At 33.1% G+C, this 57671-nt stretch carries 59 protein-coding genes and 1 riboswitch (1 of these 60 running past the window's edge); of the genes, 34 read left to right on the forward strand and 25 right to left on the reverse strand.

Going from position 1 to position 57671, the window contains the following annotated elements; all coding sequences use genetic code 11:
- Positions 1–156: 156 nt before the first annotated feature.
- Positions 157–342, reverse strand: a complete 186-nt coding sequence (locus ACSULM_RS06685; RefSeq protein ID WP_069996439.1) for a 2-hydroxymuconate tautomerase — start codon at positions 340–342, stop codon at positions 157–159.
- A gap of 150 nt (positions 343–492) precedes the next feature.
- Between ACSULM_RS06685 and ACSULM_RS06690 the strand changes: the two genes are divergently transcribed.
- Complete coding sequence (locus ACSULM_RS06690; protein ID WP_436861549.1) at positions 493–1755, forward strand: Y-family DNA polymerase; 1263 nt, start codon at positions 493–495, stop codon at positions 1753–1755.
- A gap of 68 nt (positions 1756–1823) precedes the next feature.
- On the opposite strand, the gene ACSULM_RS06695 is transcribed toward ACSULM_RS06690, so the two are convergent.
- Positions 1824–2915: a prephenate dehydrogenase gene (locus ACSULM_RS06695; RefSeq protein WP_436861550.1), complete on the reverse strand. Its 1092-nt coding sequence runs from the start codon at positions 2913–2915 to the stop codon at positions 1824–1826.
- Positions 2916–3083: 168 nt separating this feature from the next.
- Between ACSULM_RS06695 and ACSULM_RS06700 the strand changes: the two genes are divergently transcribed.
- From ACSULM_RS06700 to ACSULM_RS06760, 13 genes are all read left to right on the forward strand, one after another.
- On the forward strand, positions 3084–4016 hold the full coding sequence (locus ACSULM_RS06700; protein WP_436861551.1) for a D-2-hydroxyacid dehydrogenase: 933 nt from the start codon (positions 3084–3086) through the stop codon (positions 4014–4016).
- Positions 4017–4074: 58 nt separating this feature from the next.
- Positions 4075–5118, forward strand: a complete 1044-nt coding sequence (locus ACSULM_RS06705; RefSeq protein ID WP_436861552.1) for a M42 family metallopeptidase — start codon at positions 4075–4077, stop codon at positions 5116–5118.
- 135 nt (positions 5119–5253) lie between these two features.
- Entirely contained in the window at positions 5254–5463 is a 210-nt protein-coding gene (locus ACSULM_RS06710; RefSeq protein ID WP_436861553.1) for a hypothetical protein, read from the forward strand.
- 592 nt (positions 5464–6055) lie between these two features.
- A complete protein-coding gene (locus ACSULM_RS06715) occupies positions 6056–7462 on the forward strand; it encodes an anthranilate synthase component I (protein ID WP_436861555.1) in 1407 nt (468 codons plus the stop codon).
- Positions 7459–8058, forward strand: a complete 600-nt coding sequence (locus ACSULM_RS06720) for an anthranilate synthase component II (RefSeq protein ID WP_436861558.1) — start codon at positions 7459–7461, stop codon at positions 8056–8058. Before ACSULM_RS06715 ends, ACSULM_RS06720 begins: the two co-directional genes overlap by 4 nt.
- Complete coding sequence (gene trpD / locus ACSULM_RS06725) at positions 8027–9043, forward strand: anthranilate phosphoribosyltransferase (RefSeq protein WP_436861559.1); 1017 nt, start codon at positions 8027–8029, stop codon at positions 9041–9043. Before ACSULM_RS06720 ends, trpD begins: the two co-directional genes overlap by 32 nt.
- Positions 9027–9806: an indole-3-glycerol phosphate synthase TrpC gene (gene trpC / locus ACSULM_RS06730; RefSeq protein WP_436861561.1), complete on the forward strand. Its 780-nt coding sequence runs from the start codon at positions 9027–9029 to the stop codon at positions 9804–9806. Before trpD ends, trpC begins: the two co-directional genes overlap by 17 nt.
- Positions 9806–10468, forward strand: a complete 663-nt coding sequence (locus ACSULM_RS06735) for a phosphoribosylanthranilate isomerase (protein ID WP_436861562.1) — start codon at positions 9806–9808, stop codon at positions 10466–10468. Before trpC ends, ACSULM_RS06735 begins: the two co-directional genes overlap by 1 nt.
- Positions 10437–11651, forward strand: a complete 1215-nt coding sequence (trpB, locus tag ACSULM_RS06740) for a tryptophan synthase subunit beta (protein ID WP_436861564.1) — start codon at positions 10437–10439, stop codon at positions 11649–11651. Before ACSULM_RS06735 ends, trpB begins: the two co-directional genes overlap by 32 nt.
- Positions 11644–12369, forward strand: a complete 726-nt coding sequence (gene trpA / locus ACSULM_RS06745) for a tryptophan synthase subunit alpha (protein WP_436861565.1) — start codon at positions 11644–11646, stop codon at positions 12367–12369. The genes trpB and trpA overlap by 8 nt, the downstream gene beginning before the upstream one ends.
- Before the next feature lie 100 nt (positions 12370–12469).
- Entirely contained in the window at positions 12470–13129 is a 660-nt protein-coding gene (locus ACSULM_RS06750; RefSeq protein ID WP_436861568.1) for a type 1 glutamine amidotransferase domain-containing protein, read from the forward strand.
- A gap of 263 nt (positions 13130–13392) precedes the next feature.
- Complete coding sequence (locus tag ACSULM_RS06755; protein WP_436861570.1) at positions 13393–14655, forward strand: aminoacyltransferase; 1263 nt, start codon at positions 13393–13395, stop codon at positions 14653–14655.
- 26 nt (positions 14656–14681) lie between these two features.
- Positions 14682–15941 (forward strand): aminoacyltransferase, encoded by a 1260-nt coding sequence (locus tag ACSULM_RS06760; RefSeq protein ID WP_436861572.1) that lies wholly within the window; start codon positions 14682–14684, stop codon positions 15939–15941.
- 348 nt (positions 15942–16289) lie between these two features.
- Here the strand turns inward: ACSULM_RS06760 and ACSULM_RS06765 are convergent, their stop codons facing one another.
- Positions 16290–16811: a DUF308 domain-containing protein gene (locus ACSULM_RS06765; protein WP_436861573.1), complete on the reverse strand. Its 522-nt coding sequence runs from the start codon at positions 16809–16811 to the stop codon at positions 16290–16292.
- Positions 16812–17582: 771 nt separating this feature from the next.
- A complete protein-coding gene (locus tag ACSULM_RS06770) occupies positions 17583–17930 on the reverse strand; it encodes a hypothetical protein (RefSeq protein ID WP_436861574.1) in 348 nt (115 codons plus the stop codon).
- A 244-nt stretch (positions 17931–18174) separates the two neighbouring features.
- Here ACSULM_RS06770 and pepF point away from each other — a divergent pair, with 244 nt between their 5' ends.
- Positions 18175–19983: an oligoendopeptidase F gene (gene pepF, locus ACSULM_RS06775; RefSeq protein WP_436861576.1), complete on the forward strand. Its 1809-nt coding sequence runs from the start codon at positions 18175–18177 to the stop codon at positions 19981–19983.
- A 73-nt stretch (positions 19984–20056) separates the two neighbouring features.
- Here the strand turns inward: pepF and phoU are convergent, their stop codons facing one another.
- From phoU to cvfB, 6 genes are all read right to left on the reverse strand, one after another.
- Entirely contained in the window at positions 20057–20707 is a 651-nt protein-coding gene (gene phoU, locus ACSULM_RS06780; RefSeq protein WP_436861579.1) for a phosphate signaling complex protein PhoU, read from the reverse strand.
- Between the two features lie 3 nt (positions 20708–20710).
- Positions 20711–21586 carry a phosphate ABC transporter ATP-binding protein PstB gene (pstB, locus tag ACSULM_RS06785; RefSeq protein WP_436861581.1) on the reverse strand — a complete coding sequence of 292 codons (876 nt, stop codon included), beginning with the start codon at positions 21584–21586 and terminating at the stop codon, positions 20711–20713.
- A 104-nt stretch (positions 21587–21690) separates the two neighbouring features.
- Positions 21691–22605: a phosphate ABC transporter permease PstA gene (gene pstA / locus ACSULM_RS06790; RefSeq protein ID WP_436853820.1), complete on the reverse strand. Its 915-nt coding sequence runs from the start codon at positions 22603–22605 to the stop codon at positions 21691–21693.
- 1 nt (position 22606) lies between these two features.
- Positions 22607–23536 (reverse strand): phosphate ABC transporter permease subunit PstC, encoded by a 930-nt coding sequence (gene pstC / locus ACSULM_RS06795; protein WP_436861583.1) that lies wholly within the window; start codon positions 23534–23536, stop codon positions 22607–22609.
- A gap of 129 nt (positions 23537–23665) precedes the next feature.
- The gene (locus ACSULM_RS06800; RefSeq protein WP_436861584.1) at positions 23666–24622 is read right to left on the reverse strand and encodes a PstS family phosphate ABC transporter substrate-binding protein; all 957 of its coding nucleotides are present in this window, start codon (positions 24620–24622) and stop codon (positions 23666–23668) included.
- A 388-nt stretch (positions 24623–25010) separates the two neighbouring features.
- The gene (cvfB, locus tag ACSULM_RS06805; protein ID WP_436853823.1) at positions 25011–25910 is read right to left on the reverse strand and encodes an RNA-binding virulence regulatory protein CvfB; all 900 of its coding nucleotides are present in this window, start codon (positions 25908–25910) and stop codon (positions 25011–25013) included.
- A 143-nt stretch (positions 25911–26053) separates the two neighbouring features.
- Between cvfB and ACSULM_RS06810 the strand changes: the two genes are divergently transcribed.
- The 10 genes from ACSULM_RS06810 (at position 26054) to lysA (ending at position 37389) form a co-directional block, all read left to right on the forward strand.
- The gene (locus tag ACSULM_RS06810) at positions 26054–27658 is read left to right on the forward strand and encodes an ABC-F family ATP-binding cassette domain-containing protein (RefSeq protein ID WP_436861585.1); all 1605 of its coding nucleotides are present in this window, start codon (positions 26054–26056) and stop codon (positions 27656–27658) included.
- Positions 27659–27807: 149 nt separating this feature from the next.
- Positions 27808–28638, forward strand: coding sequence for an aldo/keto reductase (locus ACSULM_RS06815; RefSeq protein ID WP_436861586.1), 831 nt, complete (start codon positions 27808–27810; stop codon positions 28636–28638).
- A gap of 177 nt (positions 28639–28815) precedes the next feature.
- Positions 28816–28994: riboswitch (Lysine riboswitch) on the forward strand.
- A gap of 83 nt (positions 28995–29077) precedes the next feature.
- A complete protein-coding gene (locus ACSULM_RS06820; protein ID WP_436861588.1) occupies positions 29078–30286 on the forward strand; it encodes an aspartate kinase in 1209 nt (402 codons plus the stop codon).
- Positions 30287–30353: 67 nt separating this feature from the next.
- Complete coding sequence (locus ACSULM_RS06825; RefSeq protein WP_436861590.1) at positions 30354–31343, forward strand: aspartate-semialdehyde dehydrogenase; 990 nt, start codon at positions 30354–30356, stop codon at positions 31341–31343.
- 1 nt (position 31344) lies between these two features.
- Positions 31345–32232: a 4-hydroxy-tetrahydrodipicolinate synthase gene (dapA, locus tag ACSULM_RS06830; protein WP_436861592.1), complete on the forward strand. Its 888-nt coding sequence runs from the start codon at positions 31345–31347 to the stop codon at positions 32230–32232.
- Positions 32229–32951, forward strand: coding sequence for a 4-hydroxy-tetrahydrodipicolinate reductase (gene dapB, locus ACSULM_RS06835; protein WP_436861595.1), 723 nt, complete (start codon positions 32229–32231; stop codon positions 32949–32951). Before dapA ends, dapB begins: the two co-directional genes overlap by 4 nt.
- A gap of 22 nt (positions 32952–32973) precedes the next feature.
- Complete coding sequence (gene dapD, locus ACSULM_RS06840; RefSeq protein ID WP_436861598.1) at positions 32974–33693, forward strand: 2,3,4,5-tetrahydropyridine-2,6-dicarboxylate N-acetyltransferase; 720 nt, start codon at positions 32974–32976, stop codon at positions 33691–33693.
- A gap of 199 nt (positions 33694–33892) precedes the next feature.
- Positions 33893–35050: an amidohydrolase gene (locus ACSULM_RS06845; protein WP_436861600.1), complete on the forward strand. Its 1158-nt coding sequence runs from the start codon at positions 33893–33895 to the stop codon at positions 35048–35050.
- Positions 35047–36120 (forward strand): alanine racemase, encoded by a 1074-nt coding sequence (locus ACSULM_RS06850; RefSeq protein WP_436861601.1) that lies wholly within the window; start codon positions 35047–35049, stop codon positions 36118–36120. Before ACSULM_RS06845 ends, ACSULM_RS06850 begins: the two co-directional genes overlap by 4 nt.
- 3 nt (positions 36121–36123) lie before the next feature.
- Positions 36124–37389 (forward strand): diaminopimelate decarboxylase, encoded by a 1266-nt coding sequence (gene lysA / locus ACSULM_RS06855; protein ID WP_436861603.1) that lies wholly within the window; start codon positions 36124–36126, stop codon positions 37387–37389.
- 249 nt (positions 37390–37638) lie between these two features.
- On the opposite strand, the gene cspA is transcribed toward lysA, so the two are convergent.
- Positions 37639–37839 carry a cold shock protein CspA gene (gene cspA / locus ACSULM_RS06860; RefSeq protein WP_001831260.1) on the reverse strand — a complete coding sequence of 67 codons (201 nt, stop codon included), beginning with the start codon at positions 37837–37839 and terminating at the stop codon, positions 37639–37641.
- A 182-nt stretch (positions 37840–38021) separates the two neighbouring features.
- Positions 38022–38330 (reverse strand): regulatory protein MsaA, encoded by a 309-nt coding sequence (gene msaA, locus ACSULM_RS06865; protein ID WP_436861604.1) that lies wholly within the window; start codon positions 38328–38330, stop codon positions 38022–38024.
- 346 nt (positions 38331–38676) lie between these two features.
- Between msaA and ACSULM_RS06870 the strand changes: the two genes are divergently transcribed.
- Genes ACSULM_RS06870 through ACSULM_RS06880 form a run of 3 tightly spaced genes read left to right on the forward strand, consistent with a single transcriptional unit; the run spans position 38677 to position 40750 of the window.
- Complete coding sequence (locus ACSULM_RS06870) at positions 38677–38946, forward strand: acylphosphatase (protein WP_436853834.1); 270 nt, start codon at positions 38677–38679, stop codon at positions 38944–38946.
- Between the two features lie 13 nt (positions 38947–38959).
- Positions 38960–39580, forward strand: a complete 621-nt coding sequence (locus tag ACSULM_RS06875) for a 5-bromo-4-chloroindolyl phosphate hydrolysis family protein (protein ID WP_436853835.1) — start codon at positions 38960–38962, stop codon at positions 39578–39580.
- Between the two features lie 33 nt (positions 39581–39613).
- Positions 39614–40750: a toxic anion resistance protein gene (locus tag ACSULM_RS06880; RefSeq protein ID WP_436861605.1), complete on the forward strand. Its 1137-nt coding sequence runs from the start codon at positions 39614–39616 to the stop codon at positions 40748–40750.
- Positions 40751–40803: 53 nt separating this feature from the next.
- Here ACSULM_RS06880 and ACSULM_RS06885 read toward each other — a convergent pair whose 3' ends face one another.
- From ACSULM_RS06885 to ACSULM_RS06910, 6 genes are all read right to left on the reverse strand, one after another.
- Positions 40804–42396 carry a BCCT family transporter gene (locus ACSULM_RS06885; protein WP_436861676.1) on the reverse strand — a complete coding sequence of 531 codons (1593 nt, stop codon included), beginning with the start codon at positions 42394–42396 and terminating at the stop codon, positions 40804–40806.
- Positions 42397–42823: 427 nt separating this feature from the next.
- Positions 42824–44167, reverse strand: a complete 1344-nt coding sequence (gene brnQ3 / locus ACSULM_RS06890) for a branched-chain amino acid-like transporter carrier protein BrnQ3 (RefSeq protein WP_436861606.1) — start codon at positions 44165–44167, stop codon at positions 42824–42826.
- A gap of 122 nt (positions 44168–44289) precedes the next feature.
- On the reverse strand, positions 44290–46179 hold the full coding sequence (locus ACSULM_RS06895; RefSeq protein WP_436861608.1) for a vWA domain-containing protein: 1890 nt from the start codon (positions 46177–46179) through the stop codon (positions 44290–44292).
- 12 nt (positions 46180–46191) lie between these two features.
- Positions 46192–46983: an AAA family ATPase gene (locus tag ACSULM_RS06900; RefSeq protein WP_436861610.1), complete on the reverse strand. Its 792-nt coding sequence runs from the start codon at positions 46981–46983 to the stop codon at positions 46192–46194.
- A 135-nt stretch (positions 46984–47118) separates the two neighbouring features.
- Positions 47119–47322 (reverse strand): DUF6501 family protein, encoded by a 204-nt coding sequence (locus ACSULM_RS06905; RefSeq protein WP_436861612.1) that lies wholly within the window; start codon positions 47320–47322, stop codon positions 47119–47121.
- An 18-nt stretch (positions 47323–47340) separates the two neighbouring features.
- Positions 47341–48150 carry a VOC family protein gene (locus tag ACSULM_RS06910; RefSeq protein WP_436861614.1) on the reverse strand — a complete coding sequence of 270 codons (810 nt, stop codon included), beginning with the start codon at positions 48148–48150 and terminating at the stop codon, positions 47341–47343.
- A gap of 220 nt (positions 48151–48370) precedes the next feature.
- On the opposite strand from ACSULM_RS06910, the gene ACSULM_RS06915 reads away from it, so the two are divergent.
- Entirely contained in the window at positions 48371–48556 is a 186-nt protein-coding gene (locus ACSULM_RS06915) for a Mid2-like cell wall stress sensor domain protein (protein ID WP_436861616.1), read from the forward strand.
- A 147-nt stretch (positions 48557–48703) separates the two neighbouring features.
- Here ACSULM_RS06915 and ACSULM_RS06920 read toward each other — a convergent pair whose 3' ends face one another.
- The 5 genes from ACSULM_RS06920 to ACSULM_RS06940 all read right to left on the reverse strand — a co-directional run bounded on the left by ACSULM_RS06920 (position 48704) and on the right by ACSULM_RS06940 (position 53440).
- Positions 48704–49267: a dihydrofolate reductase family protein gene (locus ACSULM_RS06920; RefSeq protein ID WP_436861618.1), complete on the reverse strand. Its 564-nt coding sequence runs from the start codon at positions 49265–49267 to the stop codon at positions 48704–48706.
- A gap of 160 nt (positions 49268–49427) precedes the next feature.
- Entirely contained in the window at positions 49428–50435 is a 1008-nt protein-coding gene (locus ACSULM_RS06925; protein WP_436861620.1) for a Gfo/Idh/MocA family protein, read from the reverse strand.
- 30 nt (positions 50436–50465) lie between these two features.
- Positions 50466–51608, reverse strand: coding sequence for a Gfo/Idh/MocA family protein (locus tag ACSULM_RS06930; protein WP_436861622.1), 1143 nt, complete (start codon positions 51606–51608; stop codon positions 50466–50468).
- The gene (locus ACSULM_RS06935) at positions 51608–52495 is read right to left on the reverse strand and encodes a sugar phosphate isomerase/epimerase family protein (RefSeq protein ID WP_436861624.1); all 888 of its coding nucleotides are present in this window, start codon (positions 52493–52495) and stop codon (positions 51608–51610) included. The genes ACSULM_RS06930 and ACSULM_RS06935 overlap by 1 nt, the downstream gene beginning before the upstream one ends.
- Positions 52496–52573: 78 nt before the next feature.
- On the reverse strand, positions 52574–53440 hold the full coding sequence (locus ACSULM_RS06940; protein WP_436861626.1) for a sugar phosphate isomerase/epimerase family protein: 867 nt from the start codon (positions 53438–53440) through the stop codon (positions 52574–52576).
- Positions 53441–53562: 122 nt separating this feature from the next.
- Between ACSULM_RS06940 and ACSULM_RS06945 the strand changes: the two genes are divergently transcribed.
- Both ACSULM_RS06945 and ACSULM_RS06950 read left to right on the forward strand, forming a co-directional pair.
- Positions 53563–54438, forward strand: coding sequence for an AraC family transcriptional regulator (locus ACSULM_RS06945; protein ID WP_436861629.1), 876 nt, complete (start codon positions 53563–53565; stop codon positions 54436–54438).
- Positions 54439–54467: 29 nt separating this feature from the next.
- Positions 54468–54917: a GNAT family N-acetyltransferase gene (locus tag ACSULM_RS06950; RefSeq protein ID WP_436861631.1), complete on the forward strand. Its 450-nt coding sequence runs from the start codon at positions 54468–54470 to the stop codon at positions 54915–54917.
- Positions 54918–55028: 111 nt separating this feature from the next.
- Here ACSULM_RS06950 and ACSULM_RS06955 read toward each other — a convergent pair whose 3' ends face one another.
- Positions 55029–55616, reverse strand: a complete 588-nt coding sequence (locus ACSULM_RS06955; RefSeq protein ID WP_436861633.1) for a LysE family translocator — start codon at positions 55614–55616, stop codon at positions 55029–55031.
- 111 nt (positions 55617–55727) lie between these two features.
- On the opposite strand from ACSULM_RS06955, the gene ACSULM_RS06960 reads away from it, so the two are divergent.
- Both ACSULM_RS06960 and ACSULM_RS06965 read left to right on the forward strand, forming a co-directional pair.
- Positions 55728–56276 carry a helix-turn-helix domain-containing protein gene (locus tag ACSULM_RS06960; protein WP_436853853.1) on the forward strand — a complete coding sequence of 183 codons (549 nt, stop codon included), beginning with the start codon at positions 55728–55730 and terminating at the stop codon, positions 56274–56276.
- A 123-nt stretch (positions 56277–56399) separates the two neighbouring features.
- Positions 56400–56894, forward strand: a complete 495-nt coding sequence (locus ACSULM_RS06965) for a GNAT family N-acetyltransferase (RefSeq protein WP_436861635.1) — start codon at positions 56400–56402, stop codon at positions 56892–56894.
- A gap of 17 nt (positions 56895–56911) precedes the next feature.
- Here ACSULM_RS06965 and ACSULM_RS06970 read toward each other — a convergent pair whose 3' ends face one another.
- Entirely contained in the window at positions 56912–57385 is a 474-nt protein-coding gene (locus tag ACSULM_RS06970) for a MarR family winged helix-turn-helix transcriptional regulator (RefSeq protein WP_436861637.1), read from the reverse strand.
- A 234-nt stretch (positions 57386–57619) separates the two neighbouring features.
- Here ACSULM_RS06970 and ACSULM_RS06975 point away from each other — a divergent pair, with 234 nt between their 5' ends.
- Positions 57620–57671, forward strand: the beginning of a protein-coding gene (locus ACSULM_RS06975; RefSeq protein WP_436861638.1) for an aminotransferase class I/II-fold pyridoxal phosphate-dependent enzyme. 317 nt of this gene lie beyond the right edge of the window; 52 of the gene's 369 nt are visible here — the first part of the coding sequence; its start codon is at positions 57620–57622; the stop codon falls past the right edge of the window.

Consider the following 57671-nt stretch of genomic DNA (forward strand, 5'->3'; position numbering starts at 1 on the left):
TTGATAAAAATAAAGAAAACGATAATTTCTACATTATTTCAATAGAAATTATCGTTTTCTGTTTAGTCAGAGACATTTATGTCCCAGCCTGTTTTTTTATTATATATTTAGCTATAGGTGCTCAATTATATGAGTTTTTAGTCCACTGATTAATATTTATTGATCAGATTTTCTAACGCCAGCTACACCATAATGAGATTTTTTCATTTCTTCAATAACAACATGAATTGCTTCTTTGTTTGCTCCTGTTGTTTTTTCTACAGCATTTGTTACTTCACTCACTAAATTTTTAAGTTGCTCATCAGAACGACCTTCTAATAATTTTACATTTACGATTGGCATATTTAATTCCTCCTCAAATATTTTAACTATAGTATAGCACGAAGATTCTAAATATTATAAATTTTTAATGATAGAACAAATGTTCTCAAAATAGTTGAAACAGAACAAGTGTTCTTATATAATGGAAGTACTTAAGGGAGGTTAGCTAATATGTATGATTATAATCTAGTGGAAGAAAGGGACATATTGTGTATAGATCAAAAAAGTTTTTTTGCTAGCGTATCCTGTATTCAAAAAGGGCTAGATCCTATGAAGGAAAAGTTAGCTGTTGTTGCAGACACGAAAAGACAAGGTTCAGTAGTGCTAGCAGCTACAGGACCATTGAAAGCATTAGGTGTAAAGACGGGGTCTAGGTTATTTGAAATACCACATAGAAATGACATATATATTATTAATCCAAGCATGCGAAAATACTTAGAAGTATCTATCGCAATATCTAAAATTGCATTGCGATACGTTGCACCAGAAGACTTGCATCAATATAGTGTAGATGAATTTTTTATGGATGTGACGCATAGTTATCACAGATTTAGTAGTACGGTGCATTCTTTTTGTCAAAAGTTGCAGTATGAGATTAAAGAAGAAACGGGTATTCAATGCTCTATTGGCATAGGCTCCAATATGTTATTAAGTAAGGTAGCGATGGATATAGAGGCTAAAAACACGGAAAGTTTAATAGCAGAATTTCGTTATCAAGATGTTCCAAAAAAACTATGGCCAATACAGCCATTAAGTAAATTTTGGGGGATTAATAGAAAAACTGAAATCAAACTGAATAAGAGAGGTATTTTTACAATTGGAGATTTGGCAAATTATTCTCATCACTATTTAAAAAAAGATTTTGGAATTATAGGTGTTGATTTACACTTACATGCTAACGGAATTGATCAAAGTAAAATAAGTGAGAAGTATAAAGTAACGAATCCGTCTATTTGTAAGAGTCAGATTTTAATGCGTGATTATCGTTTTGAAGAATCAAAAATCGTTATGCAAGAATTGATTGAAGATGTAGCAAGTCGTGTTAGAGCAAGAAACCAATTAGCTAGAACGATACATTTTTCATTTGGTTATAGTGAGGAAGGCGGTATAAACAAGCAGTATACATTAGAAGATCCTACTAATTTGGAAAGTCAGATTTTTAAAGTTGTTACGTACTTTGCTGATAAATTATGTGACCGAAATAGATTATTTCGTACGGTAAGCATCTCTTTGTCTGGATTTATAGATGAAGAAGATAGACAATTGAATTTATTTATAGATGAATATGAAAGAAAAAGAAGTGAAAAATTAGCCAAAACAATTGATGCATTACATCAAAAATTTGGAAGAGGAATTGTATCTAAAGCCTCTTCTTATACAGAAGCGGGCACTAAGCATGGACGTTTAGGACTCATGGCAGGACATAAAATGTAAAGTAACCGTATTGATAAGAAAAAACCAATCGCTATTTATCACGATTGGCCAAAAACAATATAAAAATTTTAATCAAAATAAGTGTCAAAATCACTCAACGCATCAGCGCCATCCTTACGATCTTGAGGATTTTTAAAACTAATACGCAAGGCACCATATATATCTTCACGCACTTCTAAAATTCTTAGGTTGCTTATAGAAATATTATGTAAACTTAGAATGTTTGTAACTTTGCTTATCATACCTGGTTTATCTGGAATATCCACATAGAGATCATACTCCACAGACAGTGCACCTTGTTGTTTAAGGGGAAGTTGATCACGATAGATTTTCGCATTGTTGAAAAAATCGTGAAGGTCATCAGGGCTATTCTGTTCAATTAAAGTAATAACATCAGCCATTTGTTGCTTCCACTCATTTAAAATCTTTAAAATTGTATTTTTGTTTTCAATTGTTATATCACGCCACATAATTGGATTACTGCTCGCAATTCTAGTGATATCTCTAAAGCCACCTGCAGCTAGTGTTTTAACCAGTGACGAATCATTAACATGTTGAGCATTTAAATGAACTAAACTAGAAGCAATAATATGGGGCACGTGACTAACAATGCCAGTAACAAAGTCATGTTCTTCTGCAGTTGTAGAAATGAATTTAGCACTTGTTGTTTCTAATAGCTGCTGCACTTCTTCAAAAGCTTTATCATTTTCAGACTCATTGTGTACTAAAATGTAAAAAGCATTTTCAAACAAATGCTTTTTCGCATTTAATACGCCTGACTTATGACTACCAGCCATAGGGTGGCCGCCAATTAAGTGTATATTATGTTCTAATAAAAATGATTCGTATTGTTGAATTGTTGATTTTGTACTACCTGTGTCAGTGATGATGACATGTTTTTTTAATTGATAATTGGGCAAATCTTGTAAGTATTTAACTGTTTGTTGAACAGGTGTTGCATAAATAATAATGTCTGCACTTTCAACGCTTGCTTGATAATTTGTTGATTGATAATCAATAATACCGATTGATAAGGCTTTATCTAATTGAGTAGTATCTGCATCATATGCAGTAATTTCAATATCATTATGATAATATCTTAAATTACTCGCCAGACTACCACCAATTAAACCTAAACCAACGAAAAGAATTTGTTTCATTATGCAAACCACCTCTATCTAAATTTTCAGAATAGTAACATTGTATAGTAGCACATACAATTTCGCAATACGAATAAAATTTGATTTATTAAAGAAAAGCGATAGGGAAAATGTGATAAAGTAATTATAAAGTAAAGAAAGTAATCAAAAGACAGGGGACTGGCTAAATTGAATATCAAAAATATTTTAATTGCGGGAGACTATGAATCATATTTTAAAAACTATTTAACTGAGTTAAAGCATTATAATTTGAAATTTAAGTTCATAGATAATATCTCCAGGGATGATTTAAAGTGGGCAGATGTCTATGTAGGTTTTGAACCAAGTCAGTTACTGCAACCATCTGACGTCAATTGGGTACATACATTTAATGCTGGTATAAATAATTATTTGACCTTGGAAGGCTGGGAAGAATCTAACACGTTGCTTACAAGGACAATTAGTGACTTTGGACAAAAAATGAGTGAATACTGTTTAAGTTATATACTTGCTGATTTGCAAAATCATAAACAGTTGGAAGAACAACAAAAAGAAAAAATTTGGGATAAGCAGGCGCCGCAAGCACTAAAAGATCAAACTGTAACTATATTTGGTACGGGACAAACAGGTCAAACGATTGCAAAAATATATTCAGCTTTAGGCATGATTGTATATGGTATTTCAAACAGTGGTTTAAATAAACCGTATTTCCAAAAAGTTGAGAAATTAGAAAAAAGTAAAGGATTAATTCAATCATCAAATTATATTATTAGTACATTGCCATTTACGTATAAAACAGAAAACTTATTTAATCAGTCGTTATTTGATACTTTAAATCAAGCATATTTTATTAATGTTGGACGAGGACAAGTAGTTGATCTAGAAGCGCTCAAACTCGCATTAGATAACGGTAATGTTAGACATGCTATCTTAGATGTATTTGAAATAGAGCCATTGCCAACTAATTCTGATTTATGGAATAGAAAAGATGTTACCATTACGCCACATGTTTCTGCGCTAACAGATATAGACGAAGCAGTAACGTGCTTTTATCAGACGTTAAAGCACATAGAAAATAATGAATCATTACAAAATCAGGTGGATTTTGAAAGAGGTTACTAAATACGGTAATCTAAGAGCTAAGTATTTATCATAAAATTAAAATTAGGAGGGGATTAAAATGACAGAATCAATTTATAATACGATTCAAGCACTAACAGAAATAAATAGTCCATCTGGTCATGCTGAAAAAGCGATTGAATATGTAAAAAATGAAGTGGAAGCTTTAGGCTATGCTACACAATTAACGAATAAAGGTGCATTATTAATCACAGTACAAGGCGATAATGATGAAGCTCAAAAATGTATAACAGCACATGTTGATACACTTGGCGCTATGGTCAAAGAAATAAAAGAAGATGGGCGCTTGGCTTTAGATTTAATAGGTGGTTTTCATTATAACGCAATAGAAGGGGAATATTGTGAAATTGAAACTTCAGCAGGACAAATATACACAGGTACAATTTGTTTGCATGAGACAAGTGTGCACGTATATCGCAATAATAATGATATCGCTAGAAGTAGCGAGCATATGGAAGTGAGACTAGATGAAAAAGTTTACTCTAAATCTGACACTGAAAGTTTAGGAATAGATGTTGGTGACTTTATAAGTTTCGATCCTAGAACACAACTTACTTCATCTGGATTTATAAAATCACGCCATTTGGATGATAAAGCGAGTGTTGCTATGATCATAGAATTTTTAAAAACAATAAAAAATGAACAGTTAACCTTACCTCATACAACACAATTTTATATCTCAAACAATGAAGAAATTGGATATGGTGCGAATGCCTCCATTTCACCTGAAATTGTAGAATTTATAGCTTTTGATATGGGAGCACTTGGAGATGGGCAAGCTTCCGATGAATATACTGTATCAATTTGTGCGAAAGATTCCTCTGGTCCATATCATAAAGGGTTACGGGAACATCTAGTGAATTTATGTAAATTAAATAATATTCCATATAAAGTTGATATATATCCATACTATGGTTCAGATGCTTCGGCTGCTCTAAAAGCTGGCGCAGATATTAGACACGGTTTGTTTGGCGCAGGTATCGAATCATCTCATGCCCTAGAACGCACACATATGGATTCTATCAAAGCAACACAATCACTATTACATGCATATTGCTTAGCACCAATAACACAAAATAAATAATAGCAAGCTGACTAATTAGTAAAGGATTATAGGCAAAGAAATCGCAGTATACTAGTATAATGATTTAGAAAGTAATAAGATTTAATTTATAATAACTCATTATTGAAATGATTGAAGTATTGGAGTAAAAAGAAAATGAAAAAGCCGAGTTTAAGAACGGTACTATTAACTGTATTTTGGCTATTAGTAGTATTGTATGCACTTTATGTGACATTTGCAGATCATAAGTTTGAATATCATCCAATTATATTTCTATTCTTATTTGCTATTGGTGCAAATTTAATCAAGAAAGTAGCTCCAAAAGAAAAATATGAAGAAATTCAGAAAAAGAAAAATCAATTATAATGAAACCTTATTGTTATAAGGTTTCACGAAAATATAAACACTTCTTAAAAGTTCATTAATCTAAAATTTGGAAATTATTTGTTGACAAATTATAATTTACCTAGTACGATTCTACTTAATTACTTTACGCAACGAAAGTTGTCGTTTGAAAGATAATGTAGCAAATATGTGAAGTAGCAAAAAGAAAGCTAATGGTTGATGCAAATTAGCACTGCATATTTCGTGAATTGGGCTTTTAAATGTAAAAAATTAATAAATTTAAAGTGAACAAATTATTTGTTAACTAAGGTGGCACCACGGTAACGCGTCCTTACAGCATGCGTTAGTGTGGTGTTTTTTGTATTCAAAATAAGTAGCATAAGAAAACAAAATGAAGTAAGTAGTGATTGGGTAGTTACAGAAAGTTAGTGGTTGATGCGAACTAACACCTACATTTACTGAAATTGGGTTTTGTTGGATAACAATAGCATATAATAATGAGTGAGTAGTTAATAAAAATTTTAATTATACTACTAATGATAGGTGGTACCGCGCGTCAGCGTCCTTAACAAATGTTAAGGATGCTGATTTTTTTTATGAGGAGGAAAGTTTAATGAAAGTATGTTATCAAAAATTAAATGCAGAGGTGACTCCGGAGGCACTGGCTAGATTAAGATCCAAAAAAATTATATTGGAAAGCTCAGATCAGTCAAAAATGAAAGGGCGTTATTCAATTGTTGTATTTGATACGTATGGTTCAGTGACATTGGATAATAATGAAATGCATGTAAATACACTACAAGAATCTAGAATGGAACAAGAGCAACCGTATCTAAAAATGAAAGAACTCATAGACCATTATAGAGCTGATATAGAAGACGAAACATTGGCACAACTACCATTTATTTCTGGATTTTTAGGATCATGTAGCTTTGATTTAGTAAGGCATGAGTTCCCAATTTTAAAGCAAATAGATTTGAAGGATCATCTGCAACATGATGCTAAATTCTATATGGTTGAAGATGTATATGTATTTGATCATTACAAAGAACATTTATATGTTATTGCTACAAATTTATTTTCAAATCAAGATGAACAACAATTAGCAATGCGTGTTAAGCAACGTGTCGATGAATTACAAAAAATAAATATTTACCCGTCTTATCGCGCACATTCTGTTAAGAATAAACAAATTCAATCTAATGTGACAGCAACGCAATTTATCGATACAGTTAAAAAAATGAAGACATTGATTCAACAAGGCGATATGTTTCAAGTTGTACCTTCTATTATATATAGCTATACACATGGATTTGGACATCATATTCAGCAATTATCTTATCAATTGTACCAAAATTTGAAACGGCAAAATCCAAGTCCATATATGTATTATATGAATATGGATGACGATATTATAGTTGGTAGTTCACCAGAGAGTTTTGTGAAAGTTCAGGGACAAACTGTAATGACAAATCCTATCGCAGGTACGATTAAAAGAGGTGCTACAAAAGAGGAAGATAATGCGAATGAAATGAAGCTCAGTCACGATGAAAAAGAACTCAGTGAGCATAGTATGCTTGTAGATTTAGGAAGAAATGATATACACAGAGTGAGCGCAACAGGTACTTCAAAAATACAAAAACTAATGACTATTGAACGCTATGAACATGTCATGCATATCGTGAGTGAGGTCACTGGACAACTAGAAGAACATTACTCACCAATGTCAGTAATTGCAAGTTTATTACCTACTGGTACTGTTTCTGGCGCACCTAAACTTAGAGCGATTCAACGTATTTATGAAGCACAACCACAGAAACGTGGTGTATACAGTGGAGGGATAGGTTATATCAACTGTAATCATGATTTAGATTTGGCTTTAGCCATACGTACAATGATGATTGATGAGACACATATTCATGTAGAAGCTGGGTGTGGTGTGGTTTATGATTCAATACCAGAGAAGGAATTGGAAGAAACCAAATTGAAAGCCAAAAGTCTACTGGAGGTAACGCCATGATATTAGTCGTTGATAATTATGATTCTTTTACGTATAACTTGGTAGATATCATTAAACAAAAAGAGGTAACCATAGTTAAATATCCGGATGATTCAAGTATATTTGATTTGAATGACATTGAAGCGCTAGTCATCTCTCCGGGTCCTGGACATCCAATGGATTCACCGCTGTTGATGAATATAATAGAACACTATAAAGATAAACCGATATTGGGAGTTTGCTTGGGTGCACAAGCGCTAACTTGTTATTACGGTGGTGATGTCGTTCAAAGTGACAAAGTCATGCATGGTAAAAAAGATTGCATGCAGGTCTTAAGCGATACAAAATTATATGTAGAAATTCCAGAATATTCTGAAATAATGAGGTATCACTCACTTATTAGCAATTCAAAAACGATGCCTCAATCATTAAAAATAACTGCGCAAACCTCAGATTGTATTCAGTCTTTCGAACATAAAGACCATTTACATTATGGAATTCAATATCATCCAGAATCGTTTGCAACTGAATATGGCGAACAAATTATAAATAACTTTTTAAAAATTATTAAGGAGGTACGACGTGATGACGCTACAGACACGCTTACAACAACATAAAACACTTAATCAGCAACAGATGAATGAATTTATTAATATTTTAATTGCTACTGATGTTGATAGAGATACAAAAGTTAAATTACTCTCAGCATTTTCAGAAAAAGAAATTACACAAGCTGAATTGACTTATATTTCTAAAAGTTTGATTCACTCCATGTATCAAGTGCAACCATATATTGAAGGCGGCATGTGTGTCTGTGGGACAGGTGGAGATAGATCAAATAGCTTTAACATATCAACGACCGTTTCTTTTGTCATTGCTAGTGCCGGTATACCTGTCATCAAACATGGAAACAAGAGTGTTACGTCGTCTTCAGGTAGTACGGATTTATTAAATGCAATGCAAATTAAGACGAGTTCAGTACTAGAAACATCAGATGCTATTAAACGTCATAGCTTAGTATTTTTAAGTGCAACAGAAACTTATCCAATTATGAAAGAAATTCAGCCGATTAGAAAAGCGCTTAGTCATCCTACTATCTTTAATATTACTGGACCGATGATTAATCCATTCAAATTAGATTATCAAGTGATGGGTGTGTATGAAACTACTAATTTAGAAAAAATTGCAGAAACATTAGCAGATTTAGGACGTAAAAGAGCACTTGTTGTACATGGTGCAAATGGTATGGATGAAGCAACATTATCAGGTGACAACATCATTTATGAAGTAAACAATCGACAAGAAATAACATCATACACATTGAATGCCCAAGACTTGGGGTTAGCTTATGCATCAAACGAAGCTTTGGTGGGAGGTACGCCAGAAGACAATTTGGAAATTACCAAAAATATTTTAACTGGTAGTGATAGAAGTGCAAAAAAAGATGTTGTCGTACTCAATGCAGGTTTAGCACTATATATTGCTGAAAAAGTAAATACAATTCAAGCAGGTGTTGATAAAGCCCAATATTTAATTGAAAGTGGTAAAGCATTGGAACAGTACAATCAAATGGGAGGAAAGCATTATGACTATATTAGATGAAATTGTGTTATATAAGAAAAAATTGATAAAACAAGGCTACTATTCAGATAAATTGCAGTCGTTGAAAGAAGTGGATGTGTCTCATAAGATTACATTTCAAAAACAGATGCAAGATTCAACGCGATTGGTAGTCATTGCAGAAATTAAATCAAAGAGCCCGACATTAGATCGATTACCAGAAAGAAATTTAACACAACAAGTTAAGGATTATGAAGCATATGGAGCAAATGCTGTATCGATTTTAACGGATGAAGAATACTTTGGTGGCAGTTACGAACGCCTACAAGCATTGACTGTTGAAACGGATTTGCCTGTATTATGCAAGGATTTCGTAGTAGATAAAGTTCAAATTGATGTCGCTAAAAAAGCGGGAGCCTCCATAATATTACTCATAGTCAATGTATTAACAGATAAACAATTAAGCACGTTATATCAATATGCTACTGAGCAGGGATTAGAGGTACTTGTTGAAGTTCATGATAAGGAAGAACTGAATCGTGCACATCAATTAAAACCTGAAATTATAGGTGTGAATAATAGAGATTTAAAACGTTTTGTTACGGACGTATTGCATACGAATCAAATTTTAGAACAAAAAACTGACGACTATTACTATATTTCCGAAAGTGGCATACGAAATAAAGAAGATGTAGAAAATGTCGTAAATTCAGGAATAGATGGCTTACTAATCGGAGAGTCATTAATGAAATGTGATGATTTAAGTCAATTTTTACCGAGTTTGAAATTAGAAAAGGTGAAATAATGAAATTAAAATTTTGTGGATTTAAAACAATCGCGGATGTTCAAAATGCGAAGGATTTAAATATCGATGCGATAGGATTTATTCATTATAAAAAAAGTAAACGCTATGTCGATTTACAAACGATTAACCAATTCACACAAATTATCCCCAATACCATTGAGAAAGTTATAGTTGTCGTAAATCCAGATATCGATACACTTGATGCAATTATCGAAGGTACGGATGTTACAACTATTCAATTTCATGGCGATGAAACTCCCACAACGATTCAGTATATACGTGAAAATAGCAAAAACATCAAAATTATTAAAGCATTACCCGCAACGAATAGAAAAGAACTAAAAAAGAACATAGAGAAATATAAATCACTTGTTGACCAATTTATCATTGATACACCATCGCAAACGTATGGTGGAACTGGACAAGTATATGATTGGCAAATGCTAGAAGTGTTAGAAGATGTGGATTATTTAGTTGCTGGCGGGATGGATGAGCAAAATATACGGAAAATTAAAACCTTATCCCTAAATCACAGAGGATATGACATTGCAAGTGGTATAGAAACCAATCAAGAGAAAGATTTAACTAAAATGCATACAATCATTGAGTTAGTAAAAGGAGATTATAAAAATGATGAAAAATATACAAACAGAAGTCGATGAAAATGGATTTTTCGGAGCATATGGTGGTCAATATGTACCAGAAACATTAATGCCTGCAATACAAGAACTAAAACAGGCTTATCAAGAAGTAAAAGAAGATCCAGAATTTCAGAAAACATTAGATAATTATTTAAAGGAATATGTAGGACGAGAAACACCGCTTACTTTTGCACAGTCGTACACAGAAAAATTAGGTGGTGCAAAAATCTATCTGAAACGTGAAGATTTGAATCATACGGGTGCGCATAAAATAAACAATGCATTAGGGCAAGCGTTACTAGCAAAACGTATGGGTAAACGGAAATTAGTGGCCGAAACTGGCGCTGGGCAACATGGCGTTGCCAGTGCTACAGTTGCAGCATTATTCGATATGGAACTCGTAGTATTTATGGGCGAAGAAGATATTAAACGTCAATCATTAAACGTATTTAGAATGGAATTACTTGGTGCTAAAGTCGAAGCAGTAAAAGAGGGACAAGGTACACTATCAGATGCGGTTAACAAAGCATTACAATACTGGGTAAGTCATGTTGAAGATACACACTATTTACTAGGATCTGCTTTGGGTCCAGATCCGTTTCCAACTATTGTGCGTGATTTTCAAAAAATTATAGGTACAGAAATTAAATCACAAGTACAAGAAAAAGAAGGACGTTTACCAGATGCAATTGTAGCTTGTGTAGGTGGAGGTTCTAATGCAATTGGAACATTTTATCCATTTATTAAAGATGATGTAAAGTTATATGGTGTTGAAGCAGCAGGGGATGGCATTGAAAGTGATAAGCACGCATTGGCAATTAATAAAGGTAAAGAAGGCGTATTACATGGAACAAAAATGTACCTCATTCAAGATGATCATGGGCAAATTCAACTTGCACATTCCATTTCAGCAGGGCTTGATTATCCAGGTGTAGGACCAGAGCATTCATATTATCATGATATTGGAAGAGTGAAGTATGCAACTGCAAGTGATGAACAAGCCATGGATGCGCTTGTCAGATTTACAAAAGCAGAAGGTATCATTCCGGCGATAGAGAGTGCACATGCATTAAGCTACGTAGAAACCTTGGCACCAACGATGGGGAAAGATGAGGTTCTCGTAGTCACTGTATCTGGACGTGGTGACAAAGATATGGAAACAATTAGAAATTATATGAAAAAGGATGGTGAATCACATGCATAAACTATTTATTCCTTATGTCATGGGTAATAAGCAATTTATAGAAAATGTAAAAATTTTAAGTGATAATGGTGCAGATATTATCGAAGTAGGTGTGCCGTTTTCAGATCCTGTTGCAGATGGACCTGTGATTATGGAAGCAGGGAACAAGGCGATTCAGGAAGGTGTAACTGTCCAATATATTCTAGATCAGTTGACCAAACATCAAAGTGATATAAAAAGTGACTATGTATTAATGACTTACTATAATATTATTAATTTTTATGGTGAGGCTGCATTTTTAAAAGCATGTGAAACAGCGGGTGTCTACGGCTTGATTATTCCTGACCTACCACATGAATTAATTCAACAATTCAAAGAAAGACACCCTGATCGTAAAATAAATGTTATTTCATTAATTGCGATGACCACTTCTGAAACACGTGGTCATCAAATAGCTCAAGATGCAGAGGGTTTCATTTATACGGTAACAATGAATGCCACAACAGGAGAGAATGGCCACTTTCATCCAGAATTAAAGGAAAGGATTAATAATATCAAAGCGCATACACAAGTTCCCGTTGTTGCTGGATTTGGAATCCGCACACCGAATCATGTAAAAGATATTACGGAAGCATCTGATGGTGTTGTCATAGGTAGCGAAATTGTAAAACGGTTTGCTGAAGATGAACAGCAAGAGACGATTTCCTATTTACAATCAATTAGAGCGGAACTTAATTAAATTAGTTGCTCAATGTGTAATCACTAAATATAGGGGTAAGGATATTATGTAAGTATTGATGAAGAATGAAGTTCTTATTTCTATAAAGAGGTGACTTATTATGACTAAAAAAGTTTTATTTATTAATACAAGTAGAAGTCAATATGACGATGGAACACCAACTGGACTTTGGTTAGAAGAAGCGAGTGAACCATATAATATATTAACTGAAGCCGGCATTGGTGTAGACTTAGCTTCTATTGAAGGCGGCGATGTACCACTTGATCCTAATTCCACACAAAATAATGAGTTGAATACGTATGCTCAGTTTGTCGATAAGTTAAAACAATTACCAAGCATAGCGGATGTCGATGTGACACAATATGATGCAGTATATCTACCTGGAGGACACGGTACGGTATTCGATTTCGCGCATAATCAACAACTTGCTGCATTATTGGCAGATTTTAAAGCAGAAGGTAAAGTAATTTCATCAGTTTGTCATGGACCAAGTGCGTTTGTAGGTGCAAAAGACAAGCAAGGCAATTTCTTAATTAATGGCGTTACATTAACTTCATTTACTGATAACGAAGAGCGTACAATGGAGTTAGATAGTAAGGTACCATTCTTAACACAGACAGAATTAGAAAAACAAGGCGCTCAATTTGTAGCTCAGGATAATTTTACAGAGCATGTAGAAACAGATGCTCAGTTTATTACTGGTCAAAATCCTCAATCAAGTGTAGCTATCGGCAAAGCATTAAGAGACGCACTATTATAATTGAATCAACTTTAACAAAAACCGGAGTCAGTCAAAGAACTGACCCCGGTTTTATTTTGGATACTAAAAATGAATAATTGCTTATGCTTTGTTAAAATAAAAGTAGTGATATAATGAAACAATACATAAAATATAGCTTTAAGCATAAGTAATGCGTATTATGTGTAGACTATTGATTTAGTTTTACAAATGAATATTGTATAATAATCAAGGTTAAGAATAAGACTCGAAAAAGAATTATAGATAATTAGGAGTATATAAAAATGAAATTTACGAATTTAACTGCAAAAGAATTTGGCACATTTACTGATAAAATGCCTAACAGCCATTTCACACAAATGGTTGGGAACTATGAATTGAAAATTGCAGAAAGTACAGAAACACACTTGGTTGGAATAAAAAATAATGATAACGAGGTTATTGCAGCTTGTTTATTAACTGCAGTACCAGTTATGAAGTTTTTTAAATACTTTTATACAAATAGAGGACCAGTGATTGATTTTGAAAATAAAGAACTAGTCCATTATTTCTTTAATGAATTGTCTAAATATGTTAAAAAACATAATGCGTTGTACTTACGTGTAGACCCATATTTAGCATATCAGTATCGTAATCATGATGGAGATGTATTAGCGAATGCAGGTCATGATTGGATATTTGATAAAATGAAACAACTAGGTTATAAGCATCAAGGATTTTTAACAGGTTTTGATCCAGTGATTCAAATTAGATTCCATTCAGTTTTAGATTTAGCAAATAAAACAGCTAAAGATGTGCTTAATGGTATGGATAGTTTACGAAAGCGTAATACTAAAAAAGTACAAAAAAATGGTGTGAAAGTTAGGTTTTTAGGCGAAGATGAACTACCAATTTTCCGTTCATTTATGGAGGATACTTCTGAAACGAAAGATTTTGAAGACAGAGACGATGATTTTTACTATAACAGACTAAAATATTATAAAGATCGAGTGCTTGTTCCGTTGGCTTATATGGATTTCAATGAATATATTGAAGAATTAAAAGCTGAACGTGAAGTATTAAGTAAAGATATTAATAAAGCGGTTAAAGAAATCGAGAAGAAACCTGAAAATAAAAAAGCGTATAACAAAAAAGAAAATCTTGAGCAACAACTTATCGCAAATCAACAAAAAATTGATGAAGCTATATCATTACAGGAAAAACATGGTAATGAATTACCGATATCAGCAGCATATTTTATTATTAATCCTTACGAAGTTGTATATTATGCAGGTGGAACAGCTAATGAATTTAGACATTTTGCTGGTAGTTATGCAATTCAATGGAAGATGATAAATTATGCGATAGATCATAATATTGATAGATATAATTTCTATGGTATTAGCGGGCACTTCACTGATGATGCAGAAGATGCAGGTGTTGTTAAATTTAAAAAAGGATTTAATGCAGAAGTAGTTGAGTATGTGGGAGACTTCATTAAACCAATCAATAAGCCAATGTACAAAATTTATACGACATTAAAGCAAATTAAAGATAGAAAGAAATAAACTTAATAGAAGGGAACTAAGCGAGAATGAAATTTACAGAGTTAACTGTCAAAGAATATGACAATTTTGTACAAAATCCAGCGTTAGAGAGTCATTATTTTCAAGTGAAAGAAAATATTGCAACAAGAGAAGAAGACGGATTTCAAGTTGTACTATTAGGCTTGAAAGATGATGATAATCAAGTGATTGCTGCTAGTCTTTTCTCAAAAATTCCAACGATGGGAAGTTATGTTTATTATTCTAATCGTGGTCCTGTCATGGATTATAACGATTTAGGTTTGGTGGATTTCTATTTACGTGAATTAGAAACGTATTTACAGCAACATAACTGTTTATATGTGAAAATGGATCCATATTGGATTTATCAAATATATGATAAAGATATTAATCCATTGCCAGATAGTGATAAAAATGATGCGTTGGTAAACTTATTTAAATCACACAAATATATTCACCATGGTTTTACTACTAAATATGATACATCAAGCCAGGTTAGATGGATGGGTGTGTTAAATTTAGATGGTGAAACACCTGCCACTTTAAAAAAACAATTTGATAGTCAAAGAAAACGTAATATTAATAAAGCCATAAATTATGGTGTGAAAGTTAGATTGTTATCTAGAGATGAATTTGATATCTTTTTAGAATTGTATCGTGAAACGGAAGCGCGTACTGGTTTTGTATCTAAAACAGATGAATACTTCTATAATTTTATCGATAATTATGGTGACAAAGCCTTAATACCACTTGCTTACATTGATTTAGATGAATATATTAATCAAACGCAAGAAGCAATTAATGAAAAAGAAACGCGTCGTGATCAAATGATGCAAAATGAAAACAAATCAGATAAACAATTGAAAAAAATTGCAGAAATCGATAGACAAATCGAACATGACAAAAAAGAATTGTTGGAAGCTAGTGAGTTAAGACAAACAGACGGTGCTATATTAAACTTAGCTGCTGGTGTATATTTTGCTAATGCATATGAAGTTAACTACTTCTCAGGTGGTTCATCAGAGAAATATAATCAATATATGGGACCATACATGATGCATTGGTATATGATGAATTATTGTTTTGATCATGGATATGGACGTTATAATTTCTATGGTCTTTCTGGAGATTTCACGGAAAACAGTGAAGATTATGGTGTATATCGTTTTAAACGAGGATTTAATGTCCAAATTGAAGAATTAATTGGAGATTTTTATAAGCCAATTAAAAAAACTAAGTACTGGTTATTTAATACATTAAATAATATTAGAAGAAAAGTTAAAAAATAAAAAGATAGCATACTGATTGCAATAAGCCCTGATCAGTATGCTATCTTTTGTTCTGGAGTTGGTTATATTAGGATGGCTGTCCAATATAACATCGAACTATAGTGTGGAATATTCTTAGATGTTAGACTTAGTTGCCTTCCACACTTCTTAGTATAGCATAAAATGCGTATCATGTAATATAGTTATATTATAATAAAAATATAATAAAAATTTAAATTAATATGTTTGGATATTGAAACGTATATAAATAATAGGTACAAAAAAACGCTAACTCAACTAAAGTTAGCGTTTTTTTAACAAGTTGCGATCAGTTGTATTGAAAGTTGTTATAGCAATCTGTACCAAACTTTAACTTAAGGCATCGATGAGATACGTGATACCAATGATAAAGAATACAATACTCATAAAAACAGCAATAATAATAGCTGCCATAAGTGGATTAAATAAAAGTATGACACCGAAAATAATTTCGACTATATTTAGTAATATTGACAAGGTATGGAATAATTTATTCGATTTTTCAGCTGGTGTAACTGTAAAAATACTGAAAATCGCATGGATTATAAACCAAATCGCGAACAAATAAATAATAAATGTAGTGCTTGTTACAACATTAAATAAAATAAAAATCCCGATAATAATGTTAATAATGCCTAAAATGAGTAACATTTTTGAACCACTTTGACTTGCTTGCTTCATTACACGACGAACAAATATTTCAATAAAGCCATTAATAATGAATAAAATACCAATGAGCCATGTTATTGCAAATAAATTTTCTTCTGGAAAACTTACAATGAAAACTCCAATTATTAGAAAAATAACACCTATAATTAGACTTGGCCATTTAATACCTGATGACTGTTGCATAAATTTCACTCCTAATTGATTATCTAAACAGTATATACCCAAAATTGTAAAAAAGAACACTTAAGCACTTAAGGTAAATATATTTATATTATGTAAACTAGAAAGTGTATTAGTTTATAAATACAGTCACTAAGGAAAAAACATTATTTTGCGGATATTGCAAACATTTATACATAAATAGTTTTATAGTGATTGAATCATGGCTCTGAGAAGTTGATTTCTGAGCATTTAAATAATTATTTGTGGATCAATACCCATATAAATGTAAATAATCATTTAAGTATTGATTGATCATATGTAATGCAGCTGGCAAATATAGATCAATAAGTAGATACGTATTTACATGTAATTGATTTCTAAATTTATGAACGAACAAGATATTTTAAACCAAAGTAAAATGACCGATAACAAAGCACAGATGTCAAAGATGTTAGTATAATAGAATTCAAATTAAAATGAGACAGCCTTGAATGAATTTAAAAACGTCAAAGTAAATATAATTCACGATTGAATCAGTAACAAATCAAAGCATAAGTAAATAATACTCAAATAAGTAAAAACGACTATACAAAGATAGAAAAATTTTAAATTACATTTTAGTTTACATAATATATATTATAGGAAGTTATACCTATAACGGAATGGGTGCCCTAATTTAGATTAATTATAGAACTTTAAGTAATTATTTTGTACCATTTGGACTATTGTTATATAAATTCATAAAAAAACACTTAAATGTAACAAGTATTGCTACATTTAAGTGTATAGAAATTACTGCTGTTTATAATCTTCAATTTCATCCTTAGGAATACCGCCACGCTTACGAATTTCTTTTCTTTGTTTTTTGTCACGACGATTGCGTCTCCAATTACGTGTGAAGTACCAAATTAAGAAACTAATAATTAAACTTATTACGGCCATAAATGCTGCAAATCCTAATAATGGTTCATATGTAATATCTTCAAAATTAGGTATTAAGAAAGCAGCTATTCCTAAAATAACTAGAGTTAGCACTGCTGGTACAAACCACTTATTTAAGACAAGATTACAAAAAATAGTTACTAATATAACAGCAACTACAGTAATCCATAAAAAGTTAGGCATATCAAAAATTGTCATGTGTTGCACTCCTTATATTTTAACGTATACATCCAACATACCAGTAATTATACTACAATCTGAAGTAATTACCTTCAATCTTCAGTAGTATCTTTTTATATTAGTGCAGTACAGTTGGCACGTCAATCTAATATTTAGTTATGTTCCCCACTTTTAAATACGTTAAACTTACAATTGTCATTTTTCGTAGTTATTCATGTATAATTAGTGTTGTATAGACAATTAACAATATAGGAGTGATTAAATGACTGAAACATTACCGTTTAGAAGTGACGTACATAATAGTGAAACATGGGATATTACGGATTTATTTTCTTCAGATGAGGCATTTTATCAAACACTAAATCAAACAATTGCAGATGCGCAAGATTTTAATAAACAATACGAACAACGTTTAGATAATGTGGAAAATATCAAAGCTGCTTTAAATACATATTCAGATATTTTAATTCAAGTTGATCGATTGGCTAATTATGCAGAACTGCGTTTGAGTGTGGATACAGCTAATGAGCCAGCGCAGACACTCAGTGCGAAATTCTCTACTAGTTATGGGAAAATTGCTAGCGAATTGTCATTTGTTGTGTCAGAAATTTTAGCAGTTTCTGATCAAACATTGGATGAATTAATTCAAACGTCGCAGTATCCGCATTTTTTAACAAAACTAAAAGCAACTAAGCCTTATCAGCTATCGTCAGAAGTTGAAAAAGTCTTGGCAAGTTTATCACCTACTTTTGAACAGCCTTATGACCTATATGGTACAACAAAGATGTTGGATATTCATTTTGAATCATTTAAGCATGATGACAAAGTCTACCCATTAGACTATGCTACATTTGAAAATGAGTATGAAGATTATCCTGATCAAACATTTAGAGCTAAAAGTTTTAAATATTTCAGTGATGCTTTACGTAAATACCAACATACGACTGCGGCTACTTACAATATGCAGATACAACAAGAAAAAATTGAAGCTGATTTAAGAGGATATGACTCAGTAATTGATTATTTACTGCAAGATCAAGAAGTTACACGTGAGATGTTCAATCGTCAGATAGATGTTATTATGAGTGATTTGGCGCCAATTATGCAAAAATATGCGAAATTACTTAAACGTGTACATGGTCTTGAAGTTATGGGATTTGAAGATTTAAAAGTTTCTATAGATCCTGAGTATGAACCAGAGATATCTATAGAGGAATCTAAAAAGTATATTTTTGGTGCTCTTAACGTGCTTGGTGACGATTACTTAGAAATGGTTGAAAGTGCTTATAATGATAGATGGATTGATTTTGTGCAAAATAAAGGCAAAGACACAGGAGCGTATTGTGCAAGTCCATACGCTTCACATTCTTATGTGTTTATATCTTGGACTGGCAAAATGACAGAAACATTTGTATTAGCACATGAATTAGGACATGCTGGTCACTTTACATTGGCACAAGCAGACCAAAACTATTTAGAATCGGAAGCGTCAATGTACTTTGTAGAAGCACCGTCAACAATGAATGAAATGCTAATGTCAAATTACTTATTTAAAAATAGCGATGATCCAAAATTTAAACGTTGGGTAATCGGTTCTATTATATCTAGAACGTATTTCCACAATATGGTCACTCATTTACTAGAAGCAGCGTATCAAAGAGAAGTTTACAACAAGGTGGATCAAGGTGAATCATTAACGGCACCAGTCTTAAATCAAATTATGCGCGATGTATATGGTCAGTTCTTTGGCGATAGCGTCAAACTGACAGAAGGCATGGAATTGACTTGGATGCGTCAGCCCCACTACTATATGGGTCTATATTCGTACACATACTCAGCAGGCTTAACAATTGGTACAGTGATGTCTCAACGTATTCAGAATGAAGGTCAGCCAGCTGTAGATGCTTGGTTAGAAACATTAAAGGCTGGTGGCAGTAAATCACCAGTTGAATTGGCAGATATCGCTGGCATTGATATTCGAACGGATGCCCCGTTGAAATCAACGATTGGTTATATTGGCAGTCTAGTCGATGAGTTAGAAAAACTGACAGATGAAATTGATAATGCATAATTCACACTTATAAAACATAAAACAGCACACTACGTTATGAACTTTATATCATAAGTAGTGTGCTGTTTTTTTATTACTTCGTATACGATTCGTAACGTTCTCCTGTAATATAAAAATAAATATTTTCAGCTATATTAGTGATATGATCGCCGATACGCTCTAAATGACGCGCAGCCAAATGTGCTTGCCCAGCAACAAAAGGATCATTATCAATTAAGTACGTTGTGTTGACGATATTTTTATATAAATCATCAATATCTTTATCTCTTTCAATAATTTCTTTGATTAAAGTTAAATCATCGTTTCGTACAGCATTATTTAAATCTTTCAACATGAGTAATGCTAATTTACCCATCGTATTTAATCGCGTCAGTACATAATTATCGATGATTTTTGCTCTGAGTCTTATTTTAGCTATGCTAGCCGCATTATCACCGATACGTTCAAAGTCAGAGGCAATCTTGAGCGCTGCCATCATTAACCTTAAATCAGTTGCAATCGGTTGCTGTTTTGTAATTAGTAGGATTACTTTTTCATTTATTTCAGATTCTAAAGCATTGACTTCTTTATCCTTGGCTATGGATTGACGTGCGTAATTACGATCTTCTTCACTTAATGACATTAATGCAAAGTCAATATTATGATATACATGAAGACCAAGCCGACGTAAATCTTTAATTAAACCGTCGAGTTGGCCTTCATATTTTTGTCTAATTATCGCCATTTATTAACCGAATCTACCAGAAATGTAATCTTCTGTTTGTTTATCAGAAGGATTTGAGAAGATCTTATCTGTATCATCGTATTCATTTACATAGCCATTTAAGAAGAATGCAGTTTTATCAGATACACGTGCTGCTTGTTGCATATTGTGTGTCACGATAATAATTGAATATTTTTCTTTTAATTCTTGTACTAATTCTTCTACTTTTAATGTAGAAATTGGATCAAGTGCAGATGTTGGCTCATCCATCAAGATAACATCTGGTTCAATCGCAAGTGTACGAGCGATACATACACGTTGTTGTTGACCACCTGATAAGCTGTAAGCATTTGTATCTAAACGGTCTTTCAATTCATCCCAAATTGCAGCGCCTCGTAATGATTTTTCAACAATTTCATCTAAAACTTTTTTATTTTTAATGCCGTGAATTTTTGGTCCATAAGTGATATTATCATAAATTGATTTAGGGAATGGATTTGGTTGTTGGAATACCATTCCTACATTTGTTCTTAATTTTTCAACAGAATGTTTATCATCAAAGATATTGTTATCACGGTATAAAATTTTACCAGCAGTTTTAACAGATGGTACAAGTTCTACCATGCGGTTTATGGTTTTGATATATGTTGATTTACCACAACCTGATGGTCCAATAATTGCTGTTACATTGTTTTCTAAAATATCTAAATTGATGTTTTTTAGTGCATGATTTTCACCATACCATAAATCTAAATTTTTAGTTGAATAAACAATTTTCTTTTCACTATCAGGAATTTTGTTCTCTGAATGTGTCGGTTCAATTGTTGAAATTGGTGTATCGTTACGATCTGTATGTGCTTGTAATTCATCTTTAGTATCTGTAATTTGCTTGTTCGCCATAATTAAAACTCCTTTTTATAGAAGGCCAGTCCTCAATAAATCAATTATTGAGTTCTTCCCCATTGACTAGCCTTGATTGAATACTGCTTTATTTGAAAAAATGATTAGAATTTTTTGCTGTATTTGTTTCTTAGGAAAATTGCCACTGCGTTCATCAATAATAGGATTACTAACAATACGATAATACCTGCTGATGCAACGTTTTGGAATTCTGCTTGCGGTAATTTTGCCCAATTGTATATTGCCATTGGTAATGCTTGGAACTGATCAAATATACTTGAAGGTAATTGTAATAATACCGTTGGAATACCTACTAAAATTAATGGTGCTGTCTCACCTAATGCACGTGATAATGCAAGGATGAAACCAGTTAAAATACCAGGTATTGCAGCTGGTAATACTACACGACGTATTGTTTGCCATTTGTTACCACCAAGACCATATGAAGCTTCTCTTACTGAATTTGGTACCGCTCTAATTGCTTCTTGGCTTGCTACGATTATTACTGGCAAAATAAGTAATGACATCGTTAATGCAGCTGCTAATACTGAATTACCAAGTGATAAAGCTTCAATGCCCATACCTCTAACAAATATTGTTAGACCAAGTAAACCGAATACAACTGAAGGTACACCTGCTAAATTTGAAATACTCACTTTAATAAAGCTCGTAAATGCATTGTTTTTAGCATACTCTTCTAAATAAATTGCAGTACCTACACCCAAGATAATTGAAATTGGTATGATTGTTATCATTAACCAAACGGTACCGATAAGAGCACCTTTGACACCAGCCATCGATGGTGTAGATGATGAAAAATTCGTAAAGAATGATGGTGTTAAATGCCCAGCACCTTTGATAAGTGTGTCAATAATTAACGCAGCTAACACAATTAAACCAATCATCGTACATGCGAAGAATGCCCACTTATTAAATTTATTCGTCGATAGTCTTCCAGAGAGTTTTTTTTCAACGGTCTTTTGATCGACAAGTACTTTACTATTATTTGTTTCAGCCATATTAATACTCCTCTCTGAAGCGTTTCGTAATCCAATGAGATAGTAAATTCATGATTAATGTAAAGATAAATAATGTGAAACCTACAGCATACATACTGTAATAAACATCTGTACCAAAACCAGCATCTCCAGTAGCTACTTGAACGATGTAACCAGTCATTGTTTGAATGGAACCAGTTAAGTCAAGTGAAGCAGATGGTGTACTACCGGCTGCTAATGATACGATCATAGTTTCACCGATTGCACGAGAGATTGCTAATACGATTGATGCCATTACACCTGAAGTTGCTGCTGGTAATACAACCTTGGTAGCTACTTCAAATTTTGTTGCACCAAGTCCTAATGCACCTTCGCGCATTTTATTCGGAACAGAAGACATTGCATCTTCACTCATACTTGAAATCAAAGGTATAATCATAATACCTACGACAATACCAGGACTGATTGAGTTAAAACTACCAAGATCAGGAAATATAGAACGTAATAATGGTGTTACAAATGTAAGTGCAAAGAAACCAAATACAATTGTAGGGATACCAGATAATATTTCAAGAATTGGTTTGATAATGCTTCTTGCTCTACTTGATGCATATTCACTTAAGTAAAGTGCAGCTCCTAATCCAAGTGGAACAGCTACAATTGTTGCTATGAACGTGATTTTTAAAGTACCCATAATCAACGCCCAAATACCAAATTTAGGTTGGCCAGAGAATGGATTCCATTCTGTTGTTAAGAAAAAGTCTGCTAATGATATTCGAGTGAAAAATGTAATTGTTTCAGTAAGTAACGTCACGATAATACCAATTGTTGCTAATATAGAAAAGATTGCGATAAGACCTAAGATTACAGGTGCAATTTTATCACTTGTACCATTTTTTTTAGCATTATTTTTAGCTATCATTTCACTTACGGAGAGGTTATTATTCGCCATTTGAATTCCTTCCTTCTTGTAAACTCCCAATTATTTAAAAAAGTTGGGACTGGAATTTCAGAGACAAAGTATTTAACAATCTTACTTTGTCCCCCAATTCCAGAATCCCAACCCTAAGCTATATTGCTATTATTTACTTTCTTTTTTGTCTTCTTTTTTGCTGTCTTTACCAATAATATCGTCTAGTTTAGATTGTTGCTCAGTGTAGTCTTTCTTAGGTAATGCAACGAATCCAGCGTCATTAGCTGATTTACCTTTGTCTTCAAGAACAAATTTCATGAAGTCTTGGAATCCTTTATTGTCTTTTAATTTTTTCTCGTTAGTATAGATGAATAATGGTCTGCTTAGAGCATATGAACCATCTTGGATTGTTTTCTTAGTTGGTTCAGTTGTTTTACCTTTATCGTCTTTAATTTTAACTTCTTTTAATTTGTCTTTATTTTGTACATAGAAGTTGTAACCGAAGTAACCGATACCTTCTTTGTTTTTCTGTACTGATTGTACAATTACGTTTGTATCAGCATTTTTCTCAGCTTTGATATCACCTTTGTCCATTACTTCTTCAGTGAAGAAATCGTAAGTACCGTGTGCTTGGTCAGGTGAGAATGCTTTGATATCTTTAGAAGGCCATTTTGGATTTACGTCTTTCCAAGTCTTAGCCTTACCTGAATAGATTTCTTTAAGTTGTTCTTTTGATAATTCGTCAACGAAATCATTGTCTTTGCTGACAGCGATTGTTACACCATCTTGTGCAACTTTGAATTCGTCATATTTAATACCTTTATCGTCTAATTTTTTCTTCTCTTCATCTTTTATTGGTCTAGATGCATTTGAAAAATCAGTGCTACCTGAGATGAATTTTTCAAAACCGCCACCAGTACCTGCAGTACCGTTTGATACAGTTACATCTTTGTTATCTTTAGCAAATTTTTCGTTAAGTTTTTCAATGATTGGACCTACTGTTGATGAACCATCGCCTTTTACTTCTCCTCCGTCTTTACCTGAATCAGAGTTGCCGCCACCGCAAGCACCTAATAAAAGTGAAGCACCAATTGCTGTAGTACCAAATAATTGCCATTTTTTCATTGAAACATCCTCCTAATAAATGAATAACCCAAAAAGTTATATGTATTTCTTACAGTTTCTATACTACACGCCTTTTATTAATTACAAATATAGTTAATGTAAATGTTTTGTTAAGATGGTGTGCGGGAGATTTAAAACGTTGGTTTAAATGTGCTGTTCTGTATTATGAGGTCTAAACTACTTTTTAATTAGCATTTAAGAATTATATTTTTAACATATATAGTAATATCCTAATAACAACGTGTATACGACAATGTTATTAGGTTTGAATATGATCTTGCTAATGTGTTTTAACATGAAATTATATACAAAAATCCACTCACTTTCATATCAGTGAGTGGATTTATATTGTTTATGTGTGATGTTTTCATCTATATAATAGAAGGAACTATTTTTCTACTCTACTCCAACCTTTTTGTGTTAAAGCAATTTTACCACTTTCAATCGTGATAATTTTATTTTTATATAAATGTCCGATGGCTCTTTTGAACGCACCTTTACTCATATTAAAGACTTCTTTAATAGCATCAGGACTTGATTTATCAGAAAATGGTAATTCTCCATCATATTCAACTAATAAATTAAAGATGTGTTGGCCATCATCATCAAGACGCTCATGTGCGAATGGTAAAAATGATCCATTCAACTCACCCTTTTCATTATGACCAATAATTCGAACATTAACATTTTCACCTAAGCGTGGTTCTGCTTTACGTTCAGATTCATGTACGAATATTTTATATCCATCCTTAGATAGTAAGAAGCTACCAATTCTTAATAAACGATATGGTCTGGCTTCAACAACTTTATTCTTCATTTCATCATCGAAGACAGGTGTGTACATTTGTTCGACAATTGTTTCTGTTGCTAAACGTGCAAACATATTATTGTCTCTATCTATACGTAATGTTACAAAAAGTTCGTCGCCTTGTGTTGGCCATACGTCTTTCACTTTTGGTAAATCTTCCCACGGGATAAGAACTTCTCTCGGTAAGCCAACGTCAACATGCGCACCATCACGATCTGTTTTTAATACTTTAACAAAGTCGTATTTATCTGTAGTGATATCAGGCATGTTTTGCGTTGCAAATAATGCACCTGAACGGTTTGGGTAAATGAAGAAACTATATTCTTCCCCTACCTGTAATTCATCTTCTTCGTTAATTTCGGATTGGTTAAGTTTAACTTCTTCGCCGTTTGGTCCTTGTAACTTGTATGTAGATCCTTCTAATCCTACTACTTCAAGAAATTCAATTGAACCTACAATATCTTTTTCATCTTGGGCCATACTTTTCTCCTTCGTACTCAAATTTATTCACATTTATTATAACATGCAATAGGAAAACAAGCATCACTATACTATCAAAGGTCGAAAGTAGTAGCTAAGTGTGATATAATTTGTCCGGTAGATTAACGAAAAGGAGTTAAGGCATGTTACAAGTTACTGATGTAAGTTTACGATTTGGTGATCGTAAGTTATTTGAAGATGTAAATATTAAATTTACAGATGGCAATTGCTATGGTTTGATTGGTGCAAATGGTGCTGGTAAGTCAACATTCTTAAAAATATTATCCGGAGAACTAGATGCGCAAACTGGTCATGTTTCTATGGGGAAAAATGAACGTCTTGCAGTATTAAAACAGGATCACTTTGCATTCGAAGATGAACGTGTATTAGATGTTGTTATAAAAGGACATGAACGTTTATATGCAGTTATGAAAGAAAAAGATGAAATTTATATGAAACCTGATTTTAGTGATGAAGATGGTATTAGAGCTGCAGAATTAGAAGGTGAATTTGCAGAAATGGACGGCTGGAATGCAGAAGCAGACGCTGGTTCCCTACTTTCAGGATTAGGTATTAAAGCAGATTTACAAGACAAAACGATGTCAGAATTAGAGAATAATCAAAAAGTGAAAGTGTTATTAGCACAAAGTCTTTTTGGTAAACCTGATGTACTATTACTAGATGAGCCTACCAATGGTTTAGATATCCCTGCCATTAGTTGGTTGGAAGATTTCTTAATTAATTTTGAAAATACTGTAATTGTAGTATCACATGATAGACACTTTTTAAATAATGTATGTACGCATATTGCAGATTTAGATTATGGAAAAATTAAAGTTTATGTTGGTAACTATGATTTTTGGTATCAGTCTAGTCAATTAGCTATGAAAATGGCGCAAGATCAAAATAAGAAAAAAGAAGAAAAAATCAAAGAATTACAAGACTTCGTTGCACGTTTCTCTGCAAATGCTTCAAAATCAAAACAAGCAACAAGTCGTAAGAAACAACTTGAAAAAATTGAACTTGATGACATTCAACCTTCTTCACGTCGTTATCCGTTTGTTAAATTTACACCAGAGCGTGAAATTGGTAATGACTTATTATTTGTTGAAAATCTTTCTAAGACAATCGATGGTGTAAAAGTGTTAGATAACATTTCATTCACTATGGATCCAAATGATAAAGCTGTCTTAATTGGAGATAGTGAGTTTGCAAAATCAACATTACTTAAAATTTTAGCTGGTGAAATGGAACCAGATGAAGGTTCAGTAAGATGGGGTGTAACAACTTCACGTAGTTATTTCCCTAAAGATAACTCTGAATTCTTCGAAGGTGTAGATATGAACTTAGTAGATTGGTTACGCCAATATGCCCCTGAAGATGAACAGACAGAAACATTCTTACGTGGTTTCTTAGGCCGTATGTTATTCAGCGGTGAAGAAGTTAAGAAAAAAGCAAGCGTCTTATCAGGTGGAGAAAAAGTACGTTGTATGTTAAGTAAAATGATGCTTTCTAGTGCGAATGTGTTATTACTTGATGAACCAACGAACCACTTAGACTTAGAAAGTATTACTGCTGTGAACGATGGTTTGAAAAACTTTAAAGGTTCAATCATCTTTACTTCATATGACTTCGAGTTTATCAATACGATTGCCAACCGTGTTATAGATTTAAACCCTGCTGGTGCAGTGTCTAAAGAAATTTCATACGAGGCATATTTACAAGAGACAGGCGTTTTAACAAAATAAGCAATATCATTAACTGTAAGATTCTGTAATAAGGGTCTTACAGTTTTTTTGTAATTTCGTATTTCAAGGAACGTTGTAAGTTAATTGTTTTGAAAAATATTTTCAGAACTATATAATCAGGTTATGTAACAATAGGAGGAATGATGAATATGAAGCATTTAAATATGATTGACGGCCAAGTTCTACCCCAAATAGGATTTGGTACATATAAACTAAATGGTGCCCATGGTGTACACGCAATTACGAACGCTTTAAATCAAGGCTATCGTTTATTGGATACGGCATATAATTATGAAAATGAAGGCACAGTTGGGAGAGCCATTGCAAATAGTCATGTAACGAGAGATCAAATCATTGTGACATCTAAACTCCCTGGTCGATATCACGATTATGATTCAGCAATGGTTGCAATTCAAGAATCTCTATATCGTTTAAATGTCGAATATATTGATTTATATTTAATTCACTGGCCGAATCCTCGACAAGGAAAATATGTTGAAGCCTGGAAAGCGATGATTGACGCACAAAAAGCAGGTTTGATTAAATCGATTGGCGTATGTAATTTCTTACCCGAACATATTGAAACATTAGAGAAAGAAACTGGTGTATTGCCAACAGTGAATCAAATTGAATTACACCCCTACTTTAATCAGCAAGATATTATTGCATTTCATAATGAAAAAGGTATCATCACTCAAGCGTGGAGTCCTTTAGGTCGTGCATCAGAAGTTATTAAAGACAAAGATGTTGCCGTTATTGCGGAGAAATATAATAAAACCATTCCACAAGTCATTTTAAAGTGGCATGTACAAAATGGTGTAGTTCCAATTCCTAAATCTACTTCTATCGCAAGACAAATTCAAAACAAAGATATATTTGATTTTACATTAGAGCAACAAGATATGGACGCGATTAATCAGTTAACACAACAAGATGGTAGATTAAAAGGTCAAGATCCAGCTCAATACGAAGAATTTTAAAATTGAATGCATGAGATTTATGAAAATATCACGTTATATAAGTGTAAATTTTCGATATAAATAACAAAAGTATTTTTGAATCGTTGTATTTTTCAGTAAATTTAAAAAATTTCGCAAAATCGGTTTACATGGCATATATGCGTATGTATAATGTGAAACATAAACAAAAATTAAATATGGTTTTGATGAGGCGCATCAATCATTAGTAAAAATTAGAACAATCTGACTGCTAGCAGCTAATTTTGAAAGGGTGAGATGCCGAAACAGTTATAATAGCAGCTTATAACACGTTGGACTTTATGGTTAAGAGCTAAGAGTCTGTCATTATTTTAAAATAATGGAGTGCATCACTTGTATATATATTTATAGAACAGGTTCGCATTCCGAACTTGTTCTTTTTTTATAATACTGTGATTCTCCCCTATTTAATGAGGAGGATATGGAATTGGAAAGAAGTGTTTTGAAATTTGGCGGATCTTCTGTCAGTGATTTTACAAAAATAAAAAATATCGCCGAAATGTTGCGTACAAGGGTAACACAAGGTGAGCAATTAATCGTTGTGGTCAGTGCCATGGGAAAAATGACAGATGAACTTATGGCGAATGTATCGACATTAACGACGAGTCCAAAAGACCAAGAACTTGCCCTACTACTAACGACAGGTGAACAGCAAACGGTATCGTACCTATCAATGGTCTTAAATGATATTGGTGTAAATGCTAAAGCAATGACAGGTTATCAAGCTGGTATCAAGACAGTTGGTCATCATTTGAAAAGTCGTATTGCAGAAATTAATCCTGATACCTTTGAACAAGCATTCAATACAAATGATGTACTTGTAATAGCCGGATTCCAAGGCATTAATGATGCATTAGAAGTCACTACATTAGGGCGTGGGGGCTCCGATACAACGGCAGTTGCATTAGCAGCAAGTAACAATACACCCTGCGAAATATATACAGATGTTGATGGTGTTTACGCTACAGACCCACGTGTATATGAGCATGCTAAACGTCTCGACTATGTATCATATGAAGAAATGATGGAAATGAGTGCGTTAGGTGCTGGTGTACTTGAAACTAGAAGTGTAGAGTTGGCAAATAATTATAATATTCCACTCTATTTAGGCAGAACTTTATCAAATGTGAAAGGAACATGGATTATGTCTCAAACAGAAATTTTAGAAAAGAAAGCTGTAACGGGTGTCGCACTAGATACACATATGATGCATGTGACAATCAGTTATCCACTTCCAGATAATCGCTTATTGACTGAACTATTTAATAAATTAGAAGCAGGTGCGGTAAATGTAGATATGATTTCGCAAATCATTAATTTAGAAGGCTTGCAGATGTCATTTACAATTAAAGATACAGATGCTGTCCAAATTTCATCGATTTTGGAAACCTTAAAAGAAGATTTTAGTGCATTAGGTTTCAAAATCAACGAAGAATATGTGAAAATTTCTTTAATTGGTTCTGGTATGAGAGATATGTCGGGTGTTGCTTCGAAAGCATTTATTACTTTAATTGAAAATAATATTGCGTTTTATCAAACAACTACTTCAGAAATTAGTATCTCGTGTGTTATTGATGCTGAAAATGGAGAACGCGCAGTTCAAACCCTATATCAAGCATTTGATATTTAAATTTTGATATCAGAATTTTCGAAAATAAACTTACAATTATTAACAATATAAATGGGAGTGTATAAGTATGACAAGATTAGCAATTGCAGGTGCAACAGGATTAGTTGGAAGAAAAATGTTAGAAACAATCGATAAAAGAGCCATCCCCTTTGATGAATTAGTGTTATTTTCATCTGCAAGATCGGCGGGTGAACAAATTGAGTTTCAAGGGCAATCCTATACAGTAAGAGAACTCACAGACGAAGCGGCTAGTGAAGCATTTGACTACGTATTAATGAGCGCTGGTGGTAGTACAAGTGAACACTTCTCGCCTATTTTTGAACAAGCAGGTGCTATTGTTATTGATAATTCAAGTCAATGGAGAATGACAGAAGGTATTGATTTGATCGTTCCGGAAGTGAATGAGCCTGTATTGGATAGAAAAATTATTGCCAATCCAAATTGTTCAACCATACAATCGGTAGTGCCACTTAAAATAATACAAGAAGCTTTTGGTTTAAATCGAGTTGCGTACACAACTTATCAGGCTGTATCAGGATCTGGTGTTAAAGGTCGACAGGATTTAGCAGAAGGTGCGAATGGTAAAGCACCAGAAGCATATCCGCACCCTATTTATAATAATGTGTTACCACATATTGATATATTTCTAGAAGACGGGTATACAAAAGAAGAGCAAAAAATGATTGATGAAACACGTAAGATACTAAAAGACGAAGCTTTAAAAGTCACAGCAACGTGTGTACGTGTTCCTGTTCAAGATAGTCATAGTGTTCATATGAGTGTGACAGTGAATAAAGATACGACGGTAGAAGCAATTCAACAATTATTTGAAAGTGATTCACGTGTCGTTCTTGTAGATAATCCACAAAATAATGAATATCCTTTAGCGATTCATTCAACAGGTAAAGATGAAATATTTGTTGGACGTATTCGCCGAGATGATAGTTTAGATAACACGTTCCATGTTTGGTGTACTTCTGACAATTTATTGAAAGGTGCTGCATTGAATGCAGTTCAAATACTTGAACAAGTCATGGACTTGAAAGGAGCAAAATAATATGGGACATATTTTTGAAGGTGTAGGTGTCGCCCTAGCGACACCCTTCACACATAATGAAGTTGATTATGACGCATTAAGAAATCACGTAAACTATTTACTCGATAATAACGCTAAATCTATCGTGGTAAATGGTACAACAGCTGAGAATCCTACACTAACAGATGAAGAAAAAGATCATATATTAGAAGTTGTTGTTAATGTCGTTGATGGACGTGTACCTGTTGTCGCAGGCACAGGTACCAATAGTACGCAAAAATCAATACAAGCGTCAGTACGTGCGAGAGAAATTGGTGCAGACGCTATTATGTTAATTACACCTTACTATAATAAGACGAATCAACGTGGTTTGATTGCCCATTTTACAACAATTGCAGATGCAGTTAAATTACCAGTCATCTTATACAATGTGCCATCTCGTACTAATATGACCATTGATGCAGATACTGTTGCAACATTGAGTGAAAATGAATATATCGTTGCATTAAAAGATGCGACGAATGACTTTGAATATATGGATGATTTGAAACAACGACTGAATCTCGATACATTCGCGCTATATAGTGGTAATGATGATAATGTTGTGGAATATTTTGATAAAGGTGGACATGGTGTCATTTCCGTTGTAGCTAATGTAATTCCAAAATCATTCCAAGCATTATACGATGATAAACAACAAGGCGCACATATCGAAGAACAATTTCAACCGATTCAAACATTATTAGATGCATTATCCATAGATGTTAACCCTATTCCTGTAAAAGTACTTACTGCGGTAGAAGGTTTCGGGAATTATGAAGTTCGTTTACCACTTGTGCCACTTGAAGACAAGGAACGCCAATCTTTAGAAGCAGCATATGAAGCATATAAAGCAGGTGAAAATATATGAAAATACTCTTGATTGGTTATGGTGCCATGAATCAACGTGTTGCACGTTTAGCTGAAGACAAAGGACATGAAATTGTAGGTATCATTGTTAGGGATGCTTCAAAAGGTTATCCCTACCCTACTTTTGAACGTATAGCAGAAGCTGAAAATGCAGATGTTGCGATCGATTTTTCAAATCCTGAATTATTATTGCCTTTATTAGATGATAATTTTAATTTACCACTAGTGATTGCAACAACTGGTGAAAAGGATGAAATCATTCATAAATTAAAATCACTAAGTAAGGATATGCCAGTATTTTTCAGTGCTAATATGAGTTATGGTGTCCATGCATTGACTAAAATTTTAGAAGCAGCAGTGCCACTACTACAAGATTTCGACATTGAATTAACAGAAGCGCATCATAATAAAAAAGTGGATGCGCCTAGTGGTACACTTGTTAAACTATATGATGTTATTGCAGAATTACGTGACAAGACGACGCCAGTCTATGACAGACATGAACATACTGAAAAACGTACACAAGACGAAATCGGCATTCATGCTGTTCGAGGAGGCACTATTGTCGGCGAACATGAAGTCTTATTTGCTGGTACTGATGAAACTATTGAAATCACACATCGTGCACAATCAAAAGACATTTTTGCAAATGGTGCGATTGGTGCAGCAGAAAAATTAATAAATAAAGCAAATGATTATTATACTTTTGATAATTTATAAACAATAAGGAGCGAATTTAATTATGGTACAACATTTAAGCGCAGAAGAAATTATTCAATATATTAGTGATGCAAAGAAATCTACCCCACTTAAGGTCTATGTAAATGGTCGTTTTGACAATGTTACATTTCCAGATAGTTTTAAAGTATTTGGTTCGAACGATTCAAAAGTTATTTTCTGTGAAGCAGATGAATGGAAACCATTTTATGAGCAAAATCAAGCAACGATAGATGAAATTGAAATCGAAATGGATCGACGTAACTCAGCCATCCCATTGAAAGATTTAACAAATACCAATGCGCGTATTGAGCCTGGTGCATTTATTCGTGAACAAGCGATTATTGAAGATGGTGCAGTTATTATGATGGGTGCAACTATTAATATTGGTGCAGTTGTTGGTGAAGGTACAATGGTTGATATGAATGCGACACTTGGTGGTCGTGCAACAACTGGTAAAAATGTGCATGTTGGTGCTGGATCCGTATTAGCCGGTGTGATTGAACCACCTAGCGCTTCACCTGTTGTCATTGAAGATGATGTGTTAATAGGTGCAAATGCAGTTATACTTGAAGGTGTACGTGTCGGTGCTGGTGCCATTGTTGCAGCTGGCGCAATTGTGACACAAGATGTTCCAGCAGGAGCTGTAGTAGCTGGTACACCAGCTAAAGTGATTAAACAAACAAGTGAAGTAGAAGATTCTAAACGTGAAATTGTTTCAGCATTAAGAAAATTAAACGATTAGTAATTTACAGTCATAAAGAAACGATAATATTGATTTAAGACAGAGGATGTCAGCAATAATATTTATGAAGGAGGTATATTCGATACAAAATAATAGATTTGTATCGTACCTCCTCATTTTTATAATATTTGAACGATACATATCAGTCATTGAAATACATGATTAATTTTTGGAATATTACTCAAAGGATTTGATTAGGATGAACGAATTAGAATTTGTAACAACACATAGACGTTATTTACATCAGCACCCAGAATTAAGTTTACATGAATTTGAAACGACAGCTTATATTGCTAAATATTTAGATTCATTAGATGTAGTTTATGAGCGTCCCCTAGACACTGGCTTAGTTGCATATTTACCAGGCAACAGTAATCATACAATCGCCTATCGTGCAGATATTGATGCCTTACCTATTTTTGAAGAAAATGAAGTAGATTATAGAAGCAAAATTGATAATGTGATGCATGCTTGTGGACATGATGGTCATACAACAGCGTTAATGTTGTTTGTCCAACGTTGTAATGCATTAGCAGATCAAGGTGCCCTGCCACATAATATTGTATTTATTTTTCAGCCAGCTGAAGAAACAGGCGGTGGTGCAAATCGTTTGATTCGAGCAGGTGCTTTTGATAAATACCCAATTGAAGCTGTCTTTGGTGTCCACGTGATGCCTTTTGAAAATGAAGGTCGCGTGGTAATTAGGGATGAAGAAATAACGGCAAGTGCAACCGAGTATCGATTTTATTTGAATGGACTTTCAAGTCATGTTGCTGATAAAGAACAAGGTCATTCATGTGGTGAAGCGTTGCAACATGTTTTAAGCCAAGTTGGACAAATTCAACAATATCATTTAAATGGTTTGAAACGAAATATCGTTCATATGGGTCACTTTGAAGCGGGAGAAGCGATTAACACTGTGCCTAGTCATGGTTATTTAGAAGGTACAATTCGAACATATGATGTTAAAGATTTACAAATTGTACAACAACAAATGGCTAAGATTGCAGAAAGTGTTGAATTGCTTTTCAATGTCTCATGTGAAGTTAAATTTGAAGAAGGTTATCCACCAACGTATAATGATCCACAATTACGAAGCTATGTAGAAAATGGATTGAAAAAAGCGAATTTTGAAGTCATCGATAAACCAACGCCCTACTTATTTGGTGAGGATTTTAGTTTTTATAGTCAGCTAGCGCCAAGTTATTTTGTATTTGTTGGTGTTCGAGACGAAGGTAAAGGCTATGTTACAGGTTTGCACACTGCGCATTTAAATTTTAATGAACATATGTTGATACGTATTGCAGACTATTATGAACAAATATTAACAACTTATAGTGAGGTGTATACACAATGACAGCCATTTGGTCCGTAGATACAGCATCATTTTGTGATAATGCAAAGAGAGTAAAGCAGAATAATACAATTATGGCAGTCGTAAAAAATAATGCCTATCACTATGGTTTGGAATTTGCAATAGAACAATTTTCTAAAATTGGAATTGATACGTTTAGTACAACGTCTTTAAAAGAAGCTGTGCGTATACGTGAACTTGCGCCTAATGCAACCATTTTTTTAATGAATGCAGTGTATGATTTCGATACTTTACGTGATTACCGAATTCATATGACCTTGCCTTCCCTGTCATACTACTATGAACATTTTAATGATCTTTATGATATTTCAATACACTTAGAGTATGAGAATTTATTGCATCGTTCAGGCTTAAAATCTATTGATGAAATTAAGGAAGTACTACATCATCATTATCAAAATCAACAATCACACAAAATGAATATCGTTGGTTTATGGACGCATTTTGGTTATGCTGATGAATTCGATGTGCCAGACTATCAAATTGAACGAGATGCTTGGTTAAAGGTTGTAGATACTTTAATCTCAGAAGGATATACGTTTGAGATGATACATGCTCAAAATAGTGCGAGTTATTATCGAGAAAATGGTGTTTTAAATCATCATACACACGCCCGTGTGGGTATCGCTTTATATGGTTCAAGACCCTATCAATCTATTGCAGAAGATAGCATTCAACAATCTTTGGCGGTTAAGGGGAATGTGATTCAAGTGCGAGAAGTTAGTAAAGGTGATTATTGTGGCTATAGCTTTGCTTATGAAGCAACGAAAGATCATACGAAATTAGCTGTTGTGGATATCGGGTATGGTGATGGAATCTTAAAGGCTAGAGCAAAGCATGAAGCTTTAATTAATGGCAAACGTTACCCTATTCGAGCATTGATGATGAGCCATATGTTTGTAGAAGTTGATGACAGTATCCATGCACGCGATGAAGTTATATTATATAATAATGATATACGCGTTGATGAATATACATTCAAAGGCGTTGGCGCTAATTCTGAACAATTAAGTGCTATGAATCACCACTCATTAATAAAGGAGTATAGATAATTTATGGTAGTAGAATATAACACTAATGGTGAGTTAACCATGGGCGGTACAAGTCTTAAAACAATTGCACAAAGCTTTGGTACACCTACAATTGTTTATGATGAAGTACAAATTAGAAATCAAATGAGACGCTTTCATAAGGCTTTTCAAGAAAGTGGATTAAATTATAATATATCATATGCATCAAAGGCATTTACTTGCTTACAAATGGTTAAATTAGTACAAGAAGAAGGTCTTGAGCTAGACGTTGTTTCTGAAGGTGAATTATATACTGCTTTAGAAGCTGGCTTTGATGCACAACACATTCATTTTCATGGGAATAATAAGACGAAGCATGAAATAAGATATGCATTAGAAAATAAAGTTGGTTACATCGTTGTGGATTCTCTAGAGGAAATTGATCTCATTGATCGTTATGCTAGTGAATCAGTAAACGTTTTGTTGCGTCTTAATCCAGGTGTCGAGGCACATACACATGAATTTATCCAAACTGGTCAAGAAGATAGTAAATTTGGTTTATCCATTAAATATGGTTTAGCAATTCAAGGTGTTGAAAAAGTGAAAGCATCTAAACATTTAAATCTTAAAGGTGTCCACTTCCACGTTGGCTCTCAAATTGAAGGCACAGAGGCTATGATTGAGACGGCTAACATCGTAATCAAATGGCTCAAAGCAAATGAAATTCAAATAGAACTTATGAATTTAGGCGGTGGATTTAGTATTAAATATGTTGAAGGTGATGTGAGCTTCCCTATCGAATCTGGAATTGCAGAGATTACATCAGCCATTAAGCGTATTGCACAGGAAACAGATTATCCTGTACCAGAAATTGGCATAGAGCCCGGTCGTTCGATTGTTGGTGAAGCAGGTATCACATTATATGAGGTCGGGACAATTAAAGAAATCCCTGAGGTAAATAAATATGTTTCTATTGATGGTGGAATGAGTGATCATATTAGAACATCACTGTATGACGCTCAATATGAAGCATTACTTGTTAATAGAAATGATCCTAAAGATGAAACAGTTACCATTGCAGGTAAACTCTGTGAATCTGGTGATATTATTATTAAAAATGCTAAATTGCCAAGTACAGTGAAGCGTGGAGATTATTTAGCGATATTATCTACAGGAGCGTACCACTATTCTATGGCGTCAAATTACAATCAAATGCAAAAGCCATCCGTATTCTTCCTAAAAGACGGTAAAGCTAGAGAAGTTATTAAACGTCAATCACTCCGTCAATTAATTATAAACGATACAAAATAAATAAAGGTTGTCCCCTATTTTTGAGCTGTACTTTTCAAAGTAGACATTGTAAAAAAATGAATACTTTGAAGCGTGCAGTTTATTTTCGGGTGACAACCTTTGTTTTGTTTATGTAATACATCAGTTTTGACAAACATGACATATAATATAAACGTATAAATTGAGAGGTATGAAATCTGCAATAAATGATTTTTATAAAAAAAAGAACCTTTAACAAGGTTCTTTAGATAGTCAATATTGCAATCTATATTATAGTTTTACAACGTTTGCAGCTTGAGGACCGCGGTCGCCTTCAACTACTTCAAATTCAACTGATTGACCTTCTTCTAATGATTTGTAACCTTCTTGGTTAATTGCTGAGAAGTGTACGAATACATCGTTTTCTCCTTCAACTTCGATAAAACCAAAACCTTTTTCAGCGTTAAACCATTTTACTGTACCTTGTTTCATAAATGTGAAACCTCCAAGACTAATATTCATTCAATATGCTTATTCGCATATTACAAAAAATACAATGACACAGTGTAAAGCTGTTAGTACAATATTCTTTGCAATATGGAATAAAAACAATTGCTTGACTAACATTATAAAGCATTTGCTGTTAACTTGCAAGACTAATGTGAATAAACTGTTTATTCAACTATAGGTAGATCATAAAAAATTTCATTATCATTTAAAACAATATAACTATAGAATATTTGTAAATCTTCATCGCAATCTTCACAAAATCCTAATTCACAATTATTATAAAATGCATGTATATTGTATTTTCCAACTAGATAATTATCGTAGTCTTTTTTACTTTTTAATATTAAGTTTTGATAGTAGCTCAACATGTCGTCGTAATTTTCGAAATCATATTGTTTTATAATTTGCTCAGGCCAGTCACTAAATAACCACCAACCTTCGTAATCCGCTCTAATTTTTGCAACTGTCCACATGTAACTTCACCCTTTCACAGCACATCTAATCATTAAAGATAAGTAATCCCACATTCCCTATCCAAGTTTTAGATTTATAGTACAAATTGGACAAACGTATGTATTTCTTTCGTTATATATACGATTAATAAAAATATCCCCTATTTATATATAGAATTAAGATTTAGTTTAGTGTTATCTTATTTTGGATCCATACAATTTTGCCTATGTGTAATATTTTAACGTGTTAGAAGTCAAAATCAAGTTATCTGACTCATACTTTTGACCGATAAGCCGATGTTATATAAACGTAAATATTAGTTTTGTAAAGCAAAATTTCGTATAATGTACTTTAAGAGGTGATTATATGCAACGCAAACATATTCAAGTATTTGGAATGGTACAAGGTGTAGGTTTTCGTTATTATACTGAAAAAATAGCACGTAAATATAAAATTGTAGGTACTGTGCAAAATGTCGATAACTTTGTTGACATATATGCCCAAGGAGAGGAACAGCATCTATCACAATTTATTAATGCTGTTACTGAAGGTGCCTCTCCAGCATCACATGTTGAAGATTTTACGATAGAAACATTAAATATTGATGAATCATTGGAAAAATTTAGAACAATATAAAGGAAGATGAAATTTGAGATATAATATTTCTCGTATTTTGGGTACAATAGTTGCTTTACCAGTAGCAGTCATCGCATGGATTGTTAGCATATTTGCTTTAGATATTTATTTCATTTTCGACTTACTCATATCTGTAGCAACATTTATCATCTTTTATTTCCCGACACAAAGGTTGACATCAAGAAAGTATTTGAATGAAATTGGTTTAACTCGGCGTGATTATCATTTTGTAAATGGACAGTTAAATAATGCGCAAGATAAAATAAGAAGAATCTTTAAGACCTTTGTCAATGTGAGATCTATTAAAGATTTTAGGCAAGTCAATGAAATTTACCGGATATCCCGAGCTATCTATTTTGCCGTTAAACAACAGCCGGGTCAGTTTTTCAAAGTAGAAAGTTTCTTCTATTCACATATTGATAATGCATTGAATTTAATTGAGGCATATACGAGATTATCTAAATCACCGAAAAAGTCTAAAGAAGAAAAACAAAAATTAGAACAAACACGTATTACACTAGATGAAGTAAAAAGAACGCTTGTTGCAGACTTACGTAGAATTAACGATGAAGATTATAGTCGTCTAGATATAGAGATGGAATTAAACAAATTAGAGCAAAAACGAAATAAATGATATCGACTTTATAGATGAATGGAGCGGAATTTTATGGTTAGAGAACAAGATGCTATTAATTCACATCCATTGGATAAATATATTGATGATCATTCAGCGAACGAAACTGAAATCGTCAAAAATGCAGCGCAGTTTTCACAAGAAGACCAGCGTAAAATTGATCAACTCAGTAAGCAAATTAAGCCAATGGATCATGATGCTTTGTTGAATTATGGAACACAAGCACAATCAAATATGTCACAGTTTTCACATCGTATATTAAATGAAGTGAAAACGACTGACGTTGGTCCTGTCGGTGACTCGTTAAATGGATTAATGAGTAAACTAAAGTCTGTAAATCCGGATGAATTAAACCCTGAAAATCAATCTAAATTAAAACGTATTTTCAGACGGACCAAAGCATCGGTCAATGAAATATTTTCAAAAATGCAGTCTGTAGGTTCACAAATAGACCGCATTTCAATAGAATTAGACAAACATAAAAATAACTTAAAAAAAGATATCGATATGTTAGACGAATTATATGATATGAATAAAGATTATTTTGATGAGTTATCTATATATATTGAAGCAGCAAAAAAGAAACAGTATCAATTACAACAAGAAGAAGTTCCTAAATTGCGCAATCAAGCTAAATCAACAGGTAATCAAATGGATGTGCAAGCGGCTTCTGATATGGAACAATTCATCGATCGTTTAGATAAACGTATTTATGACTTGCAATTATCACGACAAATTGCGATTCAAACTGCACCACAGATTCGCATGATTCAAAATGTCAATCAGGCACTTGCAGAGAAAATACAGAGTTCTATTTTGACGAGTATACCATTGTGGAAAAATCAAATGTCTATTGCTGTGACTTTAATGCGTCAACGTCATGCGGTTTCAGCACAAAAAGCAGTTACAGATACAACGAATGATTTATTGTTGAAAAACTCTGAACTGTTGAAACAAAATGCGATAGCTACAGCTACAGAAAATGAACGTGGTGTCGTAGATATAGAAACACTTAAAACAACGCAAAATGATATTATTGAAACTATTGAACAAACGTTGCAAATTCAAGAACAAGGTAGAACCAAACGTAAACAAGCAGAAACTGAATTGAATGAATTAGAGACAGAGTTACAAAATCATTTACTAGATATGAAATCTAATAAATCATAAGTTAAAGCCCCGTGTTACTTATTTACAAGTAATACGGGGCTTTTGTATTTGAATTATTGCTTTGTTTTAGATGAACTTTCTTCTAGGATGTTCGACTTATCATTTTTGGATTTCGTTTCAGTGATAATTTTCTGTTCGACAGCTAATTTGTGCGCAATTTTAGGTGCAGTCCAAACAGCTGGAAGCATAATAATTGATATGGGAACTGCAGTAATAATAATAAATGACTGTATAGCATTAATACTACCTTCACCAATATTAATGAGAATAATTGAAATAACGCCCATAATCACTACCCAAAATAGTCTAACCATTTTCGGAGGATCACCTTCACCTGTTACAGACATTGAAATTGAAAATGACATTGTATCTGCAGTGGTAATTACAAAAATTAATGTCAGCAATAATAAAACAATTACAAGGACTGTGCCTAGTGGTAAATGCGAAGCAATCGAAATTACAGCGGCTGGCAGACCATTATCTGCTAAAGGATTACTAATTGCCCCACTATTTTTTGTTTCATAGAACAAACCACTGCCACCTAAAATAGAAAACCAAACATGTGATACAACAGCTGATACGATAGATACAAGTAGGAATATTTCTCTAATTGTACGACCTTTAGATACACGAGCCACTAACATACCCATTAAAGGACCATAACCTATAAACCAACCGAAGAAGAATAGCATCCATGCGCCTGCCCACTTATCGTCGCCTCTAAAAGTACTAATTTCTAAAAAGTGTGTGATATAGACACCATAAGAAGAAATAAAAGTATCTATTATAAAGCGACCAGGGCCTAATAATAATATAAATACTGCAAGTGCGATTGCAAGCCAGACATTTAATTTACTTAAAAATTGAATACCTTTATCAATACCTGTAGTTGCAGATATTGTTACAATAACCATCAATCCACCTACAGATAGAATCTGTGTGACAAGGTTATCTGGAATACCAAATATACTATGTAACCAGTAACTGAATTGGAAACCAAAAAAGCCAATTGTCCCGATTGTACCAGCAACTGCACCTAATATACAGAATACATCAATAATCCATCCAATTTTATTCTTTTCAATTTTACTACCGAATATTGGATATAAAAGTATACGTGGGCGCATTTTCATATTTTTATTATAATGCGCATACATAATAATAATACCAGTAACAGCACCATAGACTGCCCATGCAGTGAAGCCCCATGATGTGAAACTTTGTGCCATAGCAGCAGGGATTGCACGTGTACTATTATCTTTGATTGCAGGATCCATTGTTGGTGGAACATCAATAAAGTAATACATAGGCTCAGCAGCTGCCCAGAATATTGCTCCAGCGCCTAATCCTGATGTAATGACGATTGCCGCCCATCTGAAATAACCCATTTCAGGTTTTGAGGCATTACCAAGTCGCACTCGGCCATATTTTGAAAATGCTAAAAAGGCACCAACTGCAAATGTTGCCAATAATAAAACTTGCCAAAATGCCCCGAAATAAGTAATAGAAAATTGAAACCCTTGTTGAACGAAAGTTGAAGTTGCTTTAGTAAATATGGACGACATCAATACAAATAGTACGAGTATACCCCCACTAATTAAGAATACCGGCCAATCTAATTTTTCTTTCCAATGTTTAGAATTAATGTTATTCGACTCCTCTATAATACGTGTAATCAAAATGAAAGTAGCTATTTACTAACGCAATGATTTAAAATCGCATCAGTGCCGCCATCGATTTATTTTGATAATACACTTAAAGTAAAGAGTATAGCCTACTTTTGAAAACTAAGCAATTGCGTTTTCAAAATACTTGTTTAAACCATAATTAAAATAGTAATAATTTTATATATCAAAAAGAAGTAGGACAGAAATCTAACTATACTAAAATGGTTCTGTTACCCCACACTGACAAGAAAGACCGAATTGAAAAATTCACCTGAGCTGAAGCTTATACATAAGTCTCACTAATTTAATGAATGAAGCAGTGAGATTTTACATTTTCAATTCAGACATATACTCTCTAATTAAAAAATCTGAGACATTTATTTATGTCTCAGATTCATATAAACACCTATTCTTTTTCGTAAACAATTGGTTTTTGATTTTTAACCATTGCAGCAACAATGTAACCTATAATTGTTGTTACTACTGCAATTGGGAACCACTCAAGTGAATATGATTTTAATGGAAGGCTATCGATAAAACTCAATTTCAACCAACCTTCGGTATGCATTACACTTAAAATAGAAATAATAGATACGACGGCTACTGGAATTTGTTGCGCAATTGGTTTTGTCGGTACAAAGCGTGCAATTAAGATTAATAATACAGAAGTAATTGCAACTGGGTAGACAATGCTTAATACTGGTACAGACATTGAAATTACAGAATTTAAGCCTTGGTTAGCTAATATAAAGCTGATTAAAGTAAAGATAATAACATAAGCTTTATATGAGATTTTAGGGAAAATTCTGTGGAAGTATTCAGATACTGCCACTACTAAACCACATGCTGTAGTTAAACAAGCAAGTGCTACGATAATACCTAGTAAGTATTTGCCAAATGTACCAAAACCGGCACTTGCCATAGTTGTTAATAAATAAGTACCAATATTTTGGTCTTTTGCTGTTAAACTCGCAATTTTTTCAGGTGTAATGGCCATGTGATTTCCGATAAAACCTAATGAAATATAGATGAACATTAAAGCAACTGCTGCGATAATACCGGCCATTAAAGTTTGTTTGAAAATTTTGTTAGCGTGTGTGATTCCTGTTGCTTTCACTGCATTCACAACAATCATTGAAAAAGCAATCGCTGCGATGGCATCCATTGTAAGATAACCGTTAGTGAATCCTTGTGAGAATCCAGTTAAATTTGACGTGAATGCTTCAGCTGCTTGACTATGGTCGTTATTACCATAATCGACAAACCCTTTAACAATCATTGCTAAAATTGTAATTAATAATAATGGTGTTAATAGTGACCCGATACGATCAACCATTTTATTAGGATTAATACAGAGATATAATACAATTAGGAAATATATAACTGTAAAAATAAATAAAGCTAAATTACTATTTGTATGTGCAATTGGTGTTACAGTCATTTCAAAAGATGTAGATGCTGTACGTGGAATTGCAAATAAAGGACCGATAGTAAGATAAATGATAATTAAAAAAACTATCGAAAATTTCGGTGATATTTTATTTAATGAACCAATGTACCCTTGTTTGTCTAACGCGCCCACGATGACTCCGAGTAGTGGTAAGCCAATTCCTGTGAGTGCAAATGCTAAGATGGACGGCCAAAAATATTGCCCACTATCTAAGCCTAAGTTTGGTGGAAATATTAGGTTCCCTGCGCCAAAAAACATAGCGAACAATGTGAAACCTATAATCCATGTGTTTTTATTCATATGTTGTTCTCCTTCTAACCAATAAAATAATATTATTCATTCTATCACGTTTAATAAGATAGCGTCTATATAAATTTCAGAATATTTAAAAATATGGCGACTATTTTCAAAAATATGTGTTACTAGAACGATTTTAACAATAATTTTTTCAGCAATGGAGAAAGTTGAGCTGGTAAATGTTCAACACCTTCAACGAATAGTGCATATTGGCCGTAAATATTATGAATTGTTTGCTCGATATCTTCAGTAATGGGTTCTTGGCTTAAAAAGACGTTAAATACTTCGATACCCATTTTTCTAGCAGTTTCAACCGCTTCATAAGTATCTAAAATACCGTCTTGGCTATAATTATATGCCGAAGGTTCCCCATCAGAAAAAACAATTAAAAACCTTTGATTGTGCGAGCGACGCATAAGACGCTCACTACCAATTCGAATTGCAACACCATCTCTATTATCATCTTGAGGTTCTAATGCCATAATTCTTGGGCCATCTTTTTCGAACATAGAACGCTCATAGGAAATGATTTCATCAATGATGTTTGGTTGTTTCGCATCATCGGCATCAAATGCATCTTCATTAAAAGCTAAAATTTCATGTTTAACTTGCAATGATTTTAAAGTTTCATGGAACAAGACGACACCCTTCATGGTTTCTTCCATTTTATCTTGCATACTTGCAGAAGCATCAACTAAAAGAGTGAAAGTTGCATCAAATGATTGGCTTAAATCTTGCTTTTTATAAAATAATTTATATTGATCATCTATAAACCAGTTCAGTAAATTTTTCTGCAGTCGACCTTTAGTTAGATTGTGGCGTTCATCTTGATATTCTCTATCAATGGTTTTTTGAATGATCTGAATGAGGTCTTTTGTTTCAAATTGAACTTCTGATTCAATATCACGATATGCTTGTAAATATTCCGGCTTGATATCAGGTACATTCCATTTAATGTCTACATTTTGGTTGATCCCTTTAAGTGCAAATGCTTCGTTATGACCTACTGAACCACCTTCATCATTATCAGTAGTATTAGTTGACCCTTTGCCTTTTTTAGTTTGCATATCTGTCATATCATCACTTCCATCGCCTTCTCTAGCATTGTCATTATCTGACATGACATCACTATTTTCCCCTTCATGTAATTCCATTTCAAGATAAGCACCACCTTGAGATGCACTATCTTCGTTATTAGATTCCATTTCTTCACTTACTGTATCTTCATCACTTTGCTCATCAGATTTACCATCAGCGTTACTGGCATCCGTTCGTTTTAAATCCTCGTAGGTTAATGCTTCAATGGACGCATAAACCTTCTTTGGTAAATGATAATATTCATTGAGCATATCTTCTTTTAAAATATCATCGATTTGATACATGATGCGCTCGGCTAAATACATATTATCTTCAGATGAATTATTATGGAAAAAGTTTGGAAGATACAAATACATATTATTTAAAACGTCATCAATTTGCGAATGTATTTGGGGTACGTCGTAAAAATTTTCTGTAATAAATGATGCTTCTAAATATAAAAATAGTAAATCTGTAAATGTGGTTTTAGTTTGATATACCTTTATTTGCGTTTTTGTATAATTAAGGCGTATGTTATTGCGCAATTGGATTGCGGACTGCATTGATGGTCGCTCTTTAGCTATTGTGTTTAACACACGTTGATCTTCCAATAATTTAAATAATTGCTGGAAGAACTTAGTATGTTTAAATGAATCATTACGAATCACAGCGTTGACAATAGATTCATCCATCATATGATATCCATATGCAGCTAATAAAATATCAGTCTTTAACCCAGTCATTTCAATATCTTCTCTTCTATGAGACCAAAAAGAACTTGTGATTAAAGTATTATTAATTGGATCATAATATGGGAATTTTTGAATTTTAACATGTGTTTGTGGGTTTTTTAGCAAAAGACGCGCTAAGTCTTGTAACATCATGACTTTTTTTGCATCTAGCTGTTCATCATTAAATTTGATAAAACGATCACTCATGATTATCCCTCACTAAAAATTTAATTCCACTGCATTTAAAATGGCCTGTTGTTCGCGTTCATCTTCTAATTTGTCTATGATTGTGCGCTGAATTGCACGGTGAATAGGCATTATTGTAGCTAAATCACTAAGGTCGATTAATGCACGTATACTTGCCGCTTCTTCAGAAATTTGCCCTTGTTGTGTCATCGTGCGTAAATCTTCATTGAATTTGATAATTTGTTGAATTAAGATGTTATCTTGTAATTGACTTTGTTGTTTTATTACGTCACTGAGAATGTCCCCATCTATATAATCCACTTGAATAACAACAAAGCGATTTTTCAATGCTTCATTCATAGGTAAGGTACCTATGTACCCTACATTGATGGCTGCAATTACATTGAAACCTGGTGCAGCATTAACCACTTCTCCAGTAAATGGATTAGTCAATTTGCGACGATAATCAAGCACACCATTTAAAATCGGCAAAGTCTCGGGTTTAGCCATATTAATTTCATCTATATATAAAATATGTCCTTCTTTCATAGCTTTAATGACAGGACCATCGATAAATACAATTTCTTGTGAGCCGTTTTCGTTTGTTTGAATCGTTTTAAAGCCAAGTAAACTTTCAGCATCTAAATCTACAGAACAGTTAACTTGATGCATCGGGCGTTGCATCGTTTCGCTTAATGTTTCTGCTAATTTAGTCTTCCCTGATCCTGTTGGACCTTTGAGAAGGATATTTTTATTTAATTGCATTAATGATTGGGCATCATTAAATACAGTTTCATCTTTATTAATATAGTGGTTGCTAGTCATAGCGCATAGTTCTCCTTTATAAATATTAATCTTAATCTAATGTTTAAATATTAAAAATAGACTGGGGCATCAATACGAAAACATATTTTGCCCAAGTCTTATTTGAAAAATCATGTCATAAATACGTGGCTATAATTAAACTTCTTTAAAATATTCTTTATAGTAGCCGCCTACAAGTCCAGAGTTGTCAATAATTTGATAGTATTCTTCCGTCTCGTTAATAACATCATATTGTTTACCGACAGTAAGCATATCAGATACTGTGAATTTCTTAGCATCTGTATGTATTACTTCGACTGTTTTAATTGGTGTACGTTCTTTCCATGTTTCGTGTAGCATTGCAAAAACCTCGCTTTGTTATTTGATTTCTAGTGTTAATATAAATGTGATGCCACTGTTTTCAGTGATTCTTAGTGATTTTTCGCCATCTTGATCTAATGTTTGGTAAGGTATGCCAATCGATTCAAGTTGTTGTAATGCATTTTGAAATTGTGCTTTCGATTCTGTAGCGAATTCAATTTGTTCTACTATACCATGCTCTGGCATTTTTAATTCTTCTGGTGATGCAAATATATGAATTTCTCCACCTAGTCCACCATCTCCGATACGGAAAACTTGGACGTTATAATCTGCGTCAGGATAAGGTGTATATTCTGCAAAATGTGTGAGTCCGAATACATTAGTTAAAATGGATTGGGTTAATAATAGTTCGTTCACTTTGAGTAATACAGGTCCTAAACCTTGAATTTGATGTAATGGGTTCACCGTACTATCAAAAGTTGGTGTGCCTAATGGTGCGCCCGTATTATGCTCGTTGGAATATAAATGGAATGATTGTGCATTATGATCTTTGAATTCGAAATAAGCGTGACCGTTTAAATCTGTGATTGTACCGTGTTCCATGTGATTCTGATCAAAAATTGAAATATATTCATCAAGGCCTTCGTCTGACGGAAGTCTTAATCCAATAGTTTCAATATGATTATCCGCATTATGGTAATTTGGTATTTCAACAAAATGGACGCGTGTGCCTGAACTTAATTCAGCGTCACCAAAACGTAGCGCATTTTCTTTAGATTCAACACTTAAACCAAGTGTATCTTTAAATAAAGATTTAGTTTGTTCTAAATTATTTGTCCCTGTTGTTACACTTCTTAGACCATTCATTATATTAACCCCTTTATTGATCACTTTTCAATTTATTATAACGTATTTTACAGATGATTTATATCATGAAGTTTACGCCTAGAGTAGATATTGTAAAATTGTTACAGAATATACATTGGACGAATTGGAAAAATGTATTAATATGGATACATAACAAGTTTTTAATTTTTTTAATAGTAAATTAAAAAATAGAGATAGCGTATGAGAAGGAGGCTTTGCGATGTCTGGTATATGGTTTGTATTCGGTATAACGGTACTCATTGCAGTATATTCAGGTATTACATTCTTTAGTAATTTGAGTAATAAAGCTAAGCAAAAAAATGCGAAGAAGAATAACATTTATGGAATTGTCTTTGTAGTATTTTTAATAGTTGCCCTAATAGAATTATTTGTCTATATTGCATAAAAGTTGAAGACGAGGCATGTTTCCAACCTAATGGATATGTTTAATTTAATAATGGCCACCCTTAATGATATCGGATAAGGGCGGCCTATTTTTGTATGTTATTGTTTTAGAAAAAGAAAGCCCGTTGTCATTAAGATGTTGTATAGATTATTTTGCTTTACTATAAATCAGTTGGACAACACCGCTTTTATAAATATTTGTTTGCTTCAGTGTTAAATTCAAACGATCTTGTACAATTTCAAATAAAGGCTTGCCTTTACCTAAAACTACAGGGTGAACAGACAACCTATACTCGTCTATCAAGTTGTGCTCTATAAATGACGTGGTTATACCTGCCCCTCCGTAAAGCCATATATCTTTGTTACATTGACTTTTAATAGTATTGACAGCTGACAATAAATCGGAAGTATTAATGAATTGTGCGTGATTGGTATCGCTTATTGATTGATGTGTAAATACAAATTTTTCTTTACTATGTATAGTCTGCCACATTGAATCATTACCATGTTCATTGTTACCGGTTTCTGGTGAATATTCTCCCCACAAGTCGTAGCTCTTACGACCATAAATGATGGCATCAATTTGGTTTAAAAAAGCATCGAAATCCATTTCTGGATCCATGATACACCAATCTATTTCTCCGTTAACCCTTTCAATAAAACCATCCAAAGTTACGGCTAAATCTAAAATTACTTTAGGCTGTTGTGTCATCGTGTCACCTCATTGTTATATTATTAAGTTAAGTGTATTGAAGTCTAGTTAAAATTACAAAGAATATAAATTAGGTTGCGTTTAATATAAATAGAAAAAACTGTCGCTTAATGAGATAACTTAAACGACAGTTTTTGTGTATACCGACATAATTAAATATTTAGATACTATTAAATTGGATGGTTTTATTGGATTCAGAAGATTTTTGAATGGCATCAATCATAGCAATAGATGGTAATGCATCTTTAACATGAACGAAGTTATCGTAATCATGAAGTATGCAATCATAGAATTGAGCAATGAGCTTACTATGACTTGGTCCATAGTATGATTTTGAGCTGGTCATTTTAGCATCTTCAATGATTTTGACCTTGTTACCTTGCTCATCTGTGCGTGTGAGCATGTTATCTTTAATTGTGAATTTTCCATTTTCTAAAATAACTTGTAATTCAATACTAGAATTTCCAAAATTAGCATTAGTCGCAAAAAACATGCCATTTGCGTCATTTTCAAATTTAATATGAGCGGATGCAGTATCTTCAACCTCTATATTATAATCTAATAACTGAGAAACAGTCCCTTTAATTGTATCAATTTTGCCACACAAGATTTGCATTAGATCTAGTGTGTGTATCGATTGATTTATCAACACACCGCCTCCAGCAGTTACTTTTTTTCCACGCCAAGGCTTTTCTGTGTAATAGGATTCAGGTCTATACCAAGTCACTAAGCCTTTGATACCGATGATATTTCCGTATGATTTGCTTTCAACAATTTGCTTGAGCGTTTGGAAGGTGTCATTATAGCGATTTTGAAAACAGATGCCAATTTTTATATTGGGATATTTATGCTGTAATTTAATGAGTTCCATGCCTTCTTTGGCATTATTTGCTAATGGTTTTTCTTGTAGTACATGCACACCATGTTCAACGCAAGTCCTCGTTGCCCATACATGTAGATAATGTGGTAAACATACATGTACACAATCCAACTTTTCTGAACGTAACATTTCTTCAAGATTCGTATAGAAGTGTACATTTGGAATTTTATCGCTATACGTTGGATTTACATCACATACAGCAATTAATTGTGCATTTGAATTGTGTTTAATGGCATGAATGTGCACTTGTGAAATATCTCCTAATACCACTATACCGATGTTAAGCATTTGATTACCTCCAGTAATTATATTGACTCACTACTGCTCTGCATTAATTTGTGCTTGTAATGCATTTTTAAATTCTGTTGGATCTACAGGTAAGGAAACATCTTTACCTAACCAACTTGATAAATACATTGCATTTACAAAGTTAACGCCATGAATTCCGTCACTACCTGGAGCAATTAATGGTGTACCATCAATAATATTAGCCGTAAAGTTTTCTAAAACACTGATATGTTGTTGGCCCCAAACACTTTCAAATTCAAACGTTTCTTCATCATAAATATCGCCAAGTCCATTACCTTTGAATAATTCTGCCACTTGTTCCCAAGTCATTGTTTGATTCATTTCCGTTTCAGATTGCTTAAGTCGTTTTAATGTTATTTTTTTACTATCTTCAACTAAAATCTTCCCTTTATCTCCAGTGATTTCTAAACGGTCTGTGCCGATAATGTCATGTGTACAAGTAATAAACACGCCTGTTGCCCCGTTACCATAATCTAAAACAGTTGTGACGTCATCATCTACATTTAAATCTCTTTGATAACCATATTTGACATTGGCATACACTTTTTCTGGTAAACCACATAACCATTGTAATAAATCAATTTGATGAGGCGCTTGATTTACTAGCACGCCGCCGCCTTCACCTTTCCAAGTAGCTCTCCAAGAACTTTGATCATAATAAGCTTGCGGGCGCCACCATGTTGTAATAATCCAATTTGTACGACGGATTTTACCGATTTCTCCATTATCAATAAGTGCTTTTACTTTTTGATAAAGTGGGTTCGTACGTTGATTAAAGAAGATCCCAAATGTAAGTTCAGGTTTAGAAGCGGCTAAATCACTAATTTCTTGAACTTTTTCAGCATAAATGTCAGCGGGTTTCTCTAAAAGTGCATGAATATCTCTTGATAAAGCAGCTTTACCAATTTCTGTGTGTAGATAGTGCGGCACTGTTGTTACTACTGCGTCTACATCCCCACTTTCAAGCATGTCGATGTAATTTTCGTAAAATGTTATATCAGGATATTTTTCAGCAGCGAGTGCTTTTTTCTCAGGATCAATATCACAAATCGCACCAATTTCTAAGTTTTCAACTTTTCCTGCGTCAATAAAACCAGCATATGTACCACCCTGTGCACCTAACCCTATAATACCTAAGCGAACTTTTTTCATTATGATTGCTCCTTTTCTATAGTTTTTAATATGTCTAATAACGCTTCATATTGCATTTGATAACCTTCTGCACCATCTTTAGCCGCAGTATTTTGAATGGTATCTGTATTATGTTCTAATTCTAAATCTTTGATTGAATCAAAGACTACGAGATGTGGTTCTAGTGTTAAAAATCCTTCGTATCCCTTATCAAGCATTTGTTTTAAAATAGATGGAATTTGACCATCACCAGTACCACAGACAACATTGATATTATCTTTATAAACGGCATCTTTGATATGAATATACTCTATGTGATCTGCTAACAAGTCATAACAAGCTTGCGTATCCTCACCACATTGAACAAAATTTGCGAAATCAAAGATTGCTCTAAAGTGACTAGAACCAACCTCATTTAAAATAGTGTTACAACGGCGAGCAATATCTCCAAAAATATCTTTTTCATTTTCGTGTAATAAAATAACATCATTTTGTTCAGCGATTGACGCAAATTGTTTTAATTTTGAGATGACCACGGACGCGTAATCATCAAAATTTTGGTCTTGTGGTATATAAAAGCTGAAAATTCTAATATATTTACATGATAATTCATTTGCAATTTCACATAATGTTTGTAGGGTATGCAATTGTTCTTCAAATGCAGTGTCATCTTCAACATGAATTTTACCGATTGGCGAACCAATCGATGAAATACCAACACCCCATTTGTTTAATTTTGGTATAACATCCTTTTTTATTCGATCGACACTATATTTGCCGATATTGTCACCATCAATGCCACGTAACGAGATGTATTGCATCCCTAATTCAGTAACTTTTTGTAATTGAGTCTCTAAGTCGGATGAAATTTCATCTGAAAATCCTGATATGGCGATATTTTTTAGCATGGAATTACCTCCAATTTATTCTTTATAAAATAGAAAGACTTTTAAAGCATTAAGGATAGAGCTTGTGTTTGCATTATGTTAGAACCAATTTTTATATCCTAATGTTAATAAATGTTCTCGACTTGTGATTAAACAGTCATATGGATCTGCACCGTATAACTCATCCTGCTCTACGAAGAAGAATTCACTACCACTTTCAAGGCCGACTTCGATAATCTCTTTAAGTGGTAGTGTGCCGGCTCCAAGTTCTGCGAATTGTGTAATCATATGTAACATGAAGTACAATTTCTCATGTCCTTCTCCTGGATATTGATCCATGTCGATTTCTCCTACTCGGAAATCTTTAAGATGAATCGCTCTGATACGATTTGCATAGTTTGGTATAACATCGATTGGATTTAATCCAGCTCGCCATATCCAATGAACATCTAATTCGAATCCTAAAGCACTCGTATTATCGCGCATTATATCTAGCATGAATTGGTCATCATAACGTACAAATTCAATATTATGTGCATGATAATATAAATCGATTCCTTCTTCTTTTAAACGTTGTGCATAATTATCGCAAATTTTGGCAAACTCGAGCGTACGTTCTTTCGAGCCCATATAATTCATAGGAAGCATACCTATTCTTAATATTGTGCAATCTACAGCTTTACAGTCAGCAACGATTTTATCGAAATCAAGTTGCAATGTATCTCCTGGATATTTTTGTTCTGCAGAAATATCTTCTACACCACATGACATTGCGGCAATATTCATACCGAAATCTTTAATTGCTCTTTGCATTTCTGAAATATTGTGTGGTGTCATTTCAATTTGTGAAACCTCGACAGCATGATAGCCTAAGTCGTTTAATTTTTGAAGTACAGTATAAATCCCTTCTTCTTCAACTTTTTGCTTTAACATCATCATTTGGACACCAATTTGTGGTTTTGTCATTTGTGTTCATCCCTTCATCTTAAAATGATATTCAGTGGTATAATGTAAGTATAAATTATGAGAAAATTAGGAACATTGTAAAAAGATGAAAAAAGATTGCTTTTTGAGTGGGAGGCATTTTAATGCTTGAGGATAAAGAAATAAAATTTAAGTTTGATTCTATTTCATTACCATTTGAGGGAGAGTATGCAGCTTGGCATAAAATTAGTGATGGTCATTTTGGGAATGAACTACATTATCATGATCATTTTGAAATATTTTTTTCATTATCTGGAAATATGCTATATACGATTGAAGGCAGACAATATGAATTGGACGTTGGGTCCATGCTTATTATTACGCCCTATGAATTTCATCAGTTAAATGAACAAAAAGATGGACATGCTGAACGCATAGGTTTACGTTTTGATGCGCAACTTTTAGAACGTTTATCAACTGAAAATATAGATTTAGCAACATGTTTTGATACAAAGTCAGCCAATTTCAAAAATTTATTGCAACTCACAGAAGCTCAAAAAAGAGAATTATATTATTTGTTACAAGGATTGATTAATGAACAAGACAATCATAAATTTGGTAAAGCATTGGCAGAGGAAGCTATATTAACGCAGTTTTTTATACTTTTAAATAGAGTATCAATCGACAATTTAGAAATTTCACAAGATGATGATCCAGAAGCGCAACTTGTTAGGCAAGTTTTAGATTATATGGAGTTACATTACGCAGATGCTATTTCATTGGAAGATTTGGAAAAGAAATTTTTTGTAAGTCGTTATAAAATCACACAGCATTTTACACGATTGGTCGGCTATCCCCCATACAAATACTTATTACAAAAACGATTGCAGAATGCTCAAAGAATGTTAAAAATTGGACATACTCCTCAACAAGTTGCAGCGTCTTGTGGTTTTAGTGACTATTCTAATTTTTATAGACGTTTTAAAGTTGCTTATGGTTGTAGTCCAAGCAAATATTATAAACAGTACATTTCACAATAGTTTATTTATAATAGCAAAGGAGGATTTTAATGATTCGCAAACTAGCAAAAAATGAAGGCCTTCCGATGTCACTACTTTTGTTGGCAGATCCATCTGAAAAATTGGTGCGTGAATATACGAATAGAGGCGATTGCTACGTATATGAAATAGAGGGTGAAATTATTGGCATAATTGTATTAATACCAACAAGGCCTAAAACAGTAGAAATCGTAAATTTAGCTATTAAGGAAAACTTTCAAAATCATGGTTATGGCAAGCAACTTATACATTACGCGATTCAAAATGCCAAGGATGTGGGCTATCATACAATGGAGATTGGAACAGGTAGCATTGGTACAAAACAATTAATGTTATATCAACGGTGTGGCTTTAGAATGGTATCAATCGATCGGGACTTCTTTGTCAGACACTACGAAACACCAATTATAATAGATGGGATGCAATTAAAAGATATGGTTCGGTTATCGCAAGATTTATAGTGAATAATGTTTGATTGCTAATTGTAATTTATCAATCAATGATTCACAGACAAATAGCGAAGCACAAAAGTGAATTGTGCCCCGCTATTAGATAGGTTATATAATTTATAGTTAATGGAATATAATGCTGAATGCGACATAAACTAATAAACATGCCATGACAATATTAAATAAAAGTTCGTGTTTAGCGATCCAAGCTTTAAATAATGAGCCTAGAGCTGCCCAACTTAAAGTGCCTAAAAAGCCAATAAAAGCTAAAATTACGACTAATAGTAATTGTGTAATCCAATTTGTGTAAACGGGCGTTACAAAAGTAGAAATTACTGTTAAAGCATAAATCACACCTTTTGGATTTATGAATTGTAATATCGTCGCAAAGCGTACGCTACTAAATTTAGCATCGAATCCTTTTTTAGTCCCATTGATAGAACTCATGAATATTTTATAGGCTAGATACATTAAATAGATAAATGCAAAAATTTTCATGAATATTTCTATTTTAGGAAACACACTATGTAGTGTTGTGTTGAATATTTGTGATAAACATAAAAGAATTAAAAAACCAACACCCACACCAATTGAAAAGCGAAATGCTTTTTTAAAACCTAAATTTTGTGAAAAGAATAAAGCCATAATATTATTAGGACCTGGCGTAAAGCTTGCTACAACAGCATAAATCAACATACTAATTATTGTCATGGTTACCCCCCCCTATCGCTTAAAACGGTATAAAGTATAAAAATACGTTTTAACGTTTGTACTTTAAAGTATATCCTTTGTACGTTATATTGTAAATAGAGGTGACTTCAATTGAAAGAAATCAATGACATAATTGCTGAAAACTTAAAATTATACAGAAAACAAAATGGTTACTCACTTGAACATTTGTCTTACCTAACAGAAGTAAGTAAAACAATGTTGGGTCAAATTGAACGTAAAGAATCGATACCTTCTATAACTACACTTTGGAAAATTGCCAATGGCTTAAAGGTATCTTTTACTGAACTTACTCAAGAAAATGATAATATTGTAAAAAAACAAACATTGAACGACGTACAACCCCTGATGTCAGATGACAATAAGTACCGTATTTATCCATTCTTTAAATTTGATATTGAAAAGAAATTTGAAAGCTATATGGTAGTCATTGAACCTGGTGGTTGTATGGACGGTGAACCACACGGTGCGGGTACGATTGAATATATAACGGTATATGATGGAACATTGACGCTTAATTTAGAAAATGAAGCGATTTATATCAATAAAGATGAATCGATTAAATTTAATGCGAATACGTTCCACAAATATTCAAATGATCACGATACAACTGTACGATTAAATATGATTATTCATTATTAGCGTATCGAACTTAAATTATTAAATCAAAACCACCCGTTCACACGGGTGGTTTTGATTCAATATTGACTCTAAATAGTTAAGGTGCTAAACTAATTTTGATTTAGAAAAAAGAGAGGGAAAATTATGTTTAAATTTAGAAATGTTAGGCTCCAAGATTTGAAAGAAATATTAAAAATAGAAAATAAGGGCTTTACTCCTGAAGAAGCTGCCACAGAAGAAGCACTTATAGAAAGAATAGAAAATATAAACGACACATTTATTATTGCTGAAATAAATGGAAAAATAGCAGGTTATGTAAATGGACCTGTTATTAATCAAGAATATATTACAGATGACTTATTTGAAAGTATTGGAAAAAATCAAGAACAAGGAGGATATATAGCTATTTTAGGATTAGTAGTTTCTGAGCAATATAGGAATCAAGGATTAGCAGGGAAATTATTAAATGAGCTTGAAAAATTAGCTAAAGTTAATAATCGCAAAGGTATAACATTAACTTGCAAAAGTACCCTAATTCCATTTTATGAAAAATATGGTTACGTAAACTATGGTACTTCAGAATCAGAGCATGGCGGTATAAAATGGTTTAATTTAATTAAAGAAATAGCATTAGATTAAACATACAACTTTTAAACTTAATCGTTATTAGATGACCCCAACAAATGGATTATATTTTCATTTATTATAGTCAAAAAGTGATCGATATTTTCAAAGTCTTTGGTATTATAGTTTTCCAGTTTAGTTAAGTATGAATTAAGTTCTTTATCGTCTAAATTCTTATGAAATTGGAAAACCTGTTCTCCTTTAGGCGTTAATATAATACTTATTTCTCTAGAACTGTGAGCACTTTTTTCTTTTTTAACAAGTCCTTTTTTAACAAGTCGTGTGATATTTTGTGAGGCTGAGCTCTTTGTTCTATTCATTTGTTTAGCAATACCTGAGATATTGTTTACTTGGTTGTTTCCTATAAGATTAATTATATGTGCTTCTACCATAAATAGTTCATCTTCAGTCCCATACTTTCTTGGTATACTTTCATACTCATTAAGTAAACGGGAAGTTTCATATAATTTATCTATTGCACTTAAAAAACTGTTTTCTCTAGTCATAGTCGTACTCCTAATTGTTTAATTGATACTATTTTAACATGTATCAATTATTGAATAACATAATACAAAAAAGAAAAGGTGATTTTTTGTATTATAATTTTGATGAAGTAATTGATAGACATAACACAAATGCTGTTAATGTTGAAGGATATATGAGTTACTTATTTAATAATCAAAGGGCTTTAAAGTCAAATATAGAGAAAAAAAGATTTAATTAAAATGTGGATTGCTGATATGGATTTTGCTACACCTGATTTCATTATAAATAGCATACGAAAAAGACTAG

The sequence above is a fragment of the Staphylococcus caeli genome (genome assembly GCF_051413795.1).
In the GTDB taxonomy this organism is placed as follows: Bacteria; Bacillota; Bacilli; order Staphylococcales; family Staphylococcaceae; genus Staphylococcus; species Staphylococcus caeli_A.

What these genes read in the sequence shown, in the direction of transcription:
- ACSULM_RS06715 (WP_436861555.1), top strand. Translation starts at nt 6,056, where the DNA reads ATGAAAGTATGTTATCAAAAATTAAATGCAGAGGTGACTCCGGAGGCA.
- trpA (WP_436861565.1), top strand. Translation starts at nt 11,644, where the DNA reads ATGCATAAACTATTTATTCCTTATGTCATGGGTAATAAGCAATTTATA.
- ACSULM_RS06810 (WP_436861585.1), top strand. Translation starts at nt 26,054, where the DNA reads ATGTTACAAGTTACTGATGTAAGTTTACGATTTGGTGATCGTAAGTTA.
- ACSULM_RS06685 (WP_069996439.1), bottom strand. Translation starts at nt 342, where the DNA reads ATGCCAATCGTAAATGTAAAATTATTAGAAGGTCGTTCTGATGAGCAA.
- ACSULM_RS06735 (WP_436861562.1), top strand. Translation starts at nt 9,806, where the DNA reads ATGAAATTAAAATTTTGTGGATTTAAAACAATCGCGGATGTTCAAAAT.
- ACSULM_RS06905 (WP_436861612.1), bottom strand. Translation starts at nt 47,322, where the DNA reads ATGCTACACGAAACATGGAAAGAACGTACACCAATTAAAACAGTCGAA.
- dapD (WP_436861598.1), top strand. Translation starts at nt 32,974, where the DNA reads ATGGTACAACATTTAAGCGCAGAAGAAATTATTCAATATATTAGTGAT.
- trpC (WP_436861561.1), top strand. Translation starts at nt 9,027, where the DNA reads ATGACTATATTAGATGAAATTGTGTTATATAAGAAAAAATTGATAAAA.
- ACSULM_RS06955 (WP_436861633.1), bottom strand. Translation starts at nt 55,616, where the DNA reads ATGACAATAATTAGTATGTTGATTTATGCTGTTGTAGCAAGCTTTACG.
- cspA (WP_001831260.1), bottom strand. Translation starts at nt 37,839, where the DNA reads ATGAAACAAGGTACAGTAAAATGGTTTAACGCTGAAAAAGGTTTTGGT.
- ACSULM_RS06825 (WP_436861590.1), top strand. Translation starts at nt 30,354, where the DNA reads ATGACAAGATTAGCAATTGCAGGTGCAACAGGATTAGTTGGAAGAAAA.
- ACSULM_RS06935 (WP_436861624.1), bottom strand. Translation starts at nt 52,495, where the DNA reads ATGCTAAAAAATATCGCCATATCAGGATTTTCAGATGAAATTTCATCC.
- phoU (WP_436861579.1), bottom strand. Translation starts at nt 20,707, where the DNA reads ATGGCGATAATTAGACAAAAATATGAAGGCCAACTCGACGGTTTAATT.
- dapB (WP_436861595.1), top strand. Translation starts at nt 32,229, where the DNA reads ATGAAAATACTCTTGATTGGTTATGGTGCCATGAATCAACGTGTTGCA.
- ACSULM_RS06690 (WP_436861549.1), top strand. Translation starts at nt 493, where the DNA reads ATGTATGATTATAATCTAGTGGAAGAAAGGGACATATTGTGTATAGAT.
- ACSULM_RS06920 (WP_436861618.1), bottom strand. Translation starts at nt 49,267, where the DNA reads ATGACACAACAGCCTAAAGTAATTTTAGATTTAGCCGTAACTTTGGAT.
- pstB (WP_436861581.1), bottom strand. Translation starts at nt 21,586, where the DNA reads ATGGCGAACAAGCAAATTACAGATACTAAAGATGAATTACAAGCACAT.
- pstC (WP_436861583.1), bottom strand. Translation starts at nt 23,536, where the DNA reads ATGGCGAATAATAACCTCTCCGTAAGTGAAATGATAGCTAAAAATAAT.
- ACSULM_RS06850 (WP_436861601.1), top strand. Translation starts at nt 35,047, where the DNA reads ATGACAGCCATTTGGTCCGTAGATACAGCATCATTTTGTGATAATGCA.
- ACSULM_RS06695 (WP_436861550.1), bottom strand. Translation starts at nt 2,915, where the DNA reads ATGAAACAAATTCTTTTCGTTGGTTTAGGTTTAATTGGTGGTAGTCTG.
- dapA (WP_436861592.1), top strand. Translation starts at nt 31,345, where the DNA reads ATGGGACATATTTTTGAAGGTGTAGGTGTCGCCCTAGCGACACCCTTC.
- ACSULM_RS06970 (WP_436861637.1), bottom strand. Translation starts at nt 57,385, where the DNA reads ATGACTAGAGAAAACAGTTTTTTAAGTGCAATAGATAAATTATATGAA.
- ACSULM_RS06870 (WP_436853834.1), top strand. Translation starts at nt 38,677, where the DNA reads ATGCAACGCAAACATATTCAAGTATTTGGAATGGTACAAGGTGTAGGT.
- ACSULM_RS06760 (WP_436861572.1), top strand. Translation starts at nt 14,682, where the DNA reads ATGAAATTTACAGAGTTAACTGTCAAAGAATATGACAATTTTGTACAA.
- ACSULM_RS06770 (WP_436861574.1), bottom strand. Translation starts at nt 17,930, where the DNA reads ATGACAATTTTTGATATGCCTAACTTTTTATGGATTACTGTAGTTGCT.
- pepF (WP_436861576.1), top strand. Translation starts at nt 18,175, where the DNA reads ATGACTGAAACATTACCGTTTAGAAGTGACGTACATAATAGTGAAACA.
- ACSULM_RS06945 (WP_436861629.1), top strand. Translation starts at nt 53,563, where the DNA reads ATGCTTGAGGATAAAGAAATAAAATTTAAGTTTGATTCTATTTCATTA.
- ACSULM_RS06815 (WP_436861586.1), top strand. Translation starts at nt 27,808, where the DNA reads ATGAAGCATTTAAATATGATTGACGGCCAAGTTCTACCCCAAATAGGA.
- ACSULM_RS06925 (WP_436861620.1), bottom strand. Translation starts at nt 50,435, where the DNA reads ATGCTTAACATCGGTATAGTGGTATTAGGAGATATTTCACAAGTGCAC.
- ACSULM_RS06900 (WP_436861610.1), bottom strand. Translation starts at nt 46,983, where the DNA reads ATGACTAGCAACCACTATATTAATAAAGATGAAACTGTATTTAATGAT.
- ACSULM_RS06800 (WP_436861584.1), bottom strand. Translation starts at nt 24,622, where the DNA reads ATGAAAAAATGGCAATTATTTGGTACTACAGCAATTGGTGCTTCACTT.
- trpD (WP_436861559.1), top strand. Translation starts at nt 8,027, where the DNA reads ATGACGCTACAGACACGCTTACAACAACATAAAACACTTAATCAGCAA.
- ACSULM_RS06820 (WP_436861588.1), top strand. Translation starts at nt 29,078, where the DNA reads ATGGAATTGGAAAGAAGTGTTTTGAAATTTGGCGGATCTTCTGTCAGT.
- msaA (WP_436861604.1), bottom strand. Translation starts at nt 38,330, where the DNA reads ATGTGGACAGTTGCAAAAATTAGAGCGGATTACGAAGGTTGGTGGTTA.
- ACSULM_RS06705 (WP_436861552.1), top strand. Translation starts at nt 4,075, where the DNA reads ATGACAGAATCAATTTATAATACGATTCAAGCACTAACAGAAATAAAT.
- ACSULM_RS06950 (WP_436861631.1), top strand. Translation starts at nt 54,468, where the DNA reads ATGATTCGCAAACTAGCAAAAAATGAAGGCCTTCCGATGTCACTACTT.
- cvfB (WP_436853823.1), bottom strand. Translation starts at nt 25,910, where the DNA reads ATGGCCCAAGATGAAAAAGATATTGTAGGTTCAATTGAATTTCTTGAA.
- ACSULM_RS06845 (WP_436861600.1), top strand. Translation starts at nt 33,893, where the DNA reads ATGAACGAATTAGAATTTGTAACAACACATAGACGTTATTTACATCAG.
- ACSULM_RS06965 (WP_436861635.1), top strand. Translation starts at nt 56,400, where the DNA reads ATGTTTAAATTTAGAAATGTTAGGCTCCAAGATTTGAAAGAAATATTA.
- ACSULM_RS06750 (WP_436861568.1), top strand. Translation starts at nt 12,470, where the DNA reads ATGACTAAAAAAGTTTTATTTATTAATACAAGTAGAAGTCAATATGAC.
- brnQ3 (WP_436861606.1), bottom strand. Translation starts at nt 44,167, where the DNA reads ATGAATAAAAACACATGGATTATAGGTTTCACATTGTTCGCTATGTTT.
- ACSULM_RS06895 (WP_436861608.1), bottom strand. Translation starts at nt 46,179, where the DNA reads ATGAGTGATCGTTTTATCAAATTTAATGATGAACAGCTAGATGCAAAA.
- lysA (WP_436861603.1), top strand. Translation starts at nt 36,124, where the DNA reads ATGGTAGTAGAATATAACACTAATGGTGAGTTAACCATGGGCGGTACA.
- pstA (WP_436853820.1), bottom strand. Translation starts at nt 22,605, where the DNA reads ATGGCTGAAACAAATAATAGTAAAGTACTTGTCGATCAAAAGACCGTT.
- ACSULM_RS06880 (WP_436861605.1), top strand. Translation starts at nt 39,614, where the DNA reads ATGGTTAGAGAACAAGATGCTATTAATTCACATCCATTGGATAAATAT.
- ACSULM_RS06915 (WP_436861616.1), top strand. Translation starts at nt 48,371, where the DNA reads ATGTCTGGTATATGGTTTGTATTCGGTATAACGGTACTCATTGCAGTA.
- ACSULM_RS06940 (WP_436861626.1), bottom strand. Translation starts at nt 53,440, where the DNA reads ATGACAAAACCACAAATTGGTGTCCAAATGATGATGTTAAAGCAAAAA.
- ACSULM_RS06710 (WP_436861553.1), top strand. Translation starts at nt 5,254, where the DNA reads ATGAAAAAGCCGAGTTTAAGAACGGTACTATTAACTGTATTTTGGCTA.
- ACSULM_RS06910 (WP_436861614.1), bottom strand. Translation starts at nt 48,150, where the DNA reads ATGAATGGTCTAAGAAGTGTAACAACAGGGACAAATAATTTAGAACAA.
- ACSULM_RS06930 (WP_436861622.1), bottom strand. Translation starts at nt 51,608, where the DNA reads ATGAAAAAAGTTCGCTTAGGTATTATAGGGTTAGGTGCACAGGGTGGT.
- ACSULM_RS06755 (WP_436861570.1), top strand. Translation starts at nt 13,393, where the DNA reads ATGAAATTTACGAATTTAACTGCAAAAGAATTTGGCACATTTACTGAT.
- ACSULM_RS06720 (WP_436861558.1), top strand. Translation starts at nt 7,459, where the DNA reads ATGATATTAGTCGTTGATAATTATGATTCTTTTACGTATAACTTGGTA.
- trpB (WP_436861564.1), top strand. Translation starts at nt 10,437, where the DNA reads ATGATGAAAAATATACAAACAGAAGTCGATGAAAATGGATTTTTCGGA.
- ACSULM_RS06765 (WP_436861573.1), bottom strand. Translation starts at nt 16,811, where the DNA reads ATGCAACAGTCATCAGGTATTAAATGGCCAAGTCTAATTATAGGTGTT.